The 57,671-nt window shown below is 72.0% G+C and carries 45 protein-coding genes and 2 tRNA genes (1 of these 47 running past the window's edge); 11 read left to right on the forward strand and 36 right to left on the reverse strand.

Features of this window, described 5'->3' with window-relative positions:
* A partial coding sequence (locus tag ACFWVC_RS25895) for a HAMP domain-containing protein (RefSeq protein WP_384290732.1) occupies nt 1-3,414 on the forward strand: 3,414 nt, incomplete at its 5' end.
* 62 nt (nt 3,415-3,476) lie between these two features.
* Nucleotides 3,477-4,016: a two-component system response regulator gene (locus ACFWVC_RS25900; RefSeq protein WP_384290879.1), complete on the forward strand. Its 540-nt coding sequence runs from the start codon at nt 3,477-3,479 to the stop codon at nt 4,014-4,016.
* Between the two features lie 19 nt (nt 4,017-4,035).
* Here the strand turns inward: ACFWVC_RS25900 and ACFWVC_RS25905 are convergent, their stop codons facing one another.
* The 3 genes from ACFWVC_RS25905 to lepA form a co-directional block, all read right to left on the reverse strand.
* Entirely contained in the window at nt 4,036-5,937 is a 1,902-nt protein-coding gene (locus ACFWVC_RS25905; RefSeq protein WP_384290733.1) for an AMP-dependent synthetase/ligase, read from the reverse strand.
* A 281-nt stretch (nt 5,938-6,218) separates the two neighbouring features.
* Nucleotides 6,219-6,479, reverse strand: a complete 261-nt coding sequence (locus tag ACFWVC_RS25910) for a hypothetical protein (RefSeq protein ID WP_384290736.1) — start codon at nt 6,477-6,479, stop codon at nt 6,219-6,221.
* Between the two features lie 212 nt (nt 6,480-6,691).
* Nucleotides 6,692-8,557, reverse strand: a complete 1,866-nt coding sequence (gene lepA, locus ACFWVC_RS25915) for a translation elongation factor 4 (protein WP_384290738.1) — start codon at nt 8,555-8,557, stop codon at nt 6,692-6,694.
* 247 nt (nt 8,558-8,804) lie between these two features.
* Here lepA and rpsT point away from each other — a divergent pair, with 247 nt between their 5' ends.
* Nucleotides 8,805-9,071 (forward strand): 30S ribosomal protein S20, encoded by a 267-nt coding sequence (rpsT, locus tag ACFWVC_RS25920; RefSeq protein WP_384290740.1) that lies wholly within the window; start codon nt 8,805-8,807, stop codon nt 9,069-9,071.
* A 197-nt stretch (nt 9,072-9,268) separates the two neighbouring features.
* On the opposite strand, the gene holA is transcribed toward rpsT, so the two are convergent.
* Nucleotides 9,269-10,252: a DNA polymerase III subunit delta gene (gene holA / locus ACFWVC_RS25925; protein WP_384290743.1), complete on the reverse strand. Its 984-nt coding sequence runs from the start codon at nt 10,250-10,252 to the stop codon at nt 9,269-9,271.
* 40 nt (nt 10,253-10,292) lie between these two features.
* On the opposite strand from holA, the gene ACFWVC_RS25930 reads away from it, so the two are divergent.
* Nucleotides 10,293-10,544: a hypothetical protein gene (locus ACFWVC_RS25930; protein ID WP_384290746.1), complete on the forward strand. Its 252-nt coding sequence runs from the start codon at nt 10,293-10,295 to the stop codon at nt 10,542-10,544.
* A gap of 64 nt (nt 10,545-10,608) precedes the next feature.
* Here the strand turns inward: ACFWVC_RS25930 and ACFWVC_RS25935 are convergent, their stop codons facing one another.
* Entirely contained in the window at nt 10,609-10,872 is a 264-nt protein-coding gene (locus ACFWVC_RS25935) for a GlsB/YeaQ/YmgE family stress response membrane protein (RefSeq protein WP_384290749.1), read from the reverse strand.
* Between the two features lie 185 nt (nt 10,873-11,057).
* Here ACFWVC_RS25935 and ACFWVC_RS25940 point away from each other — a divergent pair, with 185 nt between their 5' ends.
* The gene (locus tag ACFWVC_RS25940; protein WP_384290752.1) at nt 11,058-11,456 is read left to right on the forward strand and encodes a RidA family protein; all 399 of its coding nucleotides are present in this window, start codon (nt 11,058-11,060) and stop codon (nt 11,454-11,456) included.
* Here the strand turns inward: ACFWVC_RS25940 and ACFWVC_RS25945 are convergent.
* From ACFWVC_RS25945 to ACFWVC_RS25975, 7 genes are all read right to left on the reverse strand, one after another.
* Nucleotides 11,431-12,243: an arylamine N-acetyltransferase gene (locus ACFWVC_RS25945; RefSeq protein WP_384290754.1), complete on the reverse strand. Its 813-nt coding sequence runs from the start codon at nt 12,241-12,243 to the stop codon at nt 11,431-11,433. The two genes, ACFWVC_RS25940 and ACFWVC_RS25945, sit on opposite strands and share 26 nt — an antisense overlap.
* Before the next feature lie 146 nt (nt 12,244-12,389).
* On the reverse strand, nt 12,390-14,840 hold the full coding sequence (locus ACFWVC_RS25950; protein WP_384290757.1) for a ComEC/Rec2 family competence protein: 2,451 nt from the start codon (nt 14,838-14,840) through the stop codon (nt 12,390-12,392).
* Between the two features lie 86 nt (nt 14,841-14,926).
* Complete coding sequence (locus ACFWVC_RS25955) at nt 14,927-15,862, reverse strand: ComEA family DNA-binding protein (protein WP_384290760.1); 936 nt, start codon at nt 15,860-15,862, stop codon at nt 14,927-14,929.
* Between the two features lie 175 nt (nt 15,863-16,037).
* Entirely contained in the window at nt 16,038-16,883 is an 846-nt protein-coding gene (locus ACFWVC_RS25960; protein ID WP_384290763.1) for a DegV family protein, read from the reverse strand.
* 114 nt (nt 16,884-16,997) lie between these two features.
* Nucleotides 16,998-17,606, reverse strand: a complete 609-nt coding sequence (locus tag ACFWVC_RS25965) for a hypothetical protein (protein ID WP_384290766.1) — start codon at nt 17,604-17,606, stop codon at nt 16,998-17,000.
* A 171-nt stretch (nt 17,607-17,777) separates the two neighbouring features.
* Nucleotides 17,778-20,642 carry a leucine--tRNA ligase gene (leuS, locus tag ACFWVC_RS25970; protein WP_384290769.1) on the reverse strand — a complete coding sequence of 955 codons (2,865 nt, stop codon included), beginning with the start codon at nt 20,640-20,642 and terminating at the stop codon, nt 17,778-17,780.
* Nucleotides 20,643-20,882: 240 nt separating this feature from the next.
* A complete protein-coding gene (locus ACFWVC_RS25975) occupies nt 20,883-22,847 on the reverse strand; it encodes a protease pro-enzyme activation domain-containing protein (protein WP_384290771.1) in 1,965 nt (654 codons plus the stop codon).
* A 390-nt stretch (nt 22,848-23,237) separates the two neighbouring features.
* Here ACFWVC_RS25975 and ACFWVC_RS25980 point away from each other — a divergent pair, with 390 nt between their 5' ends.
* Both ACFWVC_RS25980 and ACFWVC_RS25985 read left to right on the forward strand, forming a co-directional pair.
* Nucleotides 23,238-24,383 carry a hypothetical protein gene (locus tag ACFWVC_RS25980; RefSeq protein ID WP_384290774.1) on the forward strand — a complete coding sequence of 382 codons (1,146 nt, stop codon included), beginning with the start codon at nt 23,238-23,240 and terminating at the stop codon, nt 24,381-24,383.
* Nucleotides 24,380-25,963, forward strand: a complete 1,584-nt coding sequence (locus tag ACFWVC_RS25985) for an NADH-ubiquinone oxidoreductase-F iron-sulfur binding region domain-containing protein (protein ID WP_384290777.1) — start codon at nt 24,380-24,382, stop codon at nt 25,961-25,963. Before ACFWVC_RS25980 ends, ACFWVC_RS25985 begins: the two co-directional genes overlap by 4 nt.
* Before the next feature lie 97 nt (nt 25,964-26,060).
* Here ACFWVC_RS25985 and ACFWVC_RS25990 read toward each other — a convergent pair.
* Nucleotides 26,061-26,133: transfer RNA gene (locus ACFWVC_RS25990), tRNA-Ala, on the reverse strand.
* Between the two features lie 124 nt (nt 26,134-26,257).
* On the opposite strand from ACFWVC_RS25990, the gene ACFWVC_RS25995 reads away from it, so the two are divergent.
* Entirely contained in the window at nt 26,258-27,487 is a 1,230-nt protein-coding gene (locus ACFWVC_RS25995; protein WP_384290780.1) for a glycosyltransferase 87 family protein, read from the forward strand.
* Here ACFWVC_RS25995 and ACFWVC_RS26000 read toward each other — a convergent pair.
* Complete coding sequence (locus tag ACFWVC_RS26000) at nt 27,484-28,929, reverse strand: MFS transporter (RefSeq protein ID WP_384290782.1); 1,446 nt, start codon at nt 28,927-28,929, stop codon at nt 27,484-27,486. The two genes, ACFWVC_RS25995 and ACFWVC_RS26000, sit on opposite strands and share 4 nt — an antisense overlap.
* 102 nt (nt 28,930-29,031) lie before the next feature.
* Here ACFWVC_RS26000 and ACFWVC_RS26005 point away from each other — a divergent pair, with 102 nt between their 5' ends.
* Nucleotides 29,032-29,946, forward strand: coding sequence for a helix-turn-helix transcriptional regulator (locus ACFWVC_RS26005; RefSeq protein ID WP_384290784.1), 915 nt, complete (start codon nt 29,032-29,034; stop codon nt 29,944-29,946).
* Between the two features lie 32 nt (nt 29,947-29,978).
* Here the strand turns inward: ACFWVC_RS26005 and ACFWVC_RS26010 are convergent.
* The 6 genes from ACFWVC_RS26010 to ACFWVC_RS26035 all read right to left on the reverse strand — a co-directional run bounded on the left by ACFWVC_RS26010 (nt 29,979) and on the right by ACFWVC_RS26035 (nt 33,915).
* Nucleotides 29,979-30,051, reverse strand: a tRNA-Ala gene (locus ACFWVC_RS26010).
* Nucleotides 30,052-30,153: 102 nt separating this feature from the next.
* Entirely contained in the window at nt 30,154-30,807 is a 654-nt protein-coding gene (locus ACFWVC_RS26015; protein ID WP_384290881.1) for a histidine phosphatase family protein, read from the reverse strand.
* Nucleotides 30,804-31,241, reverse strand: a complete 438-nt coding sequence (rsfS, locus tag ACFWVC_RS26020) for a ribosome silencing factor (RefSeq protein ID WP_384290786.1) — start codon at nt 31,239-31,241, stop codon at nt 30,804-30,806. Before rsfS ends, ACFWVC_RS26015 begins: the two co-directional genes overlap by 4 nt.
* Before the next feature lie 94 nt (nt 31,242-31,335).
* The gene (locus ACFWVC_RS26025; RefSeq protein ID WP_384290788.1) at nt 31,336-33,102 is read right to left on the reverse strand and encodes an LCP family protein; all 1,767 of its coding nucleotides are present in this window, start codon (nt 33,100-33,102) and stop codon (nt 31,336-31,338) included.
* A gap of 37 nt (nt 33,103-33,139) precedes the next feature.
* Nucleotides 33,140-33,721, reverse strand: coding sequence for a nicotinate-nucleotide adenylyltransferase (gene nadD / locus ACFWVC_RS26030; RefSeq protein WP_384290790.1), 582 nt, complete (start codon nt 33,719-33,721; stop codon nt 33,140-33,142).
* A gap of 35 nt (nt 33,722-33,756) precedes the next feature.
* Nucleotides 33,757-33,915, reverse strand: a complete 159-nt coding sequence (locus ACFWVC_RS26035; protein ID WP_384290792.1) for a hypothetical protein — start codon at nt 33,913-33,915, stop codon at nt 33,757-33,759.
* A 147-nt stretch (nt 33,916-34,062) separates the two neighbouring features.
* Here ACFWVC_RS26035 and ACFWVC_RS26040 point away from each other — a divergent pair, with 147 nt between their 5' ends.
* Nucleotides 34,063-35,190: a M48 family metallopeptidase gene (locus ACFWVC_RS26040; protein ID WP_384290794.1), complete on the forward strand. Its 1,128-nt coding sequence runs from the start codon at nt 34,063-34,065 to the stop codon at nt 35,188-35,190.
* Here the strand turns inward: ACFWVC_RS26040 and ACFWVC_RS26045 are convergent.
* The 5 genes from ACFWVC_RS26045 to proB form a co-directional block, all read right to left on the reverse strand.
* A complete protein-coding gene (locus ACFWVC_RS26045; protein ID WP_384290797.1) occupies nt 35,108-36,250 on the reverse strand; it encodes a hypothetical protein in 1,143 nt (380 codons plus the stop codon). The two genes, ACFWVC_RS26040 and ACFWVC_RS26045, sit on opposite strands and share 83 nt — an antisense overlap.
* A gap of 65 nt (nt 36,251-36,315) precedes the next feature.
* Nucleotides 36,316-36,804, reverse strand: a complete 489-nt coding sequence (locus ACFWVC_RS26050) for a hypothetical protein (RefSeq protein WP_384290800.1) — start codon at nt 36,802-36,804, stop codon at nt 36,316-36,318.
* 86 nt (nt 36,805-36,890) lie between these two features.
* Complete coding sequence (locus ACFWVC_RS26055) at nt 36,891-38,216, reverse strand: glutamate-5-semialdehyde dehydrogenase (protein WP_384290803.1); 1,326 nt, start codon at nt 38,214-38,216, stop codon at nt 36,891-36,893.
* Nucleotides 38,217-38,283: 67 nt separating this feature from the next.
* Entirely contained in the window at nt 38,284-38,820 is a 537-nt protein-coding gene (locus tag ACFWVC_RS26060) for a hypothetical protein (RefSeq protein ID WP_384290806.1), read from the reverse strand.
* Between the two features lie 97 nt (nt 38,821-38,917).
* Nucleotides 38,918-40,042, reverse strand: coding sequence for a glutamate 5-kinase (gene proB, locus ACFWVC_RS26065; protein ID WP_384290809.1), 1,125 nt, complete (start codon nt 40,040-40,042; stop codon nt 38,918-38,920).
* A gap of 342 nt (nt 40,043-40,384) precedes the next feature.
* Here proB and ACFWVC_RS26070 point away from each other — a divergent pair, with 342 nt between their 5' ends.
* Nucleotides 40,385-41,806 carry a polysaccharide pyruvyl transferase family protein gene (locus ACFWVC_RS26070; protein WP_384290812.1) on the forward strand — a complete coding sequence of 474 codons (1,422 nt, stop codon included), beginning with the start codon at nt 40,385-40,387 and terminating at the stop codon, nt 41,804-41,806.
* Between the two features lie 77 nt (nt 41,807-41,883).
* Here the strand turns inward: ACFWVC_RS26070 and ACFWVC_RS26075 are convergent, their stop codons facing one another.
* The 11 genes from ACFWVC_RS26075 to ACFWVC_RS26125 form a co-directional block, all read right to left on the reverse strand.
* Entirely contained in the window at nt 41,884-44,010 is a 2,127-nt protein-coding gene (locus ACFWVC_RS26075) for a hypothetical protein (protein ID WP_384290814.1), read from the reverse strand.
* Between the two features lie 53 nt (nt 44,011-44,063).
* The gene (locus ACFWVC_RS26080) at nt 44,064-45,560 is read right to left on the reverse strand and encodes a D-ribitol-5-phosphate cytidylyltransferase (RefSeq protein ID WP_384290817.1); all 1,497 of its coding nucleotides are present in this window, start codon (nt 45,558-45,560) and stop codon (nt 44,064-44,066) included.
* Between the two features lie 274 nt (nt 45,561-45,834).
* Complete coding sequence (locus tag ACFWVC_RS26085) at nt 45,835-46,914, reverse strand: acyltransferase family protein (RefSeq protein WP_384290823.1); 1,080 nt, start codon at nt 46,912-46,914, stop codon at nt 45,835-45,837.
* A 176-nt stretch (nt 46,915-47,090) separates the two neighbouring features.
* Nucleotides 47,091-48,656 carry an alkaline phosphatase D family protein gene (locus ACFWVC_RS26090; protein ID WP_384290826.1) on the reverse strand — a complete coding sequence of 522 codons (1,566 nt, stop codon included), beginning with the start codon at nt 48,654-48,656 and terminating at the stop codon, nt 47,091-47,093.
* A gap of 213 nt (nt 48,657-48,869) precedes the next feature.
* On the reverse strand, nt 48,870-50,309 hold the full coding sequence (obgE, locus tag ACFWVC_RS26095) for a GTPase ObgE (protein WP_384290828.1): 1,440 nt from the start codon (nt 50,307-50,309) through the stop codon (nt 48,870-48,872).
* A gap of 123 nt (nt 50,310-50,432) precedes the next feature.
* Nucleotides 50,433-50,687 (reverse strand): 50S ribosomal protein L27, encoded by a 255-nt coding sequence (gene rpmA / locus ACFWVC_RS26100; protein WP_319664657.1) that lies wholly within the window; start codon nt 50,685-50,687, stop codon nt 50,433-50,435.
* A gap of 14 nt (nt 50,688-50,701) precedes the next feature.
* Nucleotides 50,702-51,022 carry a 50S ribosomal protein L21 gene (gene rplU, locus ACFWVC_RS26105; RefSeq protein WP_384290831.1) on the reverse strand — a complete coding sequence of 107 codons (321 nt, stop codon included), beginning with the start codon at nt 51,020-51,022 and terminating at the stop codon, nt 50,702-50,704.
* Between the two features lie 234 nt (nt 51,023-51,256).
* Nucleotides 51,257-55,456: a ribonuclease E/G gene (locus ACFWVC_RS26110; protein ID WP_384290834.1), complete on the reverse strand. Its 4,200-nt coding sequence runs from the start codon at nt 55,454-55,456 to the stop codon at nt 51,257-51,259.
* A 218-nt stretch (nt 55,457-55,674) separates the two neighbouring features.
* A complete protein-coding gene (locus ACFWVC_RS26115) occupies nt 55,675-56,448 on the reverse strand; it encodes a TIGR03936 family radical SAM-associated protein (RefSeq protein WP_384290836.1) in 774 nt (257 codons plus the stop codon).
* 238 nt (nt 56,449-56,686) lie between these two features.
* Nucleotides 56,687-57,202 carry a GNAT family N-acetyltransferase gene (locus tag ACFWVC_RS26120; RefSeq protein ID WP_384290839.1) on the reverse strand — a complete coding sequence of 172 codons (516 nt, stop codon included), beginning with the start codon at nt 57,200-57,202 and terminating at the stop codon, nt 56,687-56,689.
* Between the two features lie 33 nt (nt 57,203-57,235).
* On the reverse strand, nt 57,236-57,671 hold the 3' portion of the coding sequence (locus ACFWVC_RS26125; protein ID WP_384290842.1) for a helix-turn-helix transcriptional regulator. The gene runs 413 nt beyond the window's last position; only the last 436 of its 849 coding nucleotides appear in the window; its start codon lies beyond the right edge, outside the window — the gene reads right to left on this strand; the stop codon is at nt 57,236-57,238.

A 57,671-nucleotide genomic window follows, 5' to 3' on the forward strand; every position in this document is an offset into this window, starting at 1 on the left:
GAGGTCGGCACCGAGGGCCAGTTGGGCGGCCGCGCCCAGGTCCGCGGCGTCTCCGGCGTCTGGAAGGACCTCACCGACAACGTCAACTTCATGGCGTCCAATCTGACCTCGCAGGTGCGCAACATCGCCCAGGTGACGACGGCGGTGGCCGACGGGGATCTGTCGAAGAAGATCACGGTCGACGCCCGCGGCGAGATCCTGGAGCTGAAGGACACCATCAACACGATGGTGGACCAGCTGCGCGGCTTCGCCGGCGAGGTGACGCGGGTGGCCCGCGAGGTCGGCACCGAGGGCCAGTTGGGCGGCCGCGCCCAGGTCCGCGGCGTCTCCGGCGTCTGGAAGGACCTCACCGACAACGTCAACTTCATGGCCGACAACCTCACCAGCCAGGTCCGCAACATCGCCCAGGTCGCCACCGCCGTCGCCCAGGGCGACCTCGGCAAGACCATCACCGTCGAGGCCAAGGGCGAGATCCTGGAACTCAAGTCGACCATCAACACGATGGTGGACCAGCTGTCGGCCTTCGCCGACGAGGTCACCCGGGTGGCCCGCGAGGTCGGCACCGAGGGGAACCTCGGCGGCCAGGCGCAGGTCCGCGGCGTCTCCGGCGTCTGGAAGGACCTCACGGACAACGTCAACTTCATGGCGTCCAACCTGACCTCGCAGGTGCGCAACATCGCCCAGGTCACCACCTCGGTGGCCAACGGCGACCTGTCGAAGAAGATCACGGTCGACGCCCGCGGCGAGATCCTGGAACTCAAGGACACCATCAACACGATGGTGGACCAGCTCCGCGGCTTCGCCGACGAGGTCACCCGCGTCGCCCGCGAGGTCGGCACCGAGGGCCGGCTGGCCGGCCGCGCCCAGGTCCGCGGCGTCTCCGGCGTCTGGAAGGACCTCACCGACAACGTCAACTTCATGGCCGACAACCTCACCAGCCAGGTCCGCAACATCGCCCAGGTCGCCACCGCCGTCGCCCAGGGCGACCTGTCGAAGAAGATCGACGTGGACGCCCGCGGCGAGATCCTGGAACTCAAGACCACCATCAACACGATGGTGGACACCCTCTCCTCCTTCTCCTCCGAGGTGACCCGGGTGGCCCGGGAGGTCGGCAGCCAGGGCCAGCTGGGCGGGCAGGCCCGCGTCGAGGGTGTGTACGGCACGTGGAAGCGCCTGACGACCAATGTCAACGAGCTGGCCTCCAACCTGACCACGCAGGTCCGCGCCATCGCGGAGGTCGCCTCCGCCGTCGCCCAGGGCGACATGACCCGCAGCATCACGGTCGAGGCGCAGGGCGAGGTCGCCGAGCTCAAGGACAACATCAACCTGATGGTGTCCAACCTCCGCGAGACCACCCGCGCCAAGGACTGGCTGGAGTCCAACCTCGCCCGCCTCGCCGGCCTGATGCAGGGGCACCGCGATCTGATGGAGGTCGCCGACCTGATCCTGCGGGAACTGACCCCGCTGGTGAACGCTCAGTACGGGGCCTTCTTCCTGGCCGAGACCGAGGCCGACGGCTCCGGGCCCACCCGGTTGCGCGCCCCGCGCGGCCTGGCGTTCATCGCGGGCTACGGGTCGGCGCAGGGCGCCACCGTCGACACTCCGGGGATGCCCGGGCACGGCCTGGTGCGGCAGGCGGCGCTGGAGAAGAAGCGCATCCTGGTGGAGGAGGCCCCGCCCGGCTATATCAAGATCAATTCGGGGCTGGGGGAAGCCTCCCCGGCCAGTGTGGTGATCATCCCGATCCTCTTCGAGGACGAACTGCTCGGGGTCATCGAGCTGGCCTCGTTCTCCCGCTTCTCCGACGTCCACCTGGCCTTCTTCGACCAGTTCGTGAACACCATCGGCGTCGCGATCAACACGATCATCGCCAACTCCCGCACGGAGTCCCTGCTGTCGCAGTCCCAGCGGCTGGCCCAGCAGCTCCAGGAGCGCTCCGACGAACTCCAGCGCCAGCAGGCCGAGCTGCAGCACTCCAACGCCGAACTCGAGGAGAAGGCGGCCCTGCTGGCCACCTCCTCGCAGTACAAGTCGGAGTTCCTGGCCAACATGTCGCACGAGCTGCGCACCCCGCTCAACTCGCTGCTCATCCTCGCCCGGCTGCTGGCCGACAACCCCGACGGCCATCTGAACGAGCAGGAGGTGCAGTTCGCCAGCACCATCCACCGTTCCGGCTCCGACCTGCTGCAGCTGATCAACGACATCCTCGACCTGTCGAAGATCGAGGCGGGCCGGATGGACGTCCGCCCCAAGAAGCTGCCGCTGATCAAGCTGCTGGACTACGTGCACGCCACCTTCCGCCCGATCACCCTGGACCGCGGGCTCGTCTTCGACGTCACGGTCGGCGAGGACGTGCCGCGCGAGATGTTCTCGGACGAGCAGCGGCTCCAGCAGATCCTGCGCAATCTGCTCTCCAACGCGATCAAGTTCACCTCGCAGGGCCGGGTCGAGCTGCGCGTGTCGCGCTGCGAGGGCTCCGACGGCCTGATCGCGTTCGCCGTGCGGGACACCGGCATCGGCATCGCCGGCGAGAAGCTTCCGGTGATCTTCGAGGCCTTCCAGCAGGCCGACGGGACCACCAACCGCAAGTACGGCGGCACCGGTCTCGGCCTGTCCATCAGCCGGGAGCTCGCGGGTCTGCTCGGCGGCCGCATCGTCGCCGAGAGCGTGCCGGGCCGCGGCAGCACCTTCACCCTCTATGTCCCGGCGGTGTACGCGGGCCACGCTCCCGGCGCCGGCGAGCCGGAACCCGAGCACGCCGCGGGCGACGAGAGCGGGGCGACGGGGTCCCCGCCGGCGTCCCCAGGGTACGACGGCGACCGCCGCCCCCTGGTCACGCCCTTCCCCGCCGAGCCGGCCCCCGCGTGGCCCACCTCGACCCGGCTGGAGGAGTGGCGCGAGGGCCGCGCCGGACACGTCCTGACCGGCAACCGCGTGCTGATCGTGGACGACGACATCCGCAACGTCTTCGCCCTCACCCATGTGCTGGGCCGGGTCGGCATGCCGGTGCTCTACGCCGAGAACGGCCGGGAGGGCATAGAGACGCTGGAGAAGAACCCCGACGTCGCGCTCGTCCTGATGGACATCATGATGCCCGAGATGGACGGCTACGAGACGATCGAGGCCATCCGCCGCACCCCCCGCTTCGCGGACCTGCCGATCATCGCCCTGACCGCCAAGGTCATGCCAGGCGACCGCGAGCGCTCCATCGCCTGCGGTGCCAACGACTACGTCCCCAAGCCGGTCGACGTCGACCGGCTGCTCAACACCGCGCACCTGCTGCTGGACCCGGAGGCCGCCGAGCCGGCCGCGCGCGGCGGGCGCCGGCCGGAGGCCGCCGACCCGTACGACGACCCGTACGACGATCCGGACGATCACGGGGGCGCCGGCGACGCCGGGCGGCCCGGCCGGTGACGCGCGGCACGGCCGGCACGCTCACCGGCACCGGCAGGGCCGGCATCCTCCTGGTCGACGACATGGAGGACAACCTGATCGCCCTGGAGGCCATCCTCGGCTCGCTCGACCAGCCGATGGTCCGGGCCCGTTCCGGGGAGGAGGCGATGAAGGCGCTGCTGCGCCAGGAGTTCGCCGTCGTCCTGCTGGACGTCCTCATGCCGGGCATGGACGGATTCGAGACCGCCGCGAACATCAAGCGCCTCGACCAGACCAAGGACATCCCGATCATCTTCCTGACCGGGAACGACCTCGACACCGCCTTCGCCTTCCGCGGCTACGCCACGGGCGCGGCCGACTACCTGACCAAGCCCTTCGACCCCTGGGTGCTGCGCGCCAAGGTCTCCGTCTTCCTCGAACTCCACCGCACCACCGGCGAACTGCGCGATCTGCTGGCCCGCGACCGGGAGCGGCTGGACACCATCGAGGAACGCCTCACGGCCGTCGAGCGGCATCTCGCCGCCGACGGCCGTGCCGACGTGGCCGAACTGGCGCTGCGCGTGGCGGGCCTGGAGAGCGCCGTCCGCGGGGTGGACCCGCCGGGCCCGCGCCGGGAAGGCTGACCCGGCGCGGGCAGGGGGCTCAGGACTCGCGGGTGCCGGAGTACATGTCGTCGATCAGGTCCTTGAACTCCCGCTCCACGACTGGCCGCTTGAGCTTCAGGCTCGGGGTCAGGTCGCCGTGCTCCACGTCGAGGTCGCGCGGCAGCACCCGGAAGGTCTTGATCTGCTGCCAGCGCTGCAGGTCCTCGTTGACGCGCTCCACGTAGCCGCCGATCAGCTCGCGCACCTGGGCCGAGGCCACGACCTCCGCGTACGGCTTGCCCTCCAGGCCGTTGTCCGCGGCCCAGCCGAGGATGGTGGGCTCGTCGAGGGCGATGAGGGCGGTGCAGAAGTTGCGGTCGGCGCCGATCACCAGAACGTTGCTGATGAACGGACACGTGGCCTTGAACTGGCCCTCCACGGCCGCCGGCGCGATGTACTTGCCGTTGGAGTTCTTGATGATGTCCTTTTTGCGGTCGGTGATGGTGAGGAAGCCGTCCGCGGACAGTTCGCCGATGTCACCGGTGTGGAACCAGCCGTCCGGCTCCAGCACCTCGGCGGTCTTCTCCGGCAGCCCGTGGTAGCCCTGCATGATGCCGGGGCTGCGGAGCAGGATCTCGCCGTCCTCGGCGATGCGCACCTCGGTGCCGGGCAGCGGCTTGCCGACGGTGCCGGTGCGGTACGCCTCGCCGGGGTTGACGAAGCTGGCGGCGCTGGACTCGGTCAGGCCGTAGCCCTCCAGGATGTGGATGCCGGCGCCGGAGAAGAAGTAGCCGATCTCCGGGGCCAGGGCCGCGGAGCCGGAGACACAGGCGCGCAGCTTGCCGCCGAAGGCCTCGCGGAGCTTGCCGTACACCAGGCGGTCGGCGACGGCGTGCTGCGCGGACAGCGCGAAGGGCGCGCTCGCCGTGCCGGTGCGGCGTCGGTTCTCCTGGGTGACCTTGGCGTACTCGCGGGCTACCTCGGAAGCCCACTTGAAGATCTTGTACTTCGCCCCGCCGCCGGCGCGGGCCTTGGCGGCGACGCCGTTGTAGACCTTCTCGAAGATCCGGGGGACGGCGGCCATGTAGGTGGGCTGGACCACCGGCAGATTCTCGATGATCTTGTCGACCCGGCCGTCCACGGCGGTCACGTGGCCGATGGTGATGTGCCCGGCGGTGAGCACCTTGCCGAAGACGTGTGCCAGCGGCAGCCACAGGTACTGCACGTCGGCCGCCTCCAGCAGGCCGTTGGCCTGGATGGCGCGGGCCATGTACGCCCAGCAGTCGTGCGGCAGCCGGACGCCCTTGGGGCGGCCGGTGGTGCCGGAGGTGTAGATGAGGGTGGCCAGCTGGTCCTTGGTGATCGCGCCGATGGCGTCGCGGACCGCCCCGGGGTGCTTCTCCAGGTAGAGCGCGCCGCGCTTCTCCAGGTCGGCAAGGGAGAGCACCCATCCTTCACCGCCGTCGTCGCCCTCGCCGCCGGTGGCGGTGTCGATGCCGTCGGCGTCGATGACCACGACGTGGCTCAGCTCGGGCAGCTCCGCACGCCGCTCGACGGCCTTGGCCAGCTGGGCGGCGTTCTCGGCGATCAGCACGCGGCTGCCGGAGTCGGCGAGGATGAAGGCCGTCTCGTCGGCGTTGGTGCTGGGGTAGACCGTGGTGGTCGCGGCGCCCGCGCACAGCACGCCCAGGTCGGCCAGAATCCATTCGACCCGGGTGGCGGAGGCGATCGCCACCCGCTCCTCGGGGCGCACGCCGAGGTCCATCAGGCCGGCCGCGATGGCGAAGACCCTGGTCGCGGCCTCCTGCCAGTTGAGCGACCGCCAGGAGTCCGGGCCGCCGCCCGCCGAGAGCACCGGGTAGCGGTACGCCTCGGCGTCGGGCGTGGCCTCGACGCGCTCCAGGAACAGGTTCGCCACGGAGGGCGGCCGGTTCTCGATCAAAGTCTGCGTGTCGGTCACGACAACCTCCGGGGCCCGCCACATTGCTGGGTGACTCGCGAGTAACCCGCGATTGGTGATCAGGGTAGGCAATCCGCGCCCGGTTTGTAAGGGGCCGCGGCCACCGCGTTGCCAGCGCGACGGGTGAGATAGATGACAGATACATCTATTTTTGCCGGGTGTACACCCCATGGATCCCGCATGCCGCAGACGCAAACGGCGGGCTCGCCCGGAATCCGGGGAGCCCGCCTCCCGCCGTCACGCCGGCCACCCTCCGGCGACACCGCGGAGCACAGGGACGGTCAGCCGCCGATGGGCAGGCCGCCGATCATGCCGGTCGTACCACCCGACTTGCCGACTCCGCCCAGCAGTTCGCCCGTCTTTCCGGTGACCGCCTTCAGGCCGGTCCTGGCGACCTCGTCCTTGGCGTCGAGGATCTTCATCGGGCCCTTGCCGAGCGGGAGGGAACCGTCACCGGCGAAGGCGGGGGACGCGGCGGCACCGGCGGCGCCCAGCGCGATCACGGAACCTGCGACGACGGCCGCGGCCTTCGAGTACTTCACGAGACATTCCCCTTCCACGGCGACGACTTTCGCCGCCGTCACCATGGGTAACGCCCGCGAACACCCCCGGAAACCGCACATGACCGGCTTTTTCCCCAATCACCCGAATGCCGCACAGCTCATACGAAAGGGCGCCTGCCCGGTCATCGGACAAACGCCCCTCGCGTGCGCCGAGTCGGGCGGCGGATCGTCCATCCCGCCGCCGCCTGCGGCTACTTCTTCTTGGCCGAGCTCTCGTCGCTGGACAGGACCGCGATGAAGGCCTCCTGCGGCACCTCCACGGAACCGACCATCTTCATCCGCTTCTTGCCCTCCTTCTGCTTCTCCAGCAGCTTCCGCTTACGGGAGATGTCACCGCCGTAGCACTTGGCGAGGACGTCCTTGCGGATGGCGCGGATGGTCTCGCGGGCGATGACCCGGGAGCCGATGGCGGCCTGGATGGGCACCTCGAAGGCCTGCCGCGGGATGAGTTCGCGCAGCTTGGCGACGAGCCGCACCCCGTACGCGTACGCCGCGTCCTTGTGCGTGATCGCCGAGAAGGCGTCCACCTTGTCGCCGTGCAGCAGGATGTCGACCTTGACCAGGCTGGAGGTCTGCTCGCCGGTGGGCTCGTAGTCCAGGGAGGCGTAACCGCGGGTCTTGGACTTCAGCTGGTCGAAGAAGTCGAAGACGATCTCGGCGAGCGGCAGGGTGTAGCGGATCTCCACCCGGTCCTCGGAGAGGTAGTCCATGCCGAGCAGCGTGCCGCGCCGCGTCTGGCACAGCTCCATGATCGCGCCGATGAACTCGGTGGGCGCCAGGATCGTGGCCCGCACCACCGGCTCGTACACCTCGCCGATCTTGCCCTTGGGGAACTCGCTGGGGTTGGTGACGATGTGCTCGGCACCGTCCTCCATGACCACGCGGTAGACCACGTTGGGGGCGGTCGCGATCAGGTCGAGGCCGAACTCGCGCTCCAGGCGCTCGCGGATCACGTCCAGGTGGAGCAGGCCGAGGAAGCCGACGCGGAAGCCGAAGCCGAGGGCCGCGGAGGTCTCCGGCTCGTAGACCAGGGCGGCGTCGTTGAGCTGGAGCTTGTCCAGCGCGTCGCGCAGCTCCGGGTAGTCCGAGCCGTCCAGCGGGTACAGCCCCGAGAACACCATGGGCTTGGGGTCCTTGTAGCCGCCCAGCGCCTCGGTGGCGCCCTTGGACTGCTGGGTGATCGTGTCACCGACCTTGGACTGGCGGACGTCCTTCACGCCGGTGATCAGATAGCCCACCTCGCCGACGCCGAGGCCGTCGGCCGGCAGCATCTCGGGCGAGTTGGTGCCGATCTCCAGCAACTCGTGGGTGGCGCCGGTGGACATCATCCTGATGCGCTCGCGCTTGCCGAGCTGACCGTCGACGACCCGGACATAGGTGACGACACCGCGGTAGGAGTCGTAGACCGAGTCGAAGATCATCGCGCGGGCGGGCGCGTCCGCGACGCCGACCGGGGCCGGGACGGACTCCACGACGCGGTCGAGCAGCGCCTCGACGCCGAGGCCGGTCTTGGCCGAGACCCTCAGCACGTCGGAGGGGTCGCAGCCGATGAGGTTGGCCAGCTCCTCGGAGAACTTCTCGGGCTGCGCCGCCGGCAGGTCGATCTTGTTCAGCACCGGGACGATGGTGAGGTCGTTCTCCATCGCCAGGTAGAGGTTGGCCAGCGTCTGCGCCTCGATGCCCTGGGCGGCGTCGACCAGCAGGACCGTGCCCTCACAGGCCGCGAGCGACCGGGAGACCTCATAGGTGAAGTCCACGTGCCCCGGGGTGTCGATCATGTTCAGGATGTGGGTCTTCCCCTCACCGGCGCCCGCGGTGGGCGCCCAGGGCAGACGGACGGCCTGGGACTTGATCGTGATGCCGCGCTCGCGCTCGATGTCCATCCGGTCGAGGTATTGGGCGCGCATCTGCCGCTGATCCACCACACCGGTGAGCTGGAGCATCCGGTCGGCAAGCGTCGACTTGCCGTGGTCGATGTGGGCGATGATGCAGAAATTGCGGATCAGCGCCGGGTCGGTACGGCTCGGCTCCGGCACGTTCGAAGGGGTCGCGGGCACGCAGGGTCCTGTCTCTTGAGGCGCCTGTCGCCTCTGGTCGGATCGATACGTATGGCTCCCATAGTCCCATGACCGCGGCCCGGGACCGTGCCGGGCGGCGGTGAAGCGCCCGAGCGCGGCGGCGCTCCAAGGCCCGGGAGCGCCGGTTTGGGCGGCGCCGCGGCCGACTGCTAACCTGGGCAGTCGCGCTTCGTGCCCTCTACCCGAGGCGCGAACCCCATCAGATCACACCTGAGAAGGCTCTTTCGTGGCGAACATCAAGTCCCAGATCAAGCGCAACAAGACCAACGAGAAGGCGCGCCTGCGCAACAAGGCCGTCAAGTCCGAGCTCAAGACCGCCATCCGCCGCACCCGTGAGGCCGTGGCCACCGGCGACGTCGAGAAGGCCACCGAGGCCGCGCGCCTCGCCGGCAAGAAGCTCGACAAGGCCGTGAGCAAGGGCGTCATCCACAAGAACCAGGCCGCCAACAAGAAGTCCGCGCTGGCCATCAAGGTCGCCGCGCTCCAGGCCTGAGCCTTCTCGTCAGCAGTACCCAGCGTTACCCGGCAGCACCTCGCCGGTGACGGGCACAGCGGTCCCTCTCACCCGCTCCACCACCGGCAACCATGATTTTCCGGCCGCACGCGGCCTGCGTTCGCCACGCGGGTGCGGTCCTCGAAGGGCCTCGTACCTCCTCGGTACGGGGCCCTTCGGCGTGGATATCGGCGGGCTCAGCGGGCGCGCGAGGCACGGGCGATGGACACGACGGCCTTCTCCAGGGCGTACGCCGGGTCGGCGCTGCCGCCCTTGACCGCCGCGTCGGCCTCGGCGACCGCGCGCAGCGCCGTGGAGACGCCGTCCCCGGACCAGCCGCGCATCTGCTGCCGCACCCGGTCGATCTTCCACGGCGGCATGCCCAGCTCGCGGGCGAGATCCGCCGGCCGGGCGCCGCGCGGGGCGGAGGCGAGCTTGCCGATGGCCCGTACGCCCGACGCCAGGGCGAAGGTGATGCCGGGCAGCGGCTGGCCGACCGCGATGGCCCAGCGCAGCCTTTCCAGTGCCTCGGCCGCGCGGCCGGTGACCGCCAGGTCCGCGACCTCGAAGCCGGTGGCCTCGGCCCGGCCGGTGTAGTAGCGGGCGACGACGGCCACGTCGATCGCGCCCTCCACATCGGCGGCGAGCTGGGTGCAGGCGCTCGCCAGCTCGCGCAGATCACTGCCGAGCGCGTCCACCAGCGCCTGGCAGGCCTCCGGTGTCGCGGACCGGCCCAGGGTACGGAACTCCCCGCGTACGAAGGCGAGCCGGTCGGCCGGCTTGGTCATCTTCGGGCACGCCACCTCGCGCGCCCCCGCCTTGCGCGCCGCGTCGAGCAGGCTCTTGCCCTTGGCGCCGCCCGCGTGCAGCAGGACGAGGGTGATCTCCTCGACGGGGGCCCCCAGGTAGGCCTTCACGTCCTTGATCGTGTCCGCGGACAGATCCTGCGCGTTGCGGACGATCACGACCTTGCGCTCCGCGAACAGCGAGGGGCTGGTCAACTCCGCGAGCGTGCCCGGCTGCACCGCGTCGGGCGTGAGATCGCGCACATCGGTGTCGGCGTCGGCCGCCCGCGCGGCGAGCACGACCTCCCGTACGGCGCGGTCGAGGAGCAGGTCCTCCTGCCCCACCGCGATCGTGACGGGGGCGAGCGGGCTGTCTGTCGTACTGTTCCTGGGCATCGCCGTCCAGCATCCCACGCGGGTCCGACACAATGTCCCGGTGAATGACGTCAGACATGTCCTCGTGCTGCCCGACCGCGACTCCGCGGAGGACGCCGCAGACGAAGCCTCCGAGCGCTTCGACCTCCCCGCCCGCCCCCAGATCGTCCGCGACTCCCTCGCCGGAGAGGACGACGCCGAGGACGCCCAGTGGCTCGTCGTCGTCGAGGACGAGGACGGTGAACTGGATCCCGCCGCGCTGAACGCGCTGGCGGAGGAGTTCGAAGGCTGGCTGGAGGAAGAGGAGGACTGAAAGCCCCGGTTGTCCCGGCTGTCCTGTAGCCACTTCCCCGGTCCGGCCGCGCGGCGGCTCCCGCTCAGCGGGAGTCGCCGAACAGGACGCGGTAGATGATCAGCAGTACGAGGGCACCGCCGATCGCCGCGCCCCAGGTGGGCAGATCGTAGAAGTCCTTGGTGATGGGGTGGTGCAGGAACTTCGCCGAGATCCAGCCGCCGACGACGGCGCCCGCGATGCCGATGAGCGTGGTCCCGACCAGGCCGCCCGGGTCCCTGCCGGGCAGCAGTATCTTCGCGATGGCGCCTGCCAGCAGGCCGAGCACGATCCAGCCGATGATGGTCATGGGGTCAACCTGCCACGGCTCCGTGCCCCTCATGCCTCCTGATACGCACCCATGGGCATCCCGTGACACGGCGGTTGCACTTGGCGGACCGCCCCGGATCGTTCGGCCGTTCGCCGGCGCCGGGCCATGGCGCCGGGCGCCGAAAACCACGTGACACGCCCCGGCGCCGGCCGCAGGCTGCCGCAATGACCCGTCACACGATCGTCCCGTCCCTCTTCCCGCCGCCCGGCTACGCCCACGCCGCCGTCGTCGAGGCCGGCGCCCGCCTCGCCTTCATGGCCGGCTCCGTCCCCCTCGACGCCGAGGGCCGGCTCGTCGGCCCGGGCGACCCCGTCGCCCAGACCCATCAGGTCCTCGCGAACCTCGGCGAGGCCCTTCGCGCGGTCGGCAGCGACCTCCCCAGCGTCGTCGCCACCACCGTCTACGTGGTCGCCCACGACCCCACCGACCTCGGCCGCGTCTGGGAGGTCGTCCGCGCCTGCGGCCTGACCGAAGGACCCCACACCTCCACCCTGGTCGGCGTGGCCTGCCTCGGCTACACCGGGCAGTTGGTGGAGATCACGGCGACGGCAGTGGTTCCGTGAGGCCGAGCGGGGGGCGCAGCCGCGGGACACGGTCCAGCGCGAGGCCGAAGCCGTCGCGGTAGGCCTCCAGGACCTCGATGTCCGTGTCGAGGGGGACCTCGTGGCGCGTGCCGTCGGGGGCGGTGGTGATGAGGGTGCGGCCGGTCAGGGTGAGACGGCCGCCGTCGTCGGTGAGGCGGGAGCAGACCAGGGACTGGGTGAAGTGGGAGCGGGGGGAGGTCTGCTGGTACCAGGAGCCTGCTTCGAAATCGGCGAGGTCGCGGGGGCGCAGGTCGAGGCGGTAGGCGGGGGTGCCGTCGTGGAGGAGGTCGAGGTCCCCGTAGGGGGCGGAGGTGATGCGGAAGACGCCGCCGGGGTCGGACTGGTCGGTGTCCGGGACCAGGAGGAGGGGATGGTGGGCGTGGCGGCCGAAACCGACGTCGGCGAGGAGAGCGGCCCCGTCGGCGGTGCGGACGTGCAGGGCGAGGTGGTCATACGGGATGCCGAGCCCGCCGGGGCCGATGCTGCGGCAGGCGAGGAGGTCGACCTCGTAGCCGAGGGCGGTCAGCAGGGCGGCGAAGGCACCGTTGAGTTCGTAGCAGTAGCCGCCGCGCCGGGCCGTGACGATCTTGTGGTGGAGGGCGTCGGGGTCGAGGGTGACGGGCTCGCCGAGGTGGAGGGAGAGGTTCTCGAAGGGGACGGCGACCAGGTGACGCAGGTGGAGTTCGCGCAGCGCGTCGGCGTCGGGGCGGGCGGGGCGGGAGGCCCCGATGCGGCGGAGGTAGGCGTCGGCCTGGGTTGCGTCCATGGCGTCAGCTTGGCGAGCCGCCGCCACGAACGCCATGGTCGCGCGATGCGAGATCGGGGCCCAACGAAGGCTGGGACGCGGCGCTTTTGAACTACCGATGCCGATAAGCGCACTCAACAGCCCCACAGGCGGTGGTTTTACGTTGACTAGGTCGCCGATGGGCTGCGGATTTCGTTGCCGGAAGACTCCTGACGAGGCGAATGTCTTATGGGGGCGGCGCGGAGGTGGGCGGCATCGCCGAGGACGGCGATGGGGCCGTCGGTGTCGGTGCGCAGCACCGTGGTGCCCTGGGCGCGCAGGGCGGTGATCGTCCGGGGTGAGGGATGGCCGTAGGGGTTGTCCTTGCCGCAGCTGATGAGGGCGAGCCGGGGGCGGAGGCGGGCGAGGAGGGCGGGGTCCTGGTAGGCCGAGCCGTGATGGGCGACCTTCAGCACGTCGATGGGGCCCAGTTCGGGCGCGGCGGTGAGCAGCGCACGCTGGGCGTCGGGTTCGAGGTCGCCGAGGAGGAGCACGGTGAGCCCGGCGGTGCGCACGAGGAGGGTCACGCTGGCGTCGTTGGGGTTGGCGTCGTCGGTGACGGGGAGGGCCGAAGGCGCGGGCGGGGGCCACAGGACGCGCCAGTCGAGCGCGCCGAGGCGGCGGTACTCGCCCGCGACGGCACGGATCACGGGGACGCGGGCCGCGGCCGCCTGGGCGCGGACGTAGGCCGCCTGGTCCGCGGGCTCGTCGAGGGTGGTCGTCTCGATGGCGCCGACGGCGCGTCCGCGCAGCACGCCGGGGAGGCCGTCGACGTGGTCGGCGTGGAAGTGGGAGAGGACGAGGAGGGGGACGGCCCTGATGCCCAGCGACCGCAGGCAGCGGTCGGCCAGGCGGGGTTCGGGGCCGGTGTCGACGACCACCGCGCTGCCCTGTCCGGCGGAGAGCACCAGGGCGTCTCCCTGACCGACGTCGCAGGCGACCAGGCGCCACCCGGGCGGCGGCCATCCCGTCACGGCCCGGGGCAGCGGGACGGGCCGGACGACGGTCAGCACGATCAGCAGCGCGGCCGCCGCGCACAGCCAGGGCCGGCGCAGCAGGCGGCGGCCCGCGGCGACGACGGCCGCGACAACCGCCGCGAGCAGGAAGGCGCCCGCCCACGTGCCGGGCCAGTCCACGGTGGCGCCGGGGAAGGCGGCGCCGTGCCGGGCGACGGCGGCGATCCAGCCGGTGGGCAGGCCGGCCAGCCAGGCGAGGGCCTTGGCGACCGGCATGGCTTGCGGCGCGGCGGCGAGCGCGGCGAAGCCGAGGACGGTGGCGGGACCCACGGCGAGTTCGGCCAGCAGGTTGCACGGGACGGCGACGAGGCTGACGTGGGCCGCGAGTACCGCGACCAGCGGCGCGCAGACGGCCTGGGCGGCGGCCGAGGCCGCCAGGACCTCGGCGAGGCGGGGCGGGACCCTTCTCCGGCACAGGGCCTCGCTCCATCGCGGGGCGAGGGTCAGCAGGGCCGCGGTGGCCAGTACGGAGAGGGCGAAGCCGTACGAACGGGCGAGCCAGGGGTCGTAGAGGAGCAGCAGCAGGACGGCCGCGCACAGGGCGGGCAGGAGTGAGCGGCGCCGCCCGGTGCCGATGGCGAGCAGGGTGATCAGGCCGCAGGCCGCCGCGCGCAGCACGCTGGGGTCCGGACGGCACACCACGACGAACGCGAGGGTGAGCAGACCGCCGAGCACTGCGGTGACGTGCAGCGGGAGCGCCAGTCGCGGGGCCAGGCCACGGCGCTCGGCGCGCAGCGCGATGCCGGGCGTGCCGATGAGCAGGACCAGGACGAGGGAGAGGTTCGACCCGCTCACGGCGGTGAGGTGGGTCAGGTCGGTGGCCTCGAAGGTGTCGTGGAGTTCCGGGCCGATCCGCGTGGTGTCGCCCACCACGAGGCCGGGCAGCAGGGCGCGGGCGTCCGGCGCGAGGTTGTCCGAGGCGGTGCGGAGGCCCGCGCGCAGCCCGCCGGCGAAGCGCTGGAGGGCCGACGGCGGGCCGATGGCGCGCGGTGGGCCGCGCACGGAGAGCACGGCGGCGACGCGGTCGCCCGAGTGCGCCGGCGGGGCCAGCCGGGCTTCCACGGCAAGCCGCGTCGAGGGGAGCAACGACAGCCAGGGCGCGACCGGTTGCCGGGCGATGAGCAGGACGGGCGTGCGCACGGCCGTCGTCGTGCCGCGCGCGGTGACGCGTACCGCCTCGGCTTCGAGCAGGACGGCGGCGGGTGCGCGCGCCGCACCACGCACGTGGGGGCGGATCGTGCGGGGGTCGGCGGTCAGAGTGATGTCGACGCGGGCATGGGCGTGTTGGGCGGCCAGGCCGGGCAGTGGGCCCCGGTGGAGGTCGGCGGCGTGCAGGGCCGCCACGGCGGCGGACGCGGTGGCGCAGAGCAGCGCGGTGGCGACCGCCGTGACCGTGGGCACCGGCAGGCTCCGCCGCAGGCGGCGAGATGTCAGGAGGCGGGACGTCAGGAGCATGCCCGCGCCCACGAGGACGCCGACGGCACAGAGACCGGCCACCACTCCCCCGGGCACGGCCAGCGCGAGGCCCGCGGCGAGCCACGCGGCCAGGGCGGGCACCAGCAAGCGCAGGTCCGCAGGGCCTTCTTGGCGCGGATGGGACGCGCCTCGCGGCGAGGCCGCGTCCGCGTGCACCGCGGGCCGGCGGGTACTCACGGCGTGACCAGCGGCTTGAGATCGGCGAAGCGCCGGTCCCCGATGCCGTTGACGTCCCGGAGCTGGTCGACGGAGGTGAAGCCGCCGTGCTGGGCGCGGTATTCGAGGATGTGCCGGGCCAGCACCGGGCCGACGCCGGGGAGGGCGTCGAGCTGCTCGGCGGTGGCACCGTTCAGGCTCACGGCGGCGGGCGGGACGGACGCGGCGCCCGGCGCCGCGAGGGCGGGAAGGCCGGGCGCGGCGGCACGGCCGACGACGATCTGCTCACCGTCGGCCAGCCTGCGGGCCAGGTTCAGGGCGCTGGTGTCCGCGCCGGGCAGCGCTCCCCCGGCCGCGTCCAGCGCGTCCGCGACTCGCGCCCCGGTCGGCAGCCTCCGCAGACCCGGGCGCCGGACCTTGCCCGCCACGTCGACGACCAGGGCAGCCCGCGGGCCCGGTTCGGGGCGCGGCGTGCGGGGGCCGCCGGGGGAGGCGGGTACGAGCCCCGCGGCAGGCAGCGTGGCGACGGCCGGGGGCACCGCGACGGTACGCGGCCTCCCCGTCCAGAAGTGGTGCACCGCGAATCCGATCGCGACGACGAGCACGACGGCGAGGGCGGCCGCGGTCTTCGGCTCCATCCCGCAGCGCAGGGAGAACCAGGTGGGCAGGCGCTCGGTCAGGGCGAGCCGCCAGGTCGCGCCGCGACGCGCCGCCGCCCCCGGCGGCCCGTGCCGGGCGGCCGCCCCCCGAAGCGATTCGCCTCCGCGAGCGGCATCGGACACAGGTGAATCCGTGTCCCGGCCCACGCCCGCGGAACCACCGCGCGACGCGGGCCCGTTCAGTACGGCAGGCGGGTGCCCGGGCGGCGGGTCGAAGAGCGCTGCGGCGCGGTCGCGGACGGAGGCGGCGTGAGCGTGCCGGTGGCGGCGGCTGGTTGCGGTGATCGGTCCCATGTACGCGACGGTAGGTCCCGCGCGGGCCTAGAGATGATCTTGCTCAATTCCTGTGGACAACTCGGCCGTTGTGGATAACTCCGTCACCCGGAGGTGTCATCCGTGCCGACCGCGGACCACGGACCCCACCCCCACGGACCACGGACACGCGGCGCCGCGAAGCGCCCCGCCGCCTTCACAGCGGCGAGACCACCGCTCCCAGCAACCCCGGCCCCGTGTGGGCGCCGATCACCGCGCCGACCTCGCTGAGGACAAGGGTGCGCAGGGCCGGGAGCCGGGTGCGGAGGCGGTCCGCGAGACCCGCGGCCCGGTCGGCGGCGGCGAGATGGTGCACGGCGATGTCGACCGGCCGGGAGCCGGCCCGTTCGACGACGATCTCCTCCAGGCGGGTGAGTGCCTTGGACGCCGTCCGCACCTTCTCCATGAGCTGGATCCGGCCCTCGTCCAGCTGCAGCAGCGGTTTGACCGCGAGCGCCGAGCCCAGCAGCGCCTGTGCCGCCCCGATGCGGCCGCCCCGCCGCAGGTAGTCCAGGGTGTCGACGTAGAAGTACGCGGACGTGTCCGACGCGCGCTTCTCGGCCGCGGCGACGATCTCGTCGCCGGTGCCGCCCGACTCCGCGACCTCGGCGGCGCTGAGGACGGGGAAGCCGAGGGCCATGGCGACCATCGCGGTGTCCACCACCCGCACCGGCACCGGCGCGCCCCCCGCCGCGAGCCGCGCAGCGTCGTACGTCCCGGAGAACTCGGCGGACAGATGCAGGGAGACGATCTCGGTGGCGCCGGCCTCCGCCGCCGCGCGATAGGCGGCGGCGAACTCCTCGGGACTGGGCCGGGAGGTGGTGACGGGCTTGCGGCGCAGCAGGGCGCGGGCCACGGCCGGGGCCGAGACCTCGGTACCCTCTTCCAGCGCTTCGTCGCCGATGACCACCGCCAGCGGGACCACGGTGATCCGGTGCCGGGTCAGGGCCTCCTGCGGCAGGTAGGCCGTGGAATCGGTGACGATAGCGACATGGGACGACATGTGCGGGAGGTTACCCGCGCCGAAGGCCCGGCAACAGTACGGCCCCGCTGAGGTGAACGCGGGTGGGGATCCCGGTGCACGTGGGCCGGTCCGGCCGGCCCGTCGCTCCCGCGCTCACAGCCGCTTCCGCGGACGCTCCGCGGACGCGGCCGCCCCGGGGTCCGGCTCCGGCAGGCTCGCGGGCGCCCAGTGCCGCAGGGCACCCGCCTCCAGGTCGATGTCGCGCCCCAGCGCCGCGAGGTCGTCGTCGGCGAAGCGCCGGGCGCGGTCCTGGGCGGCCCAGCGCAGCGAGTCGGCGGAGTGGGTGATGCGGCGGGTGCGCTCCTCCAGTTCGCCCAGGCGCGCGGAGATGCGGGCGCGGTCCGGCTCGCGCTCCAGGAGCTTCAGCTCGGCGTCGAGCTCCGTGGCGTGTCCGCGCAGCCGCCGGAACAGCGCCACGGCCTCACCGAGCCCGGGGTCGTCCGCGGCCCGGCCGTCCAGGGCCTCACCGGTGCTGGTGACCGAGCTGCGCAACGCCAGGCGCAGTTCGGCGAGCTTCCCCGCGGGGCCCGGCTGGGTGTAGCGGCGGGCCTTGAGACCGGTCTCCTCCACGACACGCCGGGCCTCGATGCCCGTGCGCTCCACGCCGCGCCGTACCGCCCGGGCGGTCCTGACCGTGGCCACGATGCCGAGCGCGACGAAGGAGGCGAAGAGCAGCAGGATCAGGGCGACGGCGACATCCACGGCGGCTCCTTTGCCCGGTCGGCCCGATCTGCTCGATCGGCGGTATGCCCACCGTAAACGGCCGGGGGCGGATGAGGGTTCCGGGGAAACCCTCATCCGCCCCTGAGATCCGGAGATCCGCGGATCCGCAGGCCCGGCGAGCCGCAGACCCGGACCCGTACGTCAGCGACGTCAGCCCGTGACGATGTTCACCAGCTTCGGCGCCCGGACGATCACCTTGCGCACCGCCGCGCCGCCCAGGGCCGCGACGACCGCCGGGTCGGCCAGTGCCTGGGCCTCCAGGTCGGCGTCGGAGATCGCCGGCGGGACCTCCAGGCGGGCCTTGATCTTGCCCTTGACCTGGACGACGCAGGTGACGGTCTCGTCCACCACGTACGCCGGGTCGGCGACCGGCAGGTCCTCGTGCGCCAGGGACCCGTCGTGCCCCAGCCGCCGCCACAGCTCCTCGGCGATGTGCGGGGCCAGCGGCGCGATCAGCAGCACCAGGGGCTCGGCGACCGAGCGCGGCAGGGCGCCGCCCGCCTTGGTCAGATGGTTGTTCAGCTCGGTGATCTTGGCGATGGCCGTGTTGAAGCGCAGGCCCTCCAGGTCCTGGCGGACGCCGTCGATCGCCTTGTGCAGGGCCCGCAGGGTGTCGTCGTCCGGCGCGGCGTCGGTCACCGTCACCTCGCCCGTCGCCTCGTCGACGACGTTGCGCCACAGCCGCTGCAGCAGCCGGTACTGGCCGACCACGGCGCGGGTGTCCCACGGCCGGGAGACGTCCAGCGGCCCCGTCGCCATCTCGTACAGGCGCAGGGTGTCGGCGCCGTACTCGGCGGCGATCTCGTCCGGTGTGACGGCGTTCTTCAGGGACTTGCCCATCTTGCCCAGCTCGCGCTTGACCTGCTCACCGCCGTACCAGTAGTCGCCGTCCCGCTCCTCGACCTCGACGGCCGGGACCGGGAAGCCGCGGCTGTCGCGGTAGACGTACGCCTGGATCATGCCCTGGTTGAACAGCTTGTGGAACGGCTCCACGGACGAGACGTGCCCCAGGTCGAACAGCACCTTGGACCAGAAGCGCGCGTACAGCAGGTGCAGCACGGCGTGCTCGGCGCCGCCGACGTACAGGTCGACGCCGCCGTGCGGCTGCCCCTCCCGCGGGCCCATCCAGTACTGCTCGATCTCGGGGTCGACCAACTGCCGGTCGTTGTGCGGGTCCAGGTAGCGCAGCTCGTACCAGCAGGAACCCGCCCAGTTGGGCATGGTGTTGGTCTCGCGGCGGTAGCGGCGCACGCCCCGGCCGTCGCCCAGGTCCAGGTCGACGTCGACCCACTCCTGGTTGCGGGACAGCGGGGTCTCCGGGACGGTGTCGGCGTCGTCCGGGTCGAAGGTGCGCGGCGAGTAGTCCTCGACCTCGGGCAGCTCCAGCGGCAGCATCGAGTCGGGCAGGGCGTGGGCGACGCCGTCCTCGTCGTAGACGATCGGGAAGGGCTCGCCCCAGTAGCGCTGGCGGCTGAACAGCCAGTCGCGCAGGCGGTAGTTGACGGTGCCCTGGCCGATGCCGCGCCGCTCCAGGTGGCCGATGATCCTCCGCTTGGCCTCGGTGACCTCCAGGCCGTTCAGGTCGATCTCGTCGTTGGCGGAGTTGATCGCCGGACCCTGGCCGGTGTACGCCTCGCCCTCCCAGCCCTCCGGGGGCCGGACGGTGCGGACGATGGGCAGGTCGAAGACGGTCGCGAACTCCCAGTCGCGCTCGTCCTGGCCGGGGACGGCCATGATCGCGCCGGTGCCGTAGCCCATCAGCACGTAGTCGGCGACGAAGACCGGGATACGGGCGCCGGTCACCGGGTTCACCGCGTACGCGCCGCTGAAGACGCCGGTCTTGTTCTTGCCCTCGGTCTGCCGCTCGACATCCGACTTGGCCTGGGCCTGCTTGCGGTAGGCCGCGACCGCCTCGGCCGGGGTGTCCGCGCCGCCGGTCCAGACGTCCTTGGTGCCCTCGGGCCACGCGGCCGGCACCACGGTGTCGACCAGGGGGTGCTCGGGGGCCAGCACCATGTAGGTGGCGCCGAACAGGGTGTCGGGACGCGTGGTGAAGACGGTGATCGGGCCGGCGTCGTGGCCGCCCTGGCCCTCGACGGCGAAGTCGACCTTGGCGCCCTCGGAGCGGCCGATCCAGTTGCGCTGCTGCAGCTTGATCGCCTCGGGCCAGTCCAGGGCGTCCAGGTCGGCCAGCAGGCGGTCCGCGTAGGCGGTGATGCGCATCATCCACTGGCGCAGCTTGGCCTTGAAGACGGGGAAGTTGCCGCGCTCGGAGCGGCCGTCCGCGGTGACCTCCTCGTTGGCCAGGACGGTGCCCAGGCCGGGGCACCAGTTGACCGGGGACTCGGAGGCGTAGGCCAGCCGGTACTCACCCAGGACGCCGTCGCGCTCTGCGGGGCTCAGCTCCGCCCAGGCGCGCCCGTCGGGCGTGTCGCGCGCGCCCTTCTCGAACTGCTCGACCAGCTCGGCGATGGGGCGGGCGCGGCCGGCCTCCTCGTCGTACCAGGAGTTGAAGATCTGCAGGAAGATCCACTGGGTCCAGCGGTAGTAGCCCGGGTCGATCGTCGCGAACGACCGGCGCTTGTCGTGGCCCAGGCCCAGCCGGCGCAGCTGCGACCGCATGTTGTTCATGGCGGCCTCGGTGGTGACCCGGGGGTGCTCACCGGTCGCCACGGCGTGCTGCTCGGCGGGCAGGCCGAAAGCGTCGAAGCCCAGGGTGTGCAGCACATTGTGGCCGGTCATGCGCTGGAAGCGGGCGAAGACGTCGGTAGCGATGTAGCCCAGGGGGTGGCCGACGTGCAGACCCGCACCCGAGGGGTACGGGAACATGTCCATGATGAACTTCTTGGGCTTGGCCAGCTCGCCGTTCCCGGCCAGGTCGCCGGTGGGGTTGGGCGCGGCGAAGGTCTGGTTCTCGTCCCAGAAGTCCTGCCAGCGGCTCTCGATGTCGGCGGCCAGCGCGGCCGTGTAGCGGTGGGGCGCGGCGGCCTCTGCGGCGGGGGTGGTCTCGCTCATCGTCCTTCGTACTCCATCGCTGTCATGACGGCCTGCGGCCCGGCCGTACGGGGTGTCTGCCTGCGGAAACGAAAAAGCCCCTCGCACAGGAGGGGCGCCGCACTGACATCGGTCCTGGTCAGCGCGGCTTGCTAAGCAGAAGGCGTACGGCATGCATGCGGTCAGGTTACCGCAGAGCGGGAAGGGCCCGCACCGAGGTTCCCCCCGGTGCGGGCCCTTCCGCGCCGCTTCAGGCCATGCTCAGCGGTGGTGGCGCGGCTTGTACGAGTCGAGGTAGCCGCGCGCCGGGGTGCCGACGCCGGTCACGTCGTCGTAGCCGACGACCGCGGACAGCGAGCTGTCCTTGCCGAGGCTGCGGAGCGAGGTGAGCGTGCCGTCCGCCGTGTCGACGCCGTTGGCGAAGTCCACGCGGACCACCGCGAGGTCCTGGCCGCGGCCCAGCGGGTGGTCGGTGACGTCGTGGTACGCACCGGTGCCGTAGCGGTCGTAGATCAGCGGGTTGGCGAAGCCGATCGGCACACCGTGCCGGGCCTGCTGCGCCAGCGCCTGGACGCCCGCGATCACCGGCGCGGCGAGCGAGGTGCCGCCGATCCGGTACTCGCTGTACTGGAGGGACCCGTCGGGGAACGCCTGGGTCTGGCCGACCAGGAAGCCGGTGTTCGGGTCGGCGACGGCCGAGATGTCGGGCTCGACGCGCTGCTTGACCGTGCCGCCGTTGGCCAGGGCGAGCGAGTTGGGAACGACGCCGCGCTGGTAGAAGGGCTGCGCGTAGAGCTTGCTGGTGCCGCCGCCCGCACCGGAGGTGTAGGCGCCGGGGAAGGCGGTCCAGCTGGAGCCGTCGGCGGCCAGCGTCGCCTTCAGCGTGCCCCAGCCGGTCTCCCACTGGTACTTGTCGCCCTTGCCGACGGCGAGCGCGGTGCCGCCGACGGAGGTGACCCAGGGGGAGTTGGACGGGGTGTCGACCTGCTTCACGCCGTGCGCCGCGACGTTGTCGCCCGCGTCGCCGGAGGAGAAGTAGAAGCCGATGCCCTCGACCGCGCCGATCTGGAAGATCTGGTCGTACGCGGCGGCGATGTCCGGGGTCTCATTGGTCTCGATGTCGCCCCAGGAGTTGGAGACGATGTCGGCGAGCCGGTGGTCGACGATCTTGCCGAGCGCGTCGAGCAGGTCGTCGTCCGTGCAGGAGGAGGCGCCGACGTAGGTGATGTCGGCCGCCGGGGCGACCGCGTGCACCGCCTCGACGTCCAGGGTCTCCTCGCCGTACCAGCCGGACGCGTCGCACTCGTCCGGGCCGGTGAAGCGGTAGTCGGCCGGCAGGACCTGGGAGAACTGGCCGCGCTTGTAGGACGCGTCGCCGTTGCGCGCCGCGTACTTCTTGGCGTCGGCGGCGATCGTCGGCGAGGCGAACGCGTCGGTGATGGCGACGGTGACGCCCTTGCCGTTGTACGAGCCCGCTCCATAGGCGGCGCGCAGCTGCTTGCCCGTGTAGCCCTTGATGGCGTACGGGGCGTGCGTGCCGTAGGCGACCGGCAGGTGCTTGTCGGTGTTCGACCCGTAGTAGGAGGAGAACGGGCCGGAGTTCTTGAAGACGGCACCGGGCGGCGGGAGCGTGTCCTGGTGCTGGGCGCGCCGCGGGGAGTTGTCCAGGCCGGTGACCGTGAGGACCGCGCCGCTCAGGGAGGCGGGGACCGAGGCGGTGCCGACCGGGGCGCGGTAGGTCTTCGAGCCCTTGCTGTAGTTGTGCAGCTGGGTGCCGAAGGCCTTCTCGGCGGCGGAGACGTCGCCGGTGACGGTCAGGTAATGGTCCGCCACACCGGTGACCTTCAGGCCGGACGACTCCAGCCACGCGCTGGTCTCGGAGACCTGCTGCTTGGTCGCACCGAAGCGGGCCTTGGCCTGCGCGGCGGTCAGGAACAAGCCGTACGAGGCGGAAGCCGGGTCCGACACCGCCTGGGCGTAGGCGGCGAGGCCCTTGGCGTCACGCCCGGCCAGGTACACCCGGAGGGTGACCTTGTTCGCATCCGAGGTGGCGCCCTTGTCGGCCTTGGACGTCGCCCAGACCGGCTTGCTGCCGGCCAGGGTGTGACGCCCGTGCGAGGCGTCGGCCTGAGCCGTGGGTATGCCCATCGCCAGTGCACCGGCGACCAGCGGCAGTGCCGCTGCCAGGGCCAGACCGGCCCGCTTTCTGGAGCGAGTGGAGCTCATGTAACCCCCTGCTGTGTGAAGTTCTGGCGGACATACGGTGCGCCGGGACCGCTCACGCACCTGGACCGCCTCGTCACTCTCGCGGTGAACGGCTCATGTCAGGGACATGCGTTCACCAAGAAGGGGCCAAGGAAGCCTTACGAAAAGGCAATTGGGGAGGCATAAGGGTTCGGAATGCGGACATATGGAGTCGGAGACAGGACGCGGCCGACCCAAACCCGTGAGAACGAGAGGGAATCAGGGAGAACCCGGGAGAACCGGACCGGATACGGCCGCGCACGTTCACCGAACGGCGCCCGAACAAACCAACGTTAGCAGTTTGTAATGATCCGCATCCCGGGTTGTCGAAAGACGATCGAAGTGGGTACCCGCCCGGGTTAGCGTCAGCGCATGCGCAACAACCGTCAGTCCTCCGACAGTCGCCGGAACCCCCCGCTCCCGGCGAGCGCCACACTGTCCGGGGCTCTCCGCACCGCACGGTCGCCGCGTGTCTGGGCGACCGCCGGTACCGCTGCCGCTCTGCTCGTCCTGGCCTTCACCGCGGGCCCTGCCCTGCGCGCGTTCCTGGACTTCGGCGCCGGCGTCCTCACCCTCGTCTCGCTCAGCTGCACCGTCATATGGGGCCTGGTGTCCACCGACACCGTCTTCCTGGGCCCCCGCGAGCGGCTGGTCACCCAGGGCATCCACCGCGCTCTGGGCGTCGCCGCCATCGGTTTCCTGATCCTGCACGTGACGACGAAGGTCGTCGAGGTCCGCGTCACCACCGCGGGCGCCTTCCTCCCGCTCGGCGTCACCGGCCGGGACGGGCTCATCTCGCTCGGCGTGCTGGCCGCCTACCTGATGATCCTCGCCGCCGCCACGGGCGCGATGCGCAGCATCTTCGCCGCCAAACGCCACCCCGTGCGCTGGCGCATCCTGCACGGCATGGCGTACGCGTCGTGGTGCGCCGCCCTGGTCCACGGACTGGAGTCCGGCCGGGCGGCCAAGCCCTGGGTGATCATCGCCTACATGGTCTGCCTGGTCGGCGTCGCCATCGCCCTGGTGGTCCGGCTGCGCAAGGGCCGGGGCGAGTTCGTCTTCCCCGAGACCCGGGAACGTTCCGCCTCCTTCCGGAACCTGGCCCGGGGCGGGGCCGGTTCGGGCGGCCGCCGGCGTGCCGTCCGCGAGGAGAGCGGTCCCGCCCTCGCCAGCGCGTACACCGACCCACTGCCGCCGCTGCCCGGCTTCCCGGCCGCCGGCCAGTACACGCCCACCCCTCCCCCGGCACCCGACCGCGCCCTCGGCATGGATCCCGCGGCCGCCACCATGCAGCTGCCGCAGGTTCCCGCGGAGTCGCAGGCGCCGTATTCTCAGCAACCCCAGCAGTTCCAGCAGCCGTACCAGCAACAGCCCCAGCCCGGCGCCTGGGACGGCACCCCTCCTTGGGGGACCGAAGTGCCCGGCGGCGTCCAGGACACCGATCCGCTGGGAGCCGACCGGCTCCAGCCGATCTCCTGGCAGCAGTCGATGCCCGGACCTTATGAAGGACAGCGATGAACCTGCCCGCCATGCCGGACCGCTCACCCGCCCTCCGTTCGGGGGCGGGTGATGTGCTGCCCGACGTCCGCACGGTCGGGCTGCCCCGAATAACCGCGGGGTTCGACGAGGTGGAACGGCTGGACCGGGTCACGCATCTGAATGTGCACGGATCCATGCCGACCATGACCGAGGGCGAACTCCTCGACCTCGCCGAGCTGATGGGCCTGCGCGGCCGCGGCGGCGCCGGCTTCCCCTTCTACAAGAAGCTCAAGGCCGTCGGAGAGGCCGCGCGCCGCCGCGGTTCCCCCACCGCGATCGTCGTCAACGGCTGCGAGGGCGAGCCCGCCTGCCGCAAGGACGCGGTGATCCTGCGCCGGGCGCCCCATCTGATGCTGGACGGCGCCCTGCTGTGCGCCGAGATCCTGGGCGCGCGCGAGCTGGTGATCAGCGTCACCCGCGACACCAACGAGAAGTCCGTGCGCGACGCCTTGGCGGAGCGCGGCCTCGGCGCCAAGCGCGGCCGCCAGCTGCGGGCCCGCATCGTGCGCATGCCGGAGCGCTTCGTGTCCGGCGAGTCCTCGGGCATCATCTCGGCGGCCAACGGCGGTCTGCCGCTGCCGCCCGGCAAGAAGGTGAGCGCGAGCGAGTCGGGCATCGGCGGGATGCCGACGCTCTTCTCCAACACCGAGACCTTCACCCAGCTCGCCGTCGGCGCCCGCATGGGGGCCATCCGCTTCGGCTCCGCGGGCGCGCCCGGGGAGCCGGGCACCGCCATGCTGACCGTGTCGGGATCGGTGCCCCGGCAGACGGTCGTGGAGACCCCGACCGGCGTGCCCATGTCGTACATCCTGCAGATGTGCGGCGGGAACCCGGGCCAGGGCGTGCTCGTGGGCGGCTACCACGGCAACTGGATCGACCCCAACATCGCCTCGATGGTGACCATCGCCCGCGAGTCCCTGGAGGCCCACAAGGCCACCCTCGGCGCGGGCGCGCTGCTGCCGCTGGACCCGGGACTGTGCCCGCTCGGCGAGTCGCTGCGGGTCGCGCAGTGGCTGGCCGCCGAGACCGCCGGGCAGTGCGGTCCGTGCCGCCTCGGGCTGCCCCGGATGGCCGGACTGCTCCAGGACGTGCTCAACGGCGGCGGGCAGGCCGCCCTGGAGCAGCTGCGGCAGACCGCCGTGGCGGTCAAGGGGCGCGGGGTCTGCAAGCACCCCGACGGCTCCATGCGCTTCGTGATGTCCACCATCAACGCCTTCACCGACGACCTCGCGGCCCATGTGCTCGGAGGCGGCTGCGGCCGTCCCACCGTCGGTGTGCTCCCCCTGCTGAAGTCCGAGCCCTCGCCGCTGCTCGGCGGCCCCGCGAGCGGCAACGCGGCCACGGCCGCCAGCAACAAGCGGCTGGTCGTCGACTGGACGCTGTGCAAGGGCCACGGGCTGTGCGCCGGCGTGCTGCCCGAGATCGTCCGGCTGGACCGCGACGGCTACCCCGACATCGCCGGCACCCCCGTCCCGCCGCACCTGGACGCCGCGGCCCAGCGCGCGGTGGCCCGCTGCCCCGCGCTGGCCCTGCGGATGGAGGAGGGCGGGCGCCGCTGAGCGCCCGCCCGGCCCGGCGGTGGCGGCCGCCGGGCCGGGCCGGTCCCGGTCACGCGGAAGGGCCCGGTACCTGAGGTACCGGGCCCTTCACGTGAAGTGGAGCTACGGGGATTCGAACCCCGGACCTCTTGCATGCCATGCAAGCGCTCTACCAACTGAGCTATAGCCCCGCGTTGCCGTTCCTCCGGGTCCCCCCGGCGACTCGGCATACATTACACGGCGGTGGGGGCCGTTCGCCAAATCCATTCCGGTACTGTCGGCTGACCCCGACCCCGAGGACTGGAGACGGCCCCCGTGACCGCCACGCAGCGCATCGTCGACGCCCCGGCGGAACACGGCCACCGACTCCGCCGCCCCACGATCGTGGCGGCCGTCGTGTGCCTCGTCTCCTTCGCGGCGTTCTGTCTGGCGCAGCGCGCCGCGCACGTCTCGATGATCGACCTCACCGTCTACCGGGCCGAGGGATGGACGGTGCGGCAGGGCGGCGACCTGTATGCGATGCGGGTCACCCACGCGCAGCTGCCCAACACCTACCCGCCCTTCGCCGCCCTCCTCTTCACCGCGCTCACCCTCCTGCCGGCCGGGGCGGCGCGGATCGCGGTCACCTTGCTCAACCTGGGGCTGCTCGTCGCGCTCGCCTCCCTGTCGCTGCGGCTGGCCGGACCGCCCCGCCGGCTGCCCCCGGCGGCGGCCGCGCTCGGCGTCGCCGCGGTCGCGGTGTGGTCCGAGCCGGTGTGGACGACGCTGCGCTACGGGCAGATCAACCTGCTGCTCGCCGTGCTGGTGCTGTGGGACCTGACCCTGCGGCCCGGTTCCAGGGCGGCAGGCGTGGGGATCGGCATCGCCGCCGGGATCAAGCTCACGCCCGCGCTCTTCGTGGTCCTCCTCGCCGCCGGCGGGCTGGTGCTGGCGTGGCGGCGCCGGGAGCGGTGGAACAACCACCTGCGGCGGGCCTGCGTCGCCGCCGGCGTCCTCGCCGCGACGGCCGGCCTCTCCGCGCTGGTCCTGCCGCACGACTCCCGGCGCTTCTGGACGGGGGTGATGTTCTCGGCGGACCGCGCCGGGCACGGCGAGGACACCGCCAACCAGTCCCTGCGGGGGGTGCTCGCACGGGCCCTGCACACCGGTGACCCGGGGACGTGGTGGCTCGTGGTGGCCGGGCTGGTGGCGTGCGCCGGGCTCTCCGTCGCCGTCGCCGCGCTCGTCTCCGGCGCGTGGGCCTGGGCTGTGGTCTCCTGCGCGGTCACCGCGCTCCTGGTCAGCCCCGTCTCCTGGTCCCACCACTGGGTGTGGGCCGTGCCGCTCGTCGTGCTGCTCGCCCGGGTCTCGCGGGCCGGCGCCGTCGCGGCGGGGCTCGTCTTCTGCTCGTACGCGCTGTGGCTCATCCCCCACGGGGACGGCGTCGCCCGGCCCGAACTCCACCAGTCCGCCGGGCAGATGGCGCTGTCGGCGGTCTACCCCGCGGTGGGCGTCGCCTTCTTGTGCGTCGCGGCGGCGGTGGCCGTACGGCGGCTCCGGGCCTAGCCACGACGCCCCGCACGCCCCCGCAGCAGCCCCACGAGCGCGCCGAGGACGGCCGTCAGGGCGAGCGCCCAGGAGGTGAGGGCGATGGCGTGGGCGGAGGAGCCGGAGGAGGCGAGGCGGTTGAGGAAGAGCGTGCCCAAGGTGGCGACGCCGATCAGCTGGCCGAGCTGCGTGACGGTGGCGAGCAGCCCGCTGGCGTCGGCGGCGTCCTGCGGTGCCACCCTGCCGAGGGCGAGCGTGAGCGTGGGGCTGAAGGACGCGCCGAGGCCGAGGCCGATACCGAACTGGACCACGAGGAAGGACAGTTCGTGCTGGTGCCCGCCGCGCAGCAGCAGTCCCATCGCGGCGAACGAGACCGCGGCCACCAGCAGTCCGAGCGGGGCGAGCAGGCCGTGTGTACGGGCGGGCAAGCGGCGCCAGTTGAGACCGACGCCGCCGAAGGCGACGGCCGCGGCGGTGAAGGTCAGCCCGGTGCGCAGGGCGCTGAGTCCGAGGCCGCTCTGCAGGTGCAGGGCGATCGAGAACAGGAAGCCGGCGTTCAGTGCCATGGCGACGGCGATCACGACCACGGAGCGGGGCATGCCGGGGGCGCGCAGCACCCGCGCGGAGACCAGCGGCGCCCCGCCGCGGCGGGTCAGGCGGGCCTCCAGGACGGCGAAGACGGCCAGCAGCACCGCGCCGAGGCCCAGGCAGACCCAGCCCCAGAGGGGCCAGCCCTCCTCCTGGCCGAGGACGAGCGGGACGGTGAAGAGCGTCACGGCGGCGCCCAGCGTGACCAGGCCGGGCAGGTCCAGGCCGCGGCGGCGCTCCGCCGCCCCGTCGGGGTCGCGCGGGATGACCCGCGGGGCGAGGACGAGCAGGGCGATCCCGATGGGCACGTTGACCAGGAACACCGGACGCCAGCCGGTGCCGAACAGATCGGCACTCACCAGGAGACCGCCGAGGGACTGCCCGGCGGCCGCGCCGGTGGCCAGGACGGCCGAGTAGACGCCGAGGGCGCGTACCCGCCGCTCGCCGGTGAAGTTGCGCTGGATGAGGCTGAGCACCTGGGGGATCATCAGGGCCGACCCGGCGCCCTGGACCAGGCGGAAGCCGGTCAACTCCCCCGCCGACTGAGCGAGTCCGCAGGCCAGCGAGGCCGCGGTGAACAGCCCGAGCCCGGCGACGAAGGTCCTGCGGTGGCCCCACAGGTCGCCGATGCGGGCGCCGGTGATGAGCAGGACGGCATAGGAGATGGTGTAGCCGGCGACGACGAGTTGCAGGGCGGCGCCCGAGGCGTGCAGGTCGGTGCGGATGGTGGGCGCGGCCACGTTGACGATGAAGACGTCGAGCAGGGCCATGAACTGGCCGGTGAGCACGGTGCCGAGCAGCCGGCCGGCCGGTGCGCGGCCGCCTGTCCCGGCACGGGACACGGACGGGGCGGAGACAGTGGGGTTCGCCATGGCACGAGCCTGCGGGCGGCCGCGTACTGGTGCCGAGAGCCCCTGGATGCTGGTACTGACAGCACCTGGCACTCCGTACGGACCCGGTGGACGATGGGGCACATGTCCGCCGTGTCCGCTCCGCGCCGCATCGAACTCGCCGCCTTCCTGCGCAGCCGGCGCGCCCGGATCACCCCGCAGGACGTGGGCATGCCCCCGGGCCTGCGGCGCCGTACACCGGGGCTGCGGCGCGAGGAGGTCGCGCAGCTCGCCGGGGTCGGGGTGACCTGGTACACGTGGCTGGAGCAGGGCCGCCCGATCAACGCCAGCGTGCAGGTGCTGGACGCGGTGGCGCGCACACTGCGGCTGGACGTCACCGAGCGGCAGCACCTGTACCGGCTGGCGGGGGTGCCCTTCGTCCGCGAGCAGGCCGCCGAGGCGGAGGCGGTGGGCGAGGAGGTGCAGGGCATCGTCGACGCCCTGGACCCCCTCGCCGCGGTCGTCTACAACGCCCGCTACGACGTGCTGGGCTGCAACGCCGCCTACCGGTACGTCTTTCCGTCGGTGCGGCTGGACTCCCCCGGCGACCGCAATGTGCTGCGGCGGCTGTTCACCGGCCCGGCGTGCTGCTCGGCGTTCGTCAACCGGGGCGACGAACTGCCGCGCATGGTGGCGCAGTTGCGCGGCGCCTACGGCCGGCATGTGGGCGAACCCGTCTGGGAGTCGTTCATCCAGTGGATGATCCACTCGAGCGCGGAGTTCGCGCGGATGTGGGCGAGCGGGGACGTCGCGCCGCCGGGGCAGCGGATCAAGGTGATCCAGCACGCGTCGGTGGGCATCGTCCGGCTCGCCTCGACCTCGCTCGCGGTGGACGCCGTGCCGGAGCACCGGATCGTGGCCTACACCCCGGTCGACGAGGAGAGCCGGACCCGGATGGCGCGGCTGCGCGAGCTGCCCGACCCGTTGGTCGGCTGCCCCGCGCACGTGCGCCCGCTGTCGCAGCTCGTCAGGGAACGCCAAGAATCCCGCCTCCCCTGACGGGGGACGGGATCCCATGGTCGCTGTCGCTGTGGAGCTACGGGGATTCGAACCCCGGACCTCTTGCATGCCATGCAAGCGCTCTACCAACTGAGCTATAGCCCCGCTGTCCTCAGGCTTTCCGCCTGGCGAACGAGAAGAAGCTTAGCCGGTCAGGGCCGGATTCCCGAAATCGGCCCCGCGGCCCCGCGGCCCCGGCGCCGCGGTTCAGTCGTCGTCGCCGAGTACCGGCTCGGGCAGCGTGCCGGCGTTGTGCTCCAGCAGACGCCAGCCGCGGGCCCCCTCGCCCAGCACCGACCAGCACGTGTTGGACAGGCCGCCGAACGCCTCCCAGCTGTGCGGGTCGAGGCCGAGCAGCCGGCCTATCGTCGTGCGGATCGCGCCGCCGTGGCTGACCACGACGAGGATGCCGCCGTCGGGCAGCTTGTCGGCGGCCGCGAGCACCACGGGAGCGGCCCGGTCGGCGACCTCGGTCTCCAGCTCGCCACCGCCGCGCCGCACGGGTTCACCGCGCCTCCACGCCGCGTACTGCTCGGGGTGGCGGGTGGTGATCTCCTCGTGGGTCAGGCCCTGCCAGACGCCCGCGTAGGTCTCCCGCAGGCCCTGGTCGTACGTGACGTCCAGACCCGTCACGGCCGCCAGTTCGGCGGCCGTGTCGGCGGCCCGCTGAAGGTCCGAGGCGATGATCCGGTCCGGCTCCAGCGCCGCCAGCAGGCGCGCCGCGCGCTTGGCCTGGGCGACGCCCGTGGCGGTCAGCGGGATGTCCGTGGTGCCCTGGAAGCGGCCCTCCAGGTTCCAGGCGGTCTGGCCGTGCCGCCAGAAGACGATGCGCCGGCCGCGGCCGCGGGTGTGTCCGTTCAGCGCAGGTCTCCGTCCTCGTCGGCCACCGACATGGCGCGGGCGTGCTCCTCGGCCTTGCCACGGGTGGCCACGGCGTCCTTGGGCAGCTCCAGCTCCGGGCAGTCCTTCCACAGCCGCTCCAGAGCGTAGAAGACCCGCTCCTCGGAGTGCTGGACGTGCACCACGATGTCCACGTAGTCGAGCAGCACCCACCGGCCCTCGCGCTCACCTTCGCGGCGCACCGGCTTGGCGCCCAGCTCCTTGGCGAGCCGCTCCTCGACCTCGTCGACGATGGCCTTCACCTGGCGGTCGTTCGGCGCGGAGGCGAGCAGGAACGCGTCGGTGATGGCGAGAACGTCGCTGACGTCGTAGGCGATGATGTCGTGCGCGAGCTTGTCGGCAGCCGCCTGGGCGGCGGTCTGGATGAGCTCGATGGAGCGGTCCGTGGCGGTCACAGGTGCGGCTTTCCGGTCGGGGACGTCGTACCCCCAAGGGTCTCACGGACCGCGGACAGTCCCCGACCGGTTATCCGGCCGGGGACCGGGCGGCTCACTTCTTGGGCGGCGGGGTGTAGTCCTGGCCGAGCACCACCATGATGTCCGCGTTCGTCGGGACGGTGCCCTTGGTGACGGCCTTGGCGGGCAGGCGGAGGGTCTTCGCCAGCTCCTGCGCGTTCGTCTTCTGGTCGGCGGCGCCGTACACGACCTGGGAGGCGGCCTGGGTGGAGGCGGTGGTGCCGGAGACGTACGTGTAGCCGCCGCCGACGATCTGCACCTGGGCCTCGCCGGCGTTGGCGGGCACGCCAGAGCCGTTCTTCAGACCGACCCGCGGGATGCCGTCGGACGCGGTGTTGGTCACCGTGCCGCCGAGGACGTCCTTGACGATGCCGTCGGTGTCCTTCTCGCTGACGGTGCCGTCGGCCTGCACCGGGAGGGTGTCGGTCCGGTAGTCGCCGCCCTTGGCCTCCTCCGACAGCGCCGCGAGGCTGCTGCCGAGGTCCTTGGCGGTGAGCGGCGGCTCGATGACCTGGTTGAGCCCCTCGACGGTCTTGGTCGCCAGGTCCGGGTCGCTGTACATCTTCTTGAGCACGCCCTGGATCACCTGCCCGAACCGCGCCAGCTGCTTGTCCTGCGCCTCGCCGGGCCCGCGGAAGGTGGCGTAGGCGACGGCCGCCTGACCGCTCAGCTCCTGCTGCTTGCCGGGCTTGACGAGGGTCTTGCCGCCCTTCTTCTTGTCGGCCTTCACCGTGGCGTCGGTGTCGACGATGATCCCGCCGAGGGACTCGACAAGGTTGTCCAGGTAGGGGGTGTCCAGCCGCCAGGTTCCGCTGATCTTCGCGCCGAGCAGGGTCTCCAGGGCCTCGCGGGTGGGAGTGGAGCCCCCGTCGACCACCGACTTGCCGAGCGTGGTGCTGCCCCCCTCGTCGCTGCTCACGGCGAGGGAGTTGGGCAGCAGCACCGTGGTGCCCTTCTTCGTGGTCGAGTTGCTGACCAGAAGGGCCGTGGAGGTCTCGTCGCTGTCCACCGGACGCAGGTGGAGCACGATCACGTCGCGCTTCTGGCCGCCGGCGGCCTGCTGCGCGGTGCCGGAGTCACTGCCGAGCCCGGGGATCTTGCCCGCCTTGTACAGGTAGCCGACACCGCCGACGGCGGCCAGCGCCAGGACGACGACGAGGGCGACGACGCGGTTGCGGCCGCGGCGCTTGGCCTCCTCGCGCCGCTCGGTGCGGGACTCGGTGAACTTCAGCCAGTCGATGACCTCTTCGGACTCCTCGGTCTCCTCGTCGACGAAGGAGAACTGCCCGGTGGAGTAGTCCCCGTTGCCGGAGGGGCCGGGGCCGGGCGGAGCGGGCTGCGCGGGGGCCTGTACCGACGCCTGCGCGGGGCGGGCCGGCGCCTCGGGGCCGCGGTAGACGGGCTGCGGCTGCGTGTGCTGCTGCGGGTACTGCGGCTGAGGCTGTTGTTGCGGCTGCGGCTGCTGCGGCTCGTAGTACGGCTCCTGGTACTGCGGCTGCTGCGGGATCCAGCCCTGGTACTGCTGGGTCTGCTGCGCCTGCTGAGCCTGGGACTGCTGCTGGTCGTAGCCGTAGCCCTGCTGCTGCGGGTAGCCCTGCTCCTGGTACTGCTGCGGCGGCTGCGGCTGCTGCGGCTGCTGCGGCTGCCGGTCCTGGCCCTGGGCGTACGGGTCGTAGCCGTAGCCCTGCTGCTCGTATCCGTAATCGCCCTGCTGCTGTGCGTAAGGGTCCTGCGGGTAGGGGTCCGGTCCCTCCTGCTCGGGTGTTCCCTCGGCGTAGTGCCATCGGGGGTAGTCGTTCACTGGGGACCCCTCCAGTTGCCGCTGAGCCGCTGATCGATTACCGGTAGAGCCTGCGTTTGTCGATGTAGCGCACGACACCGTCGGGCACCAGATACCAGACGGGCTCCCCCTTGGCGACCCGGTGCCGGCAGTCGGTGGAGGAGATCGCGAGGGCGGGCACCTCCACCAGGGAGACGCCGCCCTCCGGGAAGCCCGGATCGGACAGCACGTGCCCGGGCCTGGTGACGCCGATGAAGTGCGCCAGGGAGAAGAGTTCCTCGGCCTCGCGCCAGGAGAAGATCTGTGCCAGCGCGTCGGCCCCGGTGATGAAGAACAGCTCCGCCTCGGGGTGGTCGGACCGCAGGTCGCGAAGCGTGTCGATGGTGTAGGTGCGGCCACCGCGCTCGATGTCGCTCCGGCTGACCGAGAACTGCGGATTCGACGCGGTGGCGATCACGGTCATGATGTAGCGGTCCTCGGCCGCCGACACCGTCTGATCGCTCTTCTGCCACGGCCGGCCGGTCGGCACGAAGACGACCTCGTCCAGCTGGAAAAGGTGTGCCACCTCGCTGGCCGCGACGAGGTGACCGTGGTGGATGGGATCGAACGTCCCACCCATCACACCGATTCGCTTCTTCATGCGGACAGACCCTACCCGTATCGCCTTCCGCGGCCTCAGCGGTCGCGGTTGAAACGGGTGGTGATGAAGAGCAGGAGCAGCAGCACGAACAGGGCGCCGCCACCGGTGAGGTAAGGGTTCAGGCTCTCGTGGTTGCCGCCGCCCTCGCCCTCGGCGAGCGTGGACAGGACGGCGGCGGTCGCGTAAGAGGTCATTCGCAGTTTCCCTTGGTGACGGTGCGTACTCTCGGCGGGCTTTGGGACTTGGGGGACATGGTACGGGCGGTACGGACGGAACTTCGCGGTGGCTCCGCGCGTCCTTCCTGTGTATGGACGGCCGAGCAGGGGAGCGGGGAGACATACATGTCCGGTCCGAATGATCCGAACGGCGTGCGGGGCGGCACGGGGGACGACGGCGACCGTCTGCCGGGACGGAACCGGCGGAGGTTCCCGGGCATCTCCTCCCGGGCGTACGAGCACCCGGCCGACCGCTCGGCTCTGGTGGCGCTGCGCAAGCTCAGCGGCTTCGACACCGTGTTCAAGGCGCTCAGCGGGCTGCTTCCGGAGCGCTCGCTGCGGCTGCTGTTCCTGTCGGACTCGGTACGGGTCGGCGAGGAGCAGTTCACCCACCTGAACGACATGCTGCGGGACGCCTGCCACATCCTGGACCTGGAGAAGGTCCCGGCCATGTACGTCACGCAGGACCCGCAGCCGAACGCGATGTGCATCGGGCTCGACTCCCCGATCATCGTCGTCACCACCGGCCTGGTGGAGCTGCTGGACGAGGAGGAGATGCGGGCCGTCGTGGGCCACGAGGTGGGCCACGCGCTGTCCGGTCACTCCGTGTACCGCACGATCCTGCTCTTCCTCACCAGCCTGGCCCTGCGGATCGCCTGGATCCCGCTCGGCAACGTCGCGATCATGGCGATCATCACCGCCCTGCGCGAGTGGTTCCGCAAGTCGGAGCTGTCCGCGGACCGTGCCGGGCTGCTGGTCGGCCAGGACCTGCAGGCGTCCATGCGCGGCCTGATGAAGATCGCCGGCGGCAACCACCTGCACGAGATGAACGTGGACGCGTTCTTGAAGCAGGCCGAGGAGTACGAGGAGTCGGGCGACCTGCGCGACTCCGTGCTGAAGATCCTCAACGTGCTGCCGCGCAGCCACCCCTTCACCACGGTGCGCGCCGCGGAGCTGAAGAAGTGGGCCGCCTCCCGCGACTACCAGCGCCTGATGGACGGCCACTACCCCCGGCGCAGCGAGGACAAGGACACCTCGGTGTACGACTCCTTCAAGGAGTCGGCGAACCACTACGCCGACACGGTGAAGAGCAGCAAGGACCCCCTGATGAAGCTGCTGACCGACATCGGCTCGGGCGCCGGCGACATCGGCGGCAAGCTGCGGGACCGGTTCACCGGCTCGGCGGCGCAGGGTTCGCAGGGGTCTCAGGACTCTCCGAAGGACGCGCCGCCGGACTCCCCTGCTGCGGACTGACGCCCGGACCGGCGAGCGACCCGGGGGCCAGCACACCGCACACCGAGGTGATGTGGTGCCGGTGGTCGTACGGGTCGACGCCGGCCTGTGCCTGGGCGCGCTCCCCGGCCAGCAGCGGCTCGAAGCGCTTGGCCGGCTCGGACCCGCAGGACAGCGGTCCGGCCTCGACATCGGCCTGCAGCAGCTCCACATGGCTGTCGCGCAGGTCCTGGCGGTCGAAGCGGATGCGCAGCGCGCGCCGCACGGTGAACAGCGAGGGCTCGCGGCTCCCGGTGTCCGCGCGCACGGCGTAGACCATGGTGTGGTCCGTGAGGACCTCCAGGGCGTCGTCGGCGGTCTCCATGACGGCCATGGTCCCCGCGACCCGCACCTGCTTGTCCGCGAGGTCTATACGGCTGGGGTCCAGGCGCACCAGCCAGCCCGTGGCGGCGTGCCGCCCGTCGTCGGCCGGGGCGGTCAGGCTGCGGTCGAACTGCACCCGCTGCCCGGGGTCCAGCATGCCCCGGACCGTCCTCACGTCGCCGCCGGTCAGGGCCGCGGGGTTGACGGCCGAGGCCCAGAGGTACTCCTTGGCCAGGGTCAGCGCCTGCGTGACCTGGCTCTCGCCGAAGTGCGGGGTGCTGAACGAGGCCGGCAGGGTGAAGCCGTCGCTGCCGATCCGGTAGCCCTCGGCCGCGGTGCCGGCGAAGGGCTCCGTGCGGTCCGCGGCGGGTACCGCGCCGGTCGGGGCGAGCGGGACCAGGGTGATCCGCAGCGGCTGGGCGACGGGCTCGGGGGCCTGCGCGTAGGGATTGCGGACGCCGAGGTAGATGGCGGTGCCGAAGGCGACGGCGATCAGGACCACCAGGACCAGTGCCTGGCGGGTGGCCCCGCCCCTGGACCAGAAGCGCCGGGTGCGGACCGCGCGGGCCGAGCCGTCCAGACGCTCACGGGCCGAGTACTCCTGTATCCGGGCAGCACGGACGAACGATTCGTCGAACACGACGGATCGGTACTCGTCGTCGCCGCTTCCCGGGGAGCCCTCGGGAATACCCTCAGGTGGGTCACCAGGCCCGGTCATACAACAAGCGTAGGTCTGTCAGGGCTCTTTAAAACGTCCAGGTGCGAGACAACTTCTCTCGGCGCTCAGGGCGTTGGGCTGACCACTACGGGGGGCATCGAGGGCGCGCCGATACGGCCCGTCGGGGAGGGCGGGACGGCCGGCTGGCGACTGCCTCCGCCGGCTCCCCGGTAGACCGCGGCGAAGGTCAGCGCGACCACTCCGATCCCCATGACGACGGCCAGCAGCCAGGCCACCATGCGGTGCCAGCGGCCGTGGCCGCGGTAGGGGCGGCGCTGGGCGTAGAGCTCGTCGTACTCGTCGTCCTCCGCGGTGCGGTCCGCGCTCTGCTCGTACGGGGCGGAGCCGTCCTCGACGCTGACGAGACGGGTCCGGGAGGCCTCGGCCTCGGCCTGTGCGGTGGCGGCGGCGAGCATGCGCTCATGGGCGCTGGGCTCGTGGAAGGCCGCCGCACGTATGAAGGCCTCGTCGAACACCACGGACGCGAATTCGTCATCCGCGCCACCGTGGTCGTCGCCGTCCGGGAACGGCTTGCCCCCCAGGTCGTCCGGCACCCGTCCAGAATAGGGCCGATGACGCGGATTGGGCAGGCCGCCGGGGAAAGTCCGCCACGAAGTGGGTACGTCCCTGTGCCCGGCCCTCAGCCCCGGGTCTGGCCGTCGCCGGTGATGACGTACTTGGTCGAGGTCAGCTCCGGCAATCCCATGGGGCCGCGGGCGTGCAGCTTCTGGGTGGAGATGCCGATCTCCGCGCCGAAGCCGAACTGCCCGCCGTCGGTGAAGCGGGTGGAGGCGTTCACCGCGACCGCGGCGGAATCCACCAACTGGGTGAACCTGCGGGCGGCGGGCTGCGAACCGGTGACGATCGCCTCGGTGTGCCCGGAGGACCACAGCCGGATGTGCGCCACCGCGGCGTCCAGGGAGTCCACGACGGCCGCGGCGATGTCGTGGCTCAGGTACTCGGTCTCCCAGTCCTCCAAGGTGGCCGGGACGACGGTCGCCTTGGTGCCGGACTTCTCCGCGACGTCGCGGACGCGCTCGTCGGCGTGCACGGTGACCCCGGCCGCGGCCAGCGCGTCCAGGGCGCGCGGCAGGAACTCGCCCGCGATGTCCTGGTGCACCAGGAGCGTCTCGGCGGCGTTGCAGACGCTGGGCCGCTGCGCCTTGGAGTTGACCAGGATCCGCACCGCCATGTCGAGGTCGGCCTGCGCGTCCACGTACACATGGCAGTTGCCCGTGCCGGTCTCGATCACCGGGACGGTGGACTCCTCGACCACGGAGCGGATCAGCGAGGCGCCGCCGCGCGGGATGAGCACGTCGACCATGCCGCGGGCGCGCATCAGCTCGCGCACCGACTCCCGGCTCTCGCCCGGCACCAGCTGGATCACGTCGGCCGGCAGCCCGGCACCGCCGACCGCGTCGCGCAACACGGTGACCAGGGCGGTGTTGGAGTGGTACGCCGAGGAGGAGCCGCGCAGCAGCACCGCGTTGCCGGACTTCAGGCACAGGGCGGCGGCGTCCACGGTGACGTTCGGACGAGCCTCGTAGATGATGCCGACCACGCCGAGCGGCACCCGGACCTGCCGCAGGTCGAGCCCGTTGGGCAGCGTCGACCCGCGGACGACCTCGCCCACCGGGTCGGGCAGCCCGGCCACGTCCCGCACGTCGGAGGAGATGGCGCGGACGCGCTCGGGGGTGAGGGTGAGCCGGTCGACGATGCCGTCCGCGGTCCCGGCGGCGCGGGCGCGCTCGACGTCGAGCGCGTTGGCCTCGACGATCTCCTTGGTGCGCACCAGGAGGGCGTCGGCGATCGCCAGCAGCGCGTCGTCCTTGGCCGCGCGCGGCAGCGGCGCGAGGTCGGCGGCGGCGGACCGGGCGCGGTAGGCGGCCTGCAGGACCGGGGACGCCGGCCACGGTGAGGGCAGGGAGGCGGCGAGGTCGTCGTTGCTGTGGCTGCGGCTGCTCATAGCCGTCAGCGTACGGTGTGGGCACCCCTCTGGGGGGTGTCTTTCCAGCCGGTGAGACCCGGACGGTTCAGTACGGGTGCACGCCGACGGGAGCGGCGGGCGGCGGCCCATAGCCCTCGGCGATGCGCTGGTGGTAGGTGTCGCGGCCGATGACCTCCAGGCCGACCGTCTCCCAGGGCGGCAGCTTCGCGGAGGCCCGGTGCTCGCCCCACAGCCGCAGGGCGATGGCGGCGGCGTCGTGCAGGTCGCGGGCCTCCTCCCAGTACCGGATCTCGGCGTGGTCGGCCGCGTACCGGCTGGTCAGCAGGAAGGGGTGGTCGTTGGCCAGCTGCTCCAGGGCGCGCCGCACCTCGGCCAGCGGCGCTTCGGGGCCGGAGACGCTGAGCGTGACGTGCCACAGCCGGGAGGCGGTGCGCTCCTGAGGCGGCGGCTGCTGCTGGGCCCGCTGGGATGCCGGGTGGGCCTGCGGTGCGCTCTCGTCGGCCGCCACGCTCACCAGTGTCCGCTCCGCCGTCCCGCGGGACGACGATGCCCCTGGGCGCCCTCGTCTCACCGGCGGCCTCCCTGTCGTCACCTGTCGTCCCTGTGGGTCACTGGGGGCCACTGCGGGTCCCTGCCGAATTCCTTCTCCGTATTCAAAGTTCAGCAGTCGGCGGGCGGCCGCGGGGGCGTTTTCACGAAGTAACCACGAAGGGGGCTGCCTAGGGGTGCAGGAGTACGAGGTCGTCGCGGTGCACGACTTCCCGCTCGTACGCGGGGCCGAGTTCGCGGGCCAGCTCGCGGGTGGAGCGGCCGAGCAGCCGGGGCAGTTCCCTGGCGTCGAAGTTCACCAGTCCGCGCGCCACGGCATGTCCCGAAGCGTCGCGCAACTCGACCGGGTCGCCTGCCGAGAAGTCGCCCTCGATGGCCGCGATGCCGGCCGGCAGCAGCGACGTACGGCGCTTGACGACGGCCTGGACGGCGCCGTCGTCGAGGATGAGCGCGCCGAGCGGGGTGGAGGCGTGGGCCAGCCAGAGCAGGCGGTCGGCGGACCGCTTGCCGGTGCGGTGGAAGAGGGTGCCGGTCGGCCGCCCGGCGAGCGCGTCCGCGGCCTGCGAGGCGGAGGTGAGCACCACGGGGATCCCGGCCCCGGCGGCGATCCGCGCCGCCTCGACCTTGGTCACCATGCCGCCGGTACCGACGCCGGCCTTGCCCGCGCTGCCGATGGAGACGCCTTCGAGGTCCTGCGGGCCGTGCACCTCGGAGATGCGGGAGGTACCGGGGGTGCTCGGGTCGCCGTCGTAGAGCCCGTCGACGTCGGAGAGCAGCACCAGCAGGTCGGCCCGGACGAGGTGGGCGACCAGGGCCGCCAGGCGGTCGTTGTCGCCGAAGCGGATCTCGTCCGTTGCCACCGTGTCGTTCTCGTTGACGACCGGGACGGCGCCCATGGCGAGCAGCTTGTCCAGGGTCCGGTACGCGTTGCGGTAGTGGGCCCGGCGGCTCATGTCGTCGGAGGTGAGCAGCACCTGCCCGACGCGCACGCCGTAACGGGCGAAGGAGGCGGTGTAGCGGGCCACCAGCAGGCCCTGGCCCACGCTGGCGGCCGCCTGCTGCCGGGCGAGGTCCCGCGGGCGCCGGTCCAGGCCCAGGGGCGCCAGGCCGGCCGCGATCGCGCCGGAGGAGACCAGCACGATCTCCCGTTCCGTGCCGTGCGCCTTGGCGACCACGTCCACCAGGGCGTCGACGCGGTCGGCGTCCAGGCCCCCGGCCGCCGTCGTCAGCGACGACGAGCCGATCTTGACCACGACCCTGCGGGCGTCCACCACGTCCTGCCTCGCGCTTGCCACGTGCATCCTCGCGTCTCACACCGTTGCGACCGGCTCCGGGCTCCGGGCTGGCTCCTGGCTTCCCGGCACCGCAATCTACGCGAGCGGGGCGGTCGGGCGCCTTCCCGTTCCGCAGGGCGGACAGGGGACGGCAACTGCCGAACAGGCCCCCTTGAGCCGCTGGGCTGACGGGTCGTCAGAGAGTTGCATACGTAGGCCATCCATTTTCAGTTTACTTTCATGATGACTTGCCTTTACTCACCCTTCACCTCGGGTTACGCTGTCCGCCGCACCCACGACTCCGGTAGTCGGCCTGGTGCCTCATCACAGGTCCTTCGACTTCCGCGGGGAGAACTGCCGCCCATGAAGAGAATCCTGCTGCGTTCCGGCAAGAGCCCGTTCGACGTCGTCTCCCACGAACAGGCGATGCACCGGAACGTCATCGGCACGAATTCCGGGAATCTCATCTTCAGCGACGCGGCGCACAAATTGCTGCTGACCCCGGAAACCGAAGTCGTCTCCACCAACCGCTTCACGGTGGACCCGGCGGAGGCCGGACGTATCAACGAGGAATTCGACGCATTCGTCGTCCCGCTCGCGAACGCTTTCCGGCCCTCATTCGCGAAGCAGTTGAACACGCTCTCCAAACTGATAGAGCAGCTGACCATACCCGTGGTCGTACTCGGCGTCGGCGCCCAGGCGACGGTGACCTACGACACCGCCCGGCTCGCCGGCATCGAGCGGCCGGTGAAGCGCTTCGTGAAGGCCGTGCTCGACCGGTCCGCCTCCATCGGCGTGCGCGGCGAATGCACCGAGCGGTACCTCAAGGGACTCGGTTTCCGCGACGTCGACGTCATCGGCTGCCCTTCGATGTTCCTGTACGGCGACCACTTCGCGGTCGAGAAGAAGGCGGCCGGGATCGGTCCGGACTCCCGCATCGCCGTCAACGGCTCGCACGACGCGCTGCGTACGGGCCACCTGGGCACCGTGATGGACGCCGCCATCGACCGCTACCCGGACCTCACCTACGTCGCCCAGAACCTTACGGACGCCGAACTCCTCTACTGGGGCGACGTCTCCGACGCCGCCGGGCTGCACCAAGCAGTGCCCGCGCACCGGACGCACCGGCTGCTGCGGGAGAACAAGGTGCGGATCTACGTCGACCCGGTGACCTGGATCGACGACCTCCGCCAGTACGACTACTCCTTCGGCGGCCGCATCCACGGCAACATCGCGGCCCTGCTCGCCGGCACGCCCGCCACGGTGCTCTGCCACGACTCCCGCACCCTCGAGCTCTGCCGCTACTTCGGCATCCCGCACCTGCGCGCCACGGACGTCACCCCCGACCTCGACCCGGCGATCCTGTACGAGAAGGCCGACTTCGGCGAGCTGCTGAACGACCACAAGGTGCGGTTCGGCCGCCTCACCGCCTTCCTGGACAGGAACGGCCTGCAGAACACCTACAGCCACGGCGACCGGGGCGCCGCCTTCGAGTCGCGCATGGCCTCGCTCTCCTTCCCGCCGGCGATCGAGGCCTGGCAGGGCGAGGAGTACGGGCGCCTGGGGTACCGGATCGGCTGGCTCAAGCACCACACCGACCGGGCGCGGCAGGAGCAGCAGGCGACGGCTCGGCTCATGGCGGAGTCCGCGGCGCGTACCGCCCAGCTGGAGGCCCGGATCGAGCTGCTGGAGAAGCGGCTGGTCTCCGTGCAGGGCCGCAGTGCGGTGCGCCGGGCACGGCGCGCCATGCGCCCGGTGAAGAAGATGTTCAACGGCCTGAGCTGATACCCCGGTACGGCGAACGGCGGCCGCGGTCCCTCGGGATCGCGGCCGCCGTTCGTCTTGTGCGGCCCGTGGGGGGGTCAGTCGGGGTCGGTGCCCAGGGAGACGTCCACGCCGAACTCGTCCTCGGCGCGCTGCGCGGGGATCATGGCCGCGAACTCGTCCTCCGCGCCCTCGACGCTCCCGTCCTGCGGCAGCCGCGCCAACCGGGCGTCGGCCTTGGCGGCGAGGGAGCGCACGGCGTCGTCGAACCGCACCATGGAGGTCGGCTCGTCGGGGCCGAGCAGGTACTCCTTGAGCTCCTTGCGGGCCACCAGGAGCGGGTCGTGCTCGGCGCCGCGGAGCGCCGCGAGCAGCCTGTCCGTCTGCGAGGCCGCGTTGTCGAGGATCAGCGCCGCGCGTACCGCGGTGTTCTGCCGCTTGAACTCGGCCTCGCCCAGTTCCCCGGAGTCGGTGACCGCGTACGGCTTGCCGCTGGCGATGAAGTCGGAGACCACGCTGGAGATGTCCGAGACCATCGCGTCGGAGACGTTGAAGCAGTCGTACAGGTGCGGCATGGGGCCGGTGACGACCCGGTGCTCCCAGGTGTCGAAGGAGCGCCAGTAGGCCGCGTTCCACTCCTCGCGCAGCCGGGCGGTCTCGGCCTCGCGGGCGGGGTCGGCCGGCGTGTCGCGGGAGGCCTCGGCGTCGTCGGCGCCGGGGCGGCCGGTGTCCGCGAGTGCGGCGAGCCGGGCCTCGATGCGGGTGAGCTCGGCCTGCGCCTCGGCGCGCGCCGCGGCGGTGCCCTCGCGCAGCGCGGACCACTCGGGGAGTGCGGCGCGCCGGGCGGCGGCCGCCTCCAGGAGGGCGACGACCCGCTCGTGGGCCTGCTTGGCCCTGGGGTTGCGCGAGCCGGTGAAGGGGTGCGGCTTGTAGAGCACGCGCACCGGGTCCGGGGCCTCGACCAGACGGCGCACGATGTTCTCGCCGGCCAGGATCAGCGAGGTGTTGCCCGGGTCGTCCGTCCAGCCCTCCCACGTCGGGGCGTACAGCACGGTGGGGATGCGGCCGGCGGGGACACCGCTCCAGGTCCCGATCCGGGACAGCTGGGGACGGCCGACCTCGACGATGTCGTCGTCGCGCACACCGACGTCGGCGAGCGCGTAGCGGTCGCGCCCGGCCTTGCCCGCCGTCCAGACCTCGTCGTAGACCTTGCTGTACGGGTTGACGCTGGCGAGCTTGTCGCTGTCGCCGTGCCCGATGAAGACGTGCTTGATGTGCGGCACGCGCAGCATGTGGATGTTCTTGCCGACGTTGGCCGGGTACAGCGCCACCCGGACCGTCGACAGGTCCATGTTCATCAGGTGCACGGCGCCCGGGACGCAGAGCACGGGCACCGAGGTGTCGGCGAGCTGCGGCAGGATGAAGCGCTCGCGCAGGATCACCAGCGGACGGCCGTCCAGCCGTGCCATGGTGTCGAGCCACATGTTGACCTGGTACGCGGAGTCCTTGGAGCCCGAGAAGTACAGGACCGTGGTCGGCTTGTAGCGGTCCAGCCGGCCGTCCATGAAGGCCAGCGCGGTGTCCGTGCCGGCGGGCAGCCGGCGTCCGCGCAGGTAGGGCACGAGGGCCGCGGTGTACAGGACGCCGAGGCCGAGGGTGATGCCGCCGCCGACGAAGCCGAACACCGGGCGGTCGGTGCCGGCCGAGACCAGCAGACCGGCCACCGCGGCCACGTCGAGGTGCAGCATCTTCTCCGCGGCCCGGCGGGTCAGCAGCGGTGAGGGGGCGTCCGGGATGCGCAGCCCCGACAGGTCGATGTTGCGCGTGGCGAACGGCAGCCGCCGGCGGTTGCGGATCAGGGTGAGCAGCGCGCTGTGCGGGGCCTGCAGTGCGTAGAACAGCAGGAAGCACACGATCGCCGCGTAGTAGATCGAGTCGTTGGCCAGATCCGTCCGCGCGAGGAACAGGATCACCATCAGCTCGCGCGCCAGGAAGCGGATGGACAGTCCCGCGCGGGCCCTGCTGAGCTGCTTCAGGAGGTAGACCCCGCGCATGGTCAGGAACCAGTCGGCGACGTAGCCGACGGTCACCGCTGCCGCGAAGAACCAGAGGTTCGGAAGCAGCGCCGCAACCATGACGCAGGGGTAGCTCAGCATCATGAGCAGCGCGGCGCCCAGCTCCGGGCGGGTGTCCACCCGGGCCAGCCGGACGGCTTTCGTTATCACGAGGTGCCTACTCCTGGATGGTGGTGAGGATCCGGTCTCTTGCGGGATGGGAACTACGCGTCCGCGCCCTGGGCCAGCACCGAGGCGAGGGCCTGCTCGAAGCCCGAGGCACCCGCGGCGGCCCTGGTGGGGTCCTGCTGGCGCACGTCGATGACATGGCCGGTGAGGTCGGACAGGAGCACGTCGAGCGAGGACCGGGCGACCGACTCGGAGGACAGCAGGGTGCCCACCGGCTCCTGGCCGAAGGCCTTGGTCCGCATGGGGGTGGCCGTGCGCTCGGGGTTCACGCAGTTGACGCGGATGCCGTCGGCGGCCCACTCGTCGGCCAGCGCCTGCGTGAGGTTGACCATGGCGGCCTTGGTCGAGGAGTACAGGCTGTACTCGGCGCGGCCGCGGGTGTAGCTGCTGGAGGTGTAGAGCATCAACTGGCCCTGCGTCTCCGCGAGGTACTTGTGCGCGGCGCGGGCGATCTGCACGGGCGCCAGGTAGTTGACGCGCAGGGCTTCCTCGATGGTGGCGTTGTCGGTCTCGGCGAGCCGGCCGATGCGCAGGACGCCCGCGGTGTTGACCACGAAGTCGATGCGGCCGGTCTCGCCGTACGCCTTGGAGAGGGCGTCGTCGACGTGCTCGGGGTTGTCGACGTGCGTGCCGGTCGTGGAGCGGCCGAGCGCGTAGACGTCGGCCCCGAAGCAGCGGGCGAGTTCGGCCACGTCGGCGCCTATGCCGTAGGAGCCGCCGAAGACCACCAGGGTCTTGCCGGTGAGCAGTTCGCGGTAGGCGGCGTCACCGGCCTGCCGGGGCGCGGTCTGGGAGGCGAGCTGGAAGAGCTTGTCGGCGATGAAGACGTCGACGGGCTGGGTGACCTTCATGTTGTACTCGTCGCCCGGCACGACGTACACGGGCACGTCCGGCAGGTACTTGAGCACCACCGAGCAGTCGTCGGTGGCCTGGAAGTTGGGGTCGCCCGCGGCGACCTGGTAGGCGCGCCGGATGGTGGACAGCTTGAACGCCTGCGGGGTCTGGCCGCGGCGCAGCCGGGAGCGGTCCGGGATGTCGGTGATGAACTCGCCGTCCTCGCCGTGCGTCCGGGTCACGATGATGGTGTCCGCGGAGGGGATGGCGACGTCGACGGCCTGGTAGCGGTCGAGCGCGGCGACGCAGTCGGCGATCACCCGCTGCGAGAGCAGGGGGCGCACGGCGTCGTGGAACAGGACGTTGCAGTCCTCGCCCTCGGCGAGCTCCGCGCCGATGGCGGCGATGGCGCGCTCGGTGGTCTCGTTGCGGGTCGCGCCGCCCTCTATGACCTTCGTCACCTTGGTGAGGCCGCTCTTGGCGACGATCTTCTCGATCTCCGGCACGAAGCCCGGCGCCATCAGCACGATGACGTCGTCGATGCCGTCGGCCTCCTGGAAGATCGCGAGAGTGTGCTCGATGACCGCCTTGCCGGCGATCTTCAGCAGCTGCTTGGGGATCTGGAGACCAACGCGCTGACCGGTGCCACCGGCCAGGACCACGGCCGTGGTGCGGGGCTTTGCTATGTGCTCGGACACAGACGACCTACCTTGGAGGGACAGAGGGCGCTGGGGATGCTCCCATCCACCGTTACCGGCTCGCAAGGTGGACACATCCAGCACAGCATGTGTACGCAACCCTAAGTTCATCTTCGGTCCGACAGGAAATCCGCCGGAGCCGTGGTGGCAGAACTGTGACACAACCCACAGGACGCACTCTTTTGAGAAGGGACACGCTCGACTGTTGCCGTGACTTCCCTTCATACTTCCTGTTGTTCACATGTGCGTCTTAACGCAGCGAATCGTGACAAACCTAACGAAGCACCGTGGACGTCGGACCGGGACGCCGCTTGAACGCCCAGTCCATGCGGGGCTCGACGAGGGCGCGGAAGACCAGCCGCACGGGCGGTGTGGCCAGAACCGTCGCCATGGCCACCGCGAGCAGTCCCATCACGACGAAGCCGCGGTGGCTGTGGGCGAAGCCGGTGTCGTAGAAGCCGGCGAAGATCGCGCCCTTGATGAAGAAGCCGTGCAGCAGGAAGACGTACAGCGTGGTCTCGCCCATCGACGTGAACCACGTACGGCGGCCGGGGACGAGGGCGAAGAACAGCACGGTGAGCACCAGGGCGGCGCCGACCGTGCCCAGCGTGATCAGCACGGACTCGCCGAAGGAGACCCCGAGCTGGTCGGCGCTCATGCGGTGGTAGAGCCACTTGGCCTTCACGTGCGGCTCGGCCCAGTACACGGCCCCGGCCGCGACGACGGCCAGCGGCGCCGCCGCGATCCGCACCGCGCGGCGGCGGACGAGGGCGAAGTGCCCGGGCCGCAGGTTCATACCGATGACGAAGAACGGCATCAGCTGCAGGACGCGGCTCAGCGACAGGTCCGGCCCGATCTGCGCGGCCAGTGAGAACACGGCGATCGCCAGGGAGACCGGCACCGGCCACGGGACGAGCTTCCACAGCGGCACCATCAGCCGCCAGATGAACAGGGCGATCAGGAACCAGGTGAGGAACCACGGGTCGAGCAGGCTGATCGGCTGGTCCGCGTCGCCGCCGGCGTAGCGCTTGAAGAGCGAGTACAGCGTCTCGAAGACGACGTAGGGCACGACCACGCCCGTGACGAGCCGCCGCAGCCGGCCGGCGCTCCAGTCGAAGTTCCGGGAGAAGTATCCCGAGATGATGATGAAGGCGGGCATGTGGAAGGCGTACACGAACATGTACGCCGCCTTCAGCGCGCGGCTGTCCTCGATCAGCGGCTCCCACACATGACCGACCACCACGAGCACGATCGCCAGGAATTTGGCGTTGTCGAAGAACGCGTCCCGGGTCCGTCCGCTGCCGGCGATCACCGCCGGAGCCGGCTCCGCGGCCGGCTGCTGTGTGGGGGTCATCCGATGCACGCTACCCCCGCCGCGACCGGCCGGCCCAACACCACGGGACGGAAACGGCAGCGCGGATTCCGCCCGGACCTGCCCCCGCGGTGAGTTGGCACGGCGCACACCGCACACGAGCCCGGGACGGCATCGTGAAACCGCCTGCAGGGCCGTCTCGGCGCCGGTCGCCGGGGTCAGACCCGCGAGACGCCCGGGAGCCCGTCCTCCACGCGCAGGCGCGCCAGGGTGCCCGCGGCGGAGGAGGGCGCGAGCACGGTGGCGACCGTGCGGACCCGGGCCTCGACGGCGTGCGGGCCGACGTCGAAGAGGTGGTAGCCGCGGCGGACGTCCACCAGTTTCCAGTGCGGGTTGTCCGGCATCCGCGGGTCCCACTCCGCGTGGAAGGCGGCGAGGTCCGGGGCGCCGCCGCTGCTGATGGACGTGCCGACGAACTCGGCTCCGACGACCTCGGAGGACGGATCGGCGAAGTCCCGTCGGAGGTCGCTGACCATGGTCATGTGCCGGTCGCCGGCGAGTACCACGGGGTTGCGGACGGTCGCGAACTCGCGCATCAGGGAGTTGCGTTCGGCCTGGTAGCCGTCCCAGGCGTCGTAGTACCAGCGCTTGCCCGGGCCGACGCGCAGGTCGGTCTCGGCCATCATGATCTGCGAGGCGACCAGATTCCAGCGGGCCGGGGAGCGGCGCATGCCGTCCAGCAGCCAGGCCTTCTGGGCGGCACCCAGCATGGTCCTGGCCGGGTCCTGGGCGCCGGCCCGGCCGGTGGCCTGGTCGCTGCGGAACTGCCGGGTGTCGAGCACGTTGAGCCGGGCGAGGCGTCCGAAGTCCAGACGGCGGTGCATGCGGATGTGCGGGCCGTGCGGGACGGCGGTGGCACGGACCGGCATGTGCTCGTAGTACGCCTGGTAGGCGGCCGCCTGGCGGGCCGCGAAGGCCCCTGGCGACTGCTTGCCGGGGTCCTGCGGGACGGCGCCGGCGAAGTCGTTGTCCACCTCGTGGTCGTCGAAGGTGACCACCCAGGGCGCGGCCGCGTGCATCGCCGCCAGGTCCGGGTCGGAGCGGTACTGCGCATGGCGGTTGCGGTACTGCGCGAGGGTGTACGGCTCGCCGGTGCCCTCGTGGCGGCGGACGGCGGTCGCGGCGGGAGCGCCCTCGTAGATGTAGTCGCCGACGAAGAGCACGAAGTCGGGGTCCTGGTCGCGCATGTCGGCGTACGGGGTGAACCAGCCGTTCTGCCAGTTCTGGCAGGACGCCAGCGCGAAGCGCAGCCGTCCGCCGGAACGGGAGCCGGACGCCGCGGGCGCGGTGCGGGTACGGCCCACCGGGGAGAGCTGCCCCTCGGTGCGGAAGCGGTACCAGTGGTCCCGGTGGGGGGCCAGGCCGCGCACGTCGGCGTGGACGCTGTGCCCGTACGCCGCGGTCGCGGCGGCGGTGCCGCTGCGCACCACGCGGCGGAAGGAGGCGTCCTCGGCGACCTGCCACCGCACGGCGACCGTGCGGTCCGGCATGCCGCCGCCGTTCAGCGGGTCCGGCGCGAGCCTGGTCCAGATCACGAACCCGTCGGGCAGCGGGTCCCCGGAGGCCACGCCCAGGGTGTACAGCCCCGTCGGCAGCGGGCTCGCGGCGGCGGCCCCCGCGGCGGCCGGGCGCGCGAGCTGCCCCCCGGCGGCCGCGCCGAGCACCACGGCACCGGCGGCGAGAAACTGGCGGCGACCGGACGGCACGGGCTTCTCTTCGGGCATCACATGTCCCCTCCGCGGGCGGCCTGGGCCTTCTCTGGAAGCTCATCGGCCCGCGGGGACGGCACCTTGAACCACACTTCTCAGGTCCATGACAATATGGCCAATTCGCCCGCATGCCCCCGCATGACGCCCCAACCGCACCAGACGCCGAAAACGCCTGACGGGCGCCCATCGGCGCCCGTCAGGTCCCGCACCGCGTCACACGCGGCGGCGTCAGCCCTCGAAGGGATCGAAGCCCTCGAACTCCCGGTCCGGATCGCTGTGTTCCGCGTCCCGGTCCTTGCGACGCGTCGCGGCGGGCCGCGGTGTGTCGAACCGGTGGTCCTCGCCGCGGCGGCCGAGCATCTCGGCGCCGGCGGCCATCGAGGGCTCCCAGTCGAAGACGACCGCGTTCTCACTGCTGCCGATGACGACCTCGTCGCCCTCGCGGGCACCGGCCTTGACGAGCTGCTCCTCGACCCCGAGGCGGGCGAGCCGGTCGGCAAGGTAGCCGACGGCCTCGTCGTTGGAGAAGTCGGTCTGGTGCACCCAGCGCTCGGGCTTCTCGCCGCGGACACGGTAGAGGCCGTCCTCGGCGACGACGGTGAAGCCGGCGTCGTCCACCGCCTTGGGCCGGATGACGATGCGGGTGGCCTCCTCGACCGGCTTGGCGGCCCGCGCCTCCGCGACGATGCCGGCGAGGGCGTACGACAGCTCCCGCAGACCCTTGTGGGCGACAGCGGAGACCTCGAAGACCCGGTAGCCGCGGGACTCCAGCTCGGGGCGGACCATGCCGGCCAGTTCCTGCCCGTCGGGGACGTCCACCTTGTTGAGCACGACGACCCGCGGCCGGTCGCTCAGACCGCCGTACGCCTTCAGCTCGTCCTCGATGGTGTCGAGGTCGGAGATCGGGTCGCGCTCCGACTCCAGCGTGGCGGTGTCCAGGACGTGGACGAGGACGCTGCAGCGCTCGACGTGCCGCAGGAACTCCAGCCCCAGGCCGCGGCCCTGGCTCGCACCGGGGATCAGCCCCGGGACGTCCGCGATGGTGTAGACGGTGGACCCGGCGGTGACCACGCCCAGGTTGGGCACGAGCGTGGTGAACGGGTAGTCGGCGATCTTCGGCTTGGCGGCCGACAGAACGGAGATGAGCGAGGACTTGCCCGCGCTCGGGTAGCCGACCAGCGCCACATCGGCGACGGTCTTGAGCTCCAGGACGACGTCCTGGGCCTGGCCGGGCTCGCCCAGCAGCGCGAAGCCGGGCGCCTTGCGGCGGGCCGAGGCCAGCGACGCGTTGCCAAGGCCGCCGCGGCCGCCCTGGCCGGCGACGAAGGTGGTGCCGTGGCCGACGAGGTCGGCGAGCACATTGCCCTGCTTGTCCATGACGACGGTGCCGTTCGGCACCGGCAGGACCAGGTCCGTGCCGTCCTTGCCGGAGCGGTTGCCGCCCTCGCCGGGCTTGCCGTTGGTCGCCTTGCGGTGGGGGCTGTGGTGGTAGTCGATGAGCGTGGTGACCGACTGGTCGACGACCAGGGTGACATCGCCGCCCCGTCCGCCGTTGCCGCCGTCGGGGCCGCCCAGCGGCTTGAATTTCTCCCGGTGCACGGAGGCGCAGCCATGGCCCCCGTTACCCGCGGCGACGTGCAGCTCGACGCGGTCCACGAAGGTTGTCATGCCGTCTTCCTCCTCATACGTGCTTTATCTGCTGATGCCGGTGGTGCAACGCGCCGAGGGCGGACCTGCTTCCCGACCGGGAAGCAGCGTCCGCCCTCGGTGACGTCGTACGTCTGCGATCGCTCAGGCGACCGGAACGACGTTGACGACCTTGCGACCACGGCTGGTGCCGAACTCGACCGCACCGGCGGCGAGGGCGAACAGCGTGTCGTCCTTGCCACGGCCGACGCCCGCGCCGGGGTGGAAGTGGGTGCCGCGCTGGCGGATGATGATCTCACCGGCGTTCACGACCTGGCCGCCGAAGCGCTTGACGCCGAGCCGCTGGGCATTGGAGTCGCGACCGTTCCGAGTGGACGATGCGCCCTTCTTGTGTGCCATCTCTCTTCAGTCCCTTACTTCGCAGCGGCGGGGATGCCGGTGATCTTCAGCGCCGTGTACTGCTGGCGGTGACCCTGACGACGGCGGTAGCCGGTCTTGTTCTTGTACCGCAGGATGTCGATCTTCTGGCCCTTGTGGTGGTCCACGATCTGGGCCTCGACCTTGATCCCGGCCAGCACCCACGGGTCGCTGGTGACGGTGTCGCCATCGACGACGAGCAGCGTCGAGAGCTCGACCGCGTCGCCCACCTTGCCCGTGGAAATCTTGTCAACCTCAACGATGTCGCCGACGGCCACCTTGTGCTGGCGGCCACCGCTGCGCACGATTGCGTACACGCGGAACTCACTCTCTCGCTCGGATCGTCACTCCTGACGCCAGCCGTCCCTGCGGAGCGTGGGGGGGCCTCTCCCGGCCGGAGCCGGGAGGGAGGTGCTCAGGAATGGGCGCTAAAACGCCGAAGGTCAAGGTTACGGGGCGCCCCCGATGGGGTCAAACCGGGATGCGCATGGCGGGGGACGCGCCGCGGGCCGCCCCCCGACGGAGGACGGCCCGCGTGCGGTGACCCTGGGTCAGGACGCCTCGGTGGGCGCCTCGGCCGTGGCCTTGGCGGCGGACTTCTTCGCCGCCGTCTTCTTGGCGACGGTCTTCTTCGCGACCGTCTTCTTGGCGGCGGCCTTCTTGGCCGGGGCCTTCTTGGCCGCGGTCTTGCGCGTGGCCCGCTTCTTGGGCTCCGCCTCGGCCTCGGCGTCCTCCACCGGCTCCCCGGCCGTCTCCGCAGGCTGCGAGTCGGCGGCCGGGATGACCACGACGGCGGCCTCGGCGTCGGCACTGGGCGGCCCCGAGGGGGCCGACACCTTGCGGGTGGCACGACGACGCGGCGCCGGCGGCGCGACCTCGGCGGTCTCCGCGACGGGCTCCGGCACGGCGGCAGGCGCCGGCTCGGCGACCGGCTCCGCCGCGGCCGGGACCACCACGGTCTCGGCCTCGCCGGCCGGGGCGCTGGGCGCGCTGACCTTGCGGGTGGCCCGGCGCCGGGTACGGACCGGGGGCGCCGGCTCCGTGACGGCCTCCTGGGCCTCCTGGACCCCTTCAGCCGCCTGCGCCGCCACGACGGCCGGGGCCGTCTCGGCGACCGCGGCGGCCTCCGCCGCCTGCGGCTCGGTGACCGGGACCACGGCCGGGACGACCGTGACGACCTCCGCCGTGGCGTCGGGCGAGCTCACCGGGGCGGTGACCCGCCGCGACGCGCGCCGCCGGGAACGCCGGCCGGCCGCCGCCTCGGCCTCCGCCGGGCTGCTGAACCACTCCTCGTCCGCACCGACCGCGGGCACCAGCTCGGCCTCGGCGACCACGGCCGGCTCCAGCTCGGGGAACTCCTCGGTCTCGTCGGCCTCGGTGACGCCGCCCGCCTCCGCGGCCGCCGGCTCCTCGCCGCCGCCGCGACGGCGCTTGCGCTTGCCGCCACCGCCGACCGCCGTGGCCTGGTCCATGTGCACGATGACGCCGCGGCCGTTGCAGTGCACGCAGGTCTCGGAGAAGGACTCCAGCAGGCCCTGGCCGACCCGCTTGCGGGTCATCTGCACCAGGCCCAGCGAGGTGACCTCCGCCACCTGGTGCTTGGTCCGGTCCCGGCCCAGGCACTCCAACAGACGGCGCATCACGAGGTCGCGGTTGGACTCCAGCACCATGTCGATGAAGTCGATCACGATGATGCCGCCCAGGTCGCGCAGCCGCAGCTGACGCACGATCTCCTCGGCCGCCTCCAGGTTGTTCCTGGTGACCGTCTCCTCCAGGTTGCCGCCCTGGCCGGTGAACTTGCCGGTGTTGACGTCGATGACGACCATCGCCTCGGTCCGGTCGATCACCAGCGAACCACCGCTCGGCAGCCAGACCTTGCGGTCCAGCGCCTTCAGCAGCTGCTCGTCGATCCGGTACGTGGCGAAGACGTCGACCTCGGAGCTCCAGCGGCTCAGCCGGTCCCCGAGGTCCGGCGCGACGTTCGTGACGTAGTCGTGGATGGTCTCCCACGCGGTGTCGCCACTGACGATGACCTTGGTGAAGTCCTCGTTGAAGATGTCGCGGACGACCCGGACGGTCATGTCCGGCTCGCCGTACAGCAGCGACGGCGCGTTGCCGGTCTTGGCCCTCTTCTGGATGTCCTCCCACTGCGACTGCAGCCGCTCGACGTCGCGGCGCAGCTCGTCCTCGCTCGCGCCCTCGGCGGCGGTGCGCACGATGACGCCCGCGTCCTCGGGGACGATCTTCTTGAGGATCTGCTTCAGCCGGGCGCGCTCGGTGTCGGGCAGCTTGCGGCTGATGCCGGTCATCGAGCCCTCGGGCACATAGACCAGGTAGCGGCCGGGCAGCGAGACCTGACTCGTCAGACGCGCGCCCTTGTGGCCGATCGGGTCCTTGGTGACCTGCACCAGGACCGGCTGGCCCGACTTCAGGGCCGCCTCGATGCGGCGCGGGCCGTTCGCCATGCCCAGCGCCTCGAAGTTGACCTCACCGGCGTAGAGCACCGCGTTGCGGCCCTTGCCGATGTCGACGAACGCGGCCTCCATGGACGGCAGCACGTTCTGGACCTTGCCCAGGTAGACGTTGCCGACGTACGAGGTGGCCTGCTCCTTGTTGACGTAGTGCTCGACGAGGACGCCGTCCTCCAGCACGCCGATCTGCGTCCGGTCGCCGTTCTCGCGCACGACCATGACCCGCTCGACCGCCTCGCGGCGGGCCAGGAACTCGGCCTCGGTGATGATCGGCACCCGGCGCCGGCCCTGCTCGCGGCCCTCGCGGCGGCGCTGCTTCTTGGCCTCCAGACGCGTGGAGCCCTTGATGGACTGCACCTCGTCGACCGGCTCGGCCGCCTTGCGGGGCTCACGGATCTTGACGACCGTGCGCTCGGGGGCGTCCTCGCCCAGGGTCTCCTCGGCCGGGCCGTCACCGCCACGACGGCGCCGGCGGCGACGACGGCGGCTGCTCGTGCTGTCGCCGGCGTGGTCGTCCTCGTCCTCGGCGTGGTCCTCGTCGTCCTCGCCGTCGTCCTCACCGGCGGCGGTGTCCTCGCCGTCGGCGGCCTCGCCACGACGACGGCGGCGGCCACCGCGACGACGGCGGCGCGACGGACGGTCGCCCTCGTGGTCGTCGTCGGCGTCGTGCTCGTCGGACTCGGTGTCGGCGTCGTGCTCGTCGGTCTCGTGCTCGTCGGCGTCGTGCTCCTCGGCGATGGCGCCATGCGCGTCACCGGGCTCGGTCACGGCCGCCTCCACGGCACCGGCGGGCTCACCCCGGCGGCGACGGCGACGGCGACGGCCACCGCTCTCGGCGGCGGAGTACTCGTCGGTCTCGTCGGCTTGGGCGTGCTCGTCCTCGTGCTCGACGGGCTGCTCGGCCTGCGGCCGCTCCACCGGCGTCACACCGGGAGCCTGGAAAACCGGCGCCTGGAAGACCGCCACCGGCGGGCGGGCCGCGCGACGGCGGCCGCGCGAGGGCGCGGGCTCCTCCTCGATCGCGGGCTCCACGGCCTCGGGCTCCACGGCCGCGGACCGCTCGCCGCCGCGCACCTCGCCCTGAACCTCGACGACCACGCTGCCGACGGGTACGCCGAAGGCCTCCGCCACGGCCTCGACGGCCTTGGCGCGCGCCTCCTCGACGGTGTCGCCGTAGCCGCGGATCTCGTAGGCGTCCTCGACCTCGACGGCCCAGCCGGATCCGTCCTGGATGGCCTTGGCGGTGTAGGTGCGTCGCTGCGGGACGGCGGCAGCGGTCTCGGCCTCGGCCTCGATGGAGGCCTGCGCCTCTGCGGCGGCAGCCTCCTCCTCACGCGGCGCGAGAGCGCCCGGCTTGAGGCGGCGCGAGCCGTCGTCGGCCGCGAGGAACGAAGCGGCCGGTGCGGCGCGCTTGCGGCTGCGGCGCGCCTTCGACTGCTCCGCCTCCTGGGTCCTCTCGGCCTTCCCGGCGCGGCCGTGCCGGCCGCCGGTCTGCTCCTGCAGAGCCTTCGCGGGCGCGTCGGCGGCGGCCGGGGCCTGCACCTCCGCCGGGGCCTGCTCGGCGGCCGGCTCGGGCCTGGCCACCTTCCGGGTGGCACGACGGCGCGCACGGGCCGGGGCAGCGGACTGCTCCTGCTCCGCCACCGGCGCCTCGGACGCGGCCGCGGGCTCCGCGTGCAGCGGCAGATCCGCCTGAAGTTCCCTGGCCTGCGTGTCGGCGGCCTCCGCCGGCGCACCGGCCGCGGCCGGCTCGGGGCTGGCCACCTTCCGGGTGGCACGGCGACGCGTACGGGCCGGGGCAGCGGACTGCTCCTGCTCCGCCTGCTCCGCCACCGGCGCCTCGGGCGCGGGAGTGGTCTGCGGGGACGCGGTGTCCTGTGCGGCCTCGGGGGTCTGCGCCGGGGCGGCGGTCTTGCGCGTCGCACGACGGCGGGCCGGAGCCGGTGCGGCCTCAGCCTCGGCTTCCGGCGCCGCTTCCTGCGGTTGGGTCTCCGGCGCCACGGCCTTGCGGGTGGCCCGGCGGCGGGTGCGCGCGGGTGCGGCCTCCGCCTCCAGCGGCTCTGCCGGCGCTTCGGCCGGTATGGCCGGAGTCCCCGCGGCCGCGTCGGCCGCCTCGGGGGCGTTCACGGCGGCAGCGGGCGGACCCGCCGGCCGTGAGGCCGCGCGGCGCCGGCGGCGCGGAGCGGCCGTCGCCTCGGTCTCGGTGCCGCCGGTGCCACCGGCGGCGGTTTCGGGGGCGCCGTTCTCGGGCGCCTCGTTCGGCTCGTTGTTCTCGAGCATGCGGGCATTTCTCCCGTCACGCTCCCGGGCGCCGCACCCTGATCCGGTCCACGGCGGCCCGCGTCTTCGCGGTGCCGCCGCCCGGGGGCGCGGGCGCCACACGGGAGCTGTCGTATCGCTCGTCGGCACCGCCCTGACGGGCCGACGAAAGTCTCGTCTGATGCGTGCTGCCGGTTCCGGGTCACCCCGGACTCCTCGGCGGCACAACGACGGCAGTCCTACGCTGAGCCTTCCGGCACCGTCGCGGCATCGCGATCAGGCGCGAGCGGATCGGTCACCGTGCCGGTCTCCTCGTCGAGCGGCCCCTGCGCCAGCCTGGTCACCGCTACGGGGACCGGCGGCGCGAGGTCGGCCATCGCACGGAGGCCGGACAGGACGTCGTCGGGTCGCACGGCAGGTGTCAAATGCCGAACAACCAGCCGCAGTATCGCACAAGGTGCTGGCCCAGGCCTATCGGCACCCTGTTCGAAAGTGCCGCCATGGCCCTCGGCGACCTGCGGATCCACCACTTCGAGCCGGGTCACGGCGCCGCGCGCGTCGAAAGTGCGCACGCCGTTCTTCGTCATCCGCTGGACCTCGACGGTCCCGGCGGCGAGGAACGCGGCCACCGCCCGTTCGGCGTCGGCCTGCTCCACACCGTCCAGCCGCAACTGCCACACGGACGCCTCCAGCCGTTCGGCGAGGCCCGAGGTTCGGACCTCCACGGCATCGACGACGTCGAGGCCGTCCGGAAGCGACTCGTCCAGCAGCAGGCGCAGTTTCTCCGGCTCACGGGCCTCGGCGAGCGCGATCTCCAGGTACTCGGCCTCGCTGCCGACGCCGGTGGGTGCGGCGTTGGCGTACGACACCTTGGGATGCGGGGTGAAACCGGCCGAGTACGCCATGGGCACCTCGGCACGGCGCAGCGCCCGCTCGAATGCGCGCTGGAAGTCGCGGTGGCTGGTGAACCGGAGGCGGCCGCGCTTGGTGTAGCGCAGTCGGATGCGCTGCACCGCGGGTGCGGGCGGCGGGCCTTCGGGCTGTCGCTTGCCCAGTGTCGTTCAGTCCCTCGTGCGTCTGGTCGCCCCGAGTGGGGCTGCTTGTCATCTTCCAGGTTACTGGGGGTTCCGGACTTCCGAATCCGCGCCTTGCCCCGCGGGCCCCACAGGCGGCCTTGTGCCCCGGGCGTTCCCAGGGGTCCGCCCCGCACCCTGCGTCCGTCGTGCACCATGCGCCCGCCGGCCGCCGGCATCACACCCGGAAGCGCATCTTGCCCCCGGTGGCGCCGTCGAGGACCCCGCCGTTGGCCTCGATGACCTTCCGCGAGGCCACGTTGCCGGCGTCGCACGTGACCAGGGCCGGATCGAGGCCGAGTTGGCGGGCCAGCGGCAGGGCGGCGCGGAGCATGGCGGTGGCGTGCCCCCTGCGCCGGGCGGACGGCCGGACGTCGTAGCCGACGTGGCCGAGCAGTTCCCCCCAGGGCGGGCTCAGTTGCGGGCGGACGGAGAGCCGGCCGAGGAAGACGCCGCCGTCCACGTACCAGTACGTCACGCACAGGTCGACCGGATCGCGTGTCGGGCCCCGCACGCTCGCCACGTGCTCGGCGAAGACCGCCGGGTCCCGCCACCGGCCGCCGTACTCGCGCAGCGCGTTCCCGATCGCCGAGATCTCGCCCGGGGCGCCGCGCCCCTCGGCCCGGAACTCCTCCATCGCGGCGACATAGGACGCGTGGACGGCGGTGGTGGGACGCACGAGTGAGGGCGGCACAGCCCCAGTCTGCGTCACCTCCGGGCCGACAGGTCAGCCGGGCACGTCCATTCGTTGGGTACCGACGACCGACAGCAGGCGCAGCGCCTCCTCGGCCGGCGATCCGGGGTCGGCAGTGTAGATGACGACGTGCTGGTCCCGGTCGGAGAGGTCCAGCACGTCGCAGTTGACGGTGACCGTGCCGACCAGCGGGTGACGCAGCGTCTTGCGCAGGTTCAGCTCACCGGTCACGTCGTGGGACTCCCACAGCCGGGTGAACTCCTCGCTCCCGGCGAGGAGTTCGGCCACCAGATCGGACACCTCGGGATCGTCGGGGTAGCGGGCGGTGGCAGCCCGTAGCCGGCGGGTGGAGAAGCGGGCGAAGGCCTCGACGTCCGACAGCCCGTACAGCCGGCGGTCCCCCGTCCCGAGGAACAGACGGCGCACCAGGTTGCGGTCGCGCCGCGGCAGGGCGGAGAAGTCCTCCAGC

This window comes from Streptomyces sp. NPDC058691, from assembly GCF_042714775.1.
GTDB lineage: Bacteria > Actinomycetota > Actinomycetes > Streptomycetales > Streptomycetaceae > Actinacidiphila.

Coding starts and splice junctions, on each gene's coding strand:
- ACFWVC_RS26090 (WP_384290826.1), bottom strand. CDS start 48,656: ATGCCCGAAGAGAAGCCCGTGCCGTCCGGTCGCCGCCAGTTTCTCGCC.
- obgE (WP_384290828.1), bottom strand. CDS start 50,309: ATGACAACCTTCGTGGACCGCGTCGAGCTGCACGTCGCCGCGGGTAAC.
- ACFWVC_RS26110 (WP_384290834.1), bottom strand. CDS start 55,456: ATGCTCGAGAACAACGAGCCGAACGAGGCGCCCGAGAACGGCGCCCCC.
- ACFWVC_RS25940 (WP_384290752.1), top strand. CDS start 11,058: ATGACCCGTCACACGATCGTCCCGTCCCTCTTCCCGCCGCCCGGCTAC.
- ACFWVC_RS26070 (WP_384290812.1), top strand. CDS start 40,385: ATGAAGAGAATCCTGCTGCGTTCCGGCAAGAGCCCGTTCGACGTCGTC.
- rpmA (WP_319664657.1), bottom strand. CDS start 50,687: ATGGCACACAAGAAGGGCGCATCGTCCACTCGGAACGGTCGCGACTCC.
- ACFWVC_RS26000 (WP_384290782.1), bottom strand. CDS start 28,929: ATGGCGAACCCCACTGTCTCCGCCCCGTCCGTGTCCCGTGCCGGGACA.
- nadD (WP_384290790.1), bottom strand. CDS start 33,721: ATGAAGAAGCGAATCGGTGTGATGGGTGGGACGTTCGATCCCATCCAC.
- ACFWVC_RS26005 (WP_384290784.1), top strand. CDS start 29,032: ATGTCCGCCGTGTCCGCTCCGCGCCGCATCGAACTCGCCGCCTTCCTG.
- holA (WP_384290743.1), bottom strand. CDS start 10,252: ATGCCCAGGAACAGTACGACAGACAGCCCGCTCGCCCCCGTCACGATC.
- ACFWVC_RS26085 (WP_384290823.1), bottom strand. CDS start 46,914: ATGACCCCCACACAGCAGCCGGCCGCGGAGCCGGCTCCGGCGGTGATC.
- leuS (WP_384290769.1), bottom strand. CDS start 20,642: ATGAGCGAGACCACCCCCGCCGCAGAGGCCGCCGCGCCCCACCGCTAC.
- ACFWVC_RS25980 (WP_384290774.1), top strand. CDS start 23,238: ATGCGCAACAACCGTCAGTCCTCCGACAGTCGCCGGAACCCCCCGCTC.
- ACFWVC_RS25960 (WP_384290763.1), bottom strand. CDS start 16,883: ATGTCGTCCCATGTCGCTATCGTCACCGATTCCACGGCCTACCTGCCG.
- ACFWVC_RS26035 (WP_384290792.1), bottom strand. CDS start 33,915: ATGACCTCTTACGCGACCGCCGCCGTCCTGTCCACGCTCGCCGAGGGC.
- ACFWVC_RS25935 (WP_384290749.1), bottom strand. CDS start 10,872: ATGACCATCATCGGCTGGATCGTGCTCGGCCTGCTGGCAGGCGCCATC.
- ACFWVC_RS25985 (WP_384290777.1), top strand. CDS start 24,380: ATGAACCTGCCCGCCATGCCGGACCGCTCACCCGCCCTCCGTTCGGGG.
- ACFWVC_RS25900 (WP_384290879.1), top strand. CDS start 3,477: ATGGAGGACAACCTGATCGCCCTGGAGGCCATCCTCGGCTCGCTCGAC.
- ACFWVC_RS25975 (WP_384290771.1), bottom strand. CDS start 22,847: ATGAGCTCCACTCGCTCCAGAAAGCGGGCCGGTCTGGCCCTGGCAGCG.
- ACFWVC_RS26055 (WP_384290803.1), bottom strand. CDS start 38,216: ATGAGCAGCCGCAGCCACAGCAACGACGACCTCGCCGCCTCCCTGCCC.
- ACFWVC_RS25955 (WP_384290760.1), bottom strand. CDS start 15,862: ATGGGACCGATCACCGCAACCAGCCGCCGCCACCGGCACGCTCACGCC.
- ACFWVC_RS26040 (WP_384290794.1), top strand. CDS start 34,063: ATGTCCGGTCCGAATGATCCGAACGGCGTGCGGGGCGGCACGGGGGAC.
- ACFWVC_RS26045 (WP_384290797.1), bottom strand. CDS start 36,250: ATGACCGGGCCTGGTGACCCACCTGAGGGTATTCCCGAGGGCTCCCCG.
- ACFWVC_RS25945 (WP_384290754.1), bottom strand. CDS start 12,243: ATGGACGCAACCCAGGCCGACGCCTACCTCCGCCGCATCGGGGCCTCC.